Raw genomic sequence first — 57,671 nt, forward strand, 5'->3', positions numbered from 1 at the left:
CCTTTTCCTATTATCCGCCTGTTCCTTTGTCCTATCCGGAAAATTAAACCATTTGAACGAGTTTCCTAAGTAATTCATAGGGAAAATACAAAGGGTGAGCAAAGGAGGGAAGCACGGCTCGACATACTACATAATGAGGAGTGTTTAAATGAATTACATAAAATGGATTACGGCCGTCGCAGCAATGGTATTTGTGCTGAGCTTCAGCCAGCCGAAAGCAGATGCTGCTGTATTAAAGAATGGCTCAGCAGGTCCGGAGGTTACATACATTCAATCAGCATTACAAAAGCTTGGCTATTTTAATACAGACCATACAGGATATTATGGAACAGTAACAGAGAATGCAGTTAGAAACTTTCAGTATGATTTCGGTTTAGCAGCTGATGGCATTGTTGGAGTGAACACGGCAGAAATGCTTAGGAATGTGGACATGCTGGCTCATGTTGTTTATGGGGAGGCGCGCGGGGAAAGCTATGAAGGCCAGGTGGCAGTTGCCGCTGTCATTCTCAATCGTATGGAATCCAGTGAATTCCCGGATACTCTTTCAAATGTCATTTTCCAAAAGAATGCCATTACAGCTGTGAATGACGGACAGTACTGGCTGCAGCCAGATGCTGCTGCATATCAGGCGGTAAGAGATGCCTTTGATGGATGGGATCCTACCGGCGGGGCCGTTTATTATTACAATCCTTATACAGCTACTGACCAGTGGATATTTACGAGAACGGTTATTAAACAAATCGGCAGTCATAATTTTGCCTATTAATATAAGGCACCTTACCTTGCACATGCGGGAAAAGGTGCCTTATGTGGTTCTGTGGCGGAAAAGCGAATGAAAATGTGGTAATTTATATTACAAAACTATTAAATTACTTTTAATTTGTAATAAAAAAAGAGTTTTACTGAAATCTACTTGTTATATTTCGGTGTTAATATGTTCCTATCAAGGGACATAAAGGAGATATCATGAAGAAATTAGTAATCTATTTAGTAACAGCTGTTTTTCTATCGTTTGGATTTTCCAATGTCACTTCAGCCGCTGGAAATACGTATACAGTAAAAAAAGGGGATACGCTTTGGGCAATCTCTAAAAAACATAATGTTTCAGTACAGCAGATTAAGTCATGGAATAAATTAACTTCAGATACAATTAAGATTAACCAAAAACTAAAAATTACTGGAGCTTCAGCAAAAACTGCAGCACCTAAAAAGAAGGCTGTAAAGCCTGCTTCAACGAAAGCATATAAAGAAATTAAAGTTAAGGCAACTGCCTATACTGCCAGCTGCAAAGGCTGCAGCGGCATTACTTATACAGGAATCAATTTAAAAAAGAACCCGAACGCCAAGGTTATTTCAGTCGATCCAAAGGTCATCCCATTAGGTTCTAAAGTTTACGTGCCAGGATATGGGGAAGCAATCGCAGGTGACAAAGGATCTGCCGTAAGAGGAAATAAAATTGATGTGTTCATCCCGAATAAAACGCGTGCTCTTCAATGGGGCAGCAAAACAGTAACGATTAAAGTATATAAATAATCTAGTAAGAGAATCTCCACAATGGAGGTTCTTTTTTGTTGGAATATTGCTTGCTTAATTGTGATTGATGCAAACCCTATCCGGAATGGGCCCTCAATTAACTTCGTTCATTAGTAAATCAGCACTATTATTATCCAATATTTACAATTATCCCTATAAAAGTCTATTTATTGAAATTAATCAGAAAAATATCTTCTGGTCCTAAAAGTCTAGCAAGCGCCTCTTATAGAGGTCTTATTCCTTATTAAAAAATATGAATATTTTCTCATTTTTACTTATTTACTCAATTTTTACAAATATCAGATTGTATGCCAAATAGAAGAGTGATTTACTAGAGTGGTAGTACGTGAAAACGCTTTAAAATAAGGAAATAGGAGAGGATCTCATGATTAAAAAGCAGCGAATAAAGTTAATCAGCTTTATTAGTGTTTTTGCTTTAATTCTTAGTCTATTTAGCCCCTTTGCCAAAGCTAGTGCAGAAGACGTGAAGTCAGTGGCAGAAGCGATTGCGGATAATAGCGGAACAGCAACAGTAGAAGGGTATATTGTTGGAACGACTGCAAATGGGCCGAAATATACCCATACGGGACCATTTACAGTTAATACAAATTTGGCCATTGCCGATTCTCCAAGTGAAACAGACCCAAGCAAAATACTGCCGGTTCAATTGCCGAATAATTCTATTAGAACAGAGCTGAATTTAAAGGACAACCCTGAGAATCTGGGGAAAAAAGTACAAATTACAGGCTCACTTGAAGCATACTTTACAGCTCCAGGTTTAAAAAGCCCAACAGCTTATACGTTTGTAGAAGATACGGGAACTCCACAGGTTTCAGCGGTAACAGCTTCCCCTGAGGGTGGTCCTGTAAAAGCTGGAACAGCAGTAGAACTATCGTCTTCCACTGATGGGGCTGTAATCCATTATACAGTTGATGGAACAGAACCAACTGCTGAAAGCACAGTATATTCTGATCCCATCCTCATTAATGAAGAGACAACAATCAAGGCGATAGCTGTTAAAGACGGTTTAACAGACAGTAAGGTATCCGTATTTCAGTACATGATTGGGCTCGAAGATTTGCGCATTCATGATATTCAGGGTGCAGGCCACTATTCTCCATATGCGAACCAGCAGGTTTCAGATGTTGAAGGAATTGTCACTAAGGTAGTGGACAGCAGCAATTTCTACATGCAGGATCAGCAGCCTGATGAGGATAAAAAAACATCAGAAGGAATTTTGGTTTATAAAAAAGGACACGGTGTATCAGCAGGAGATGTGGTATCCGTTTCAGGACAGGTGAAAGAGTGGGTGCTTGACGGCTATGCTGAAAAGCTTGAGACAGATTTGCCTGTAACCGAAATTAATGCTTCAGCCATCCATAAAATAGCGTCAGGCCAGGAGCTTCCGGCTCCTGTCATTCTGAGTAAAGAGAACCTGCCAACTGAAGTGATCGATAACGATGAGTTTGGTGCATTTGATCCGGAAGAGGATGGAATTGATTTTTTTGAAAGCCTGGAAGGAATGCTTGTACAGGTGGACAACGCAAAAGTAGTTGCCCCGCAAAATTATGGTGAACTTTCAGTCGTCCCTGGAGATGTGGCTACAAACACATCAGCTGGCGGACTTCGCATTTCAGAATCCGATTTTAACCCGGAAAGAATTACTTTGGATATTAATGATGATAATTTTGTTGCCAAAATGGGCGACAGCTTCAAAGGCAGCATCCAGGGGGTCGTCAGCTACGGCTTTAGCAACTATAAAGTACTAAGTGATGCAGACTCATTGCCGGAATTTGTTGAAGGTTCAGCAGTAAGGGAAGAAACAAGCCTTGATAAGGAAGAAGACCAATTAACCATCGCGTCTTATAATGTGGAGAACTTCTCAACCAAAACGGATGCGGAAAAGGTTACGAGATTAGCAGAAGCAATTGTTGACAACATGAAGCAGCCGGATATTATCGGCCTGACAGAAGTACAGGATAATGATGGACCAACAGATAGCGGCACAACAGAAGCGGACCAAAGTGCTGCGTTATTAATTGCAATAATTAAAGAGCTTGGCGGTCCAGCCTACACATACACAGACATCGCTCCGATAGATAAACAGGATGGCGGTCAGCCTGGAGGAAACATCCGTGTCGGCTTCCTTTATAACGCAGAACGGGTAACCTTAGCCCCGGGTGAAAAAGGGTCAGCAACTGATGCAGTTGATTTTGAAAACGGCAAACTGACACTAAACCCAGGACGCATTGATCCAACTAATGAAGCTTTTGAAAATAGCCGTAAAGCATTAGCGGCGCAGTTCGAATTCCAAGGCGAAAGCGTCATTGTAGTAGCTAATCACTTTAACTCAAAAGGCGGAGATCTTCCGTTATTCGGTAAGGTGCAGCCGCCTGTCTTAAGCAGTGAAATCCAGCGCATGAAAATAGCTAACGTGGTGAACGGCTTTGTAAAGGGTGTTAAAGCTGAAGACCCTGATGCTAATATCGTCCTGCTTGGCGACTTTAACGATTTTGAGTTCTCCAAACCTTTACAGGCTCTAAAGGGCGCGGAACTGACGAATTTGATTGAAAAAGTTCCTGCAGAAGAGCGCTATACTTACAACTATCAGGGAAATGCACAGGTGCTGGATCATATTTTAGTATCCAACAACCTGGCCAAGAAAACAGAAGTGGATATTCTTCATATTAACTCTGGCTTCATGGAAGAGCACGGCCGGGCGAGTGACCATGACCCTGTCCTGATTCAGACAAGCCTAAAGCCTGCAGCCAAGCCGGAAGAGCCTAAATATGATCATATTTTCAATCTGGTAAACTATCATGCAAAGAAATTCGTGGCAGGGCCACATAATGCATTAGTTATTATGGATGGAAGCTCCCGCCTCTCAGAAGGCCTATGGCTGAAAAAATCAGCTGCAGTTAAAGGAGAAGGCCTTAAACATACAAAAGTCGTCATCAGCTCCGCCAACAAAGGGGCAGTTGTGGATCTGACAGGATCTGAAATCAAAGAAGTTATGATCGAAAGTGACAAAGTCGTGGAAATCCGCGGTGCTGAAAATGTGCAGAAATGGACACTTGGGAAAAAAGCGGATCCATCTCATATCATTTTCAAAGATTCGGACGGGGAGATAATGGAGTCTCCTTATGAGGATGAGAAAGCGGCGTAACAGTGGAGCCGGAGTGCAGCAGCTCCGGCTTTCAATCCGAAAATTGAAAGGAGCATATTATTATGAAATTACCTATCAAAGTATTATCTACAGTAGCCTTATCAGCAGCATTAACAATATCTGCAGCCGTTCCTGCAGGTTTAGTTTCAGCAGATGAGACTTCAGCTTCAAATTTCACGCTTTCGCTAATGCATACCAATGACTCACACGCAAATATGGATAGTGCCGCAAAAAAAGTGACGGCGGTAAAGGAAGTAAGAGAAGCAAAGCCGGAAGCCTTGCTGGTTGATGCAGGAGATGTTTTTTCCGGGACTTTATATTTTAATAAATTCCTTGGGCAGGCTGATCTTGAATTTATGAATCTTATGGGCTATGACATTATGACTTTTGGTAATCATGAGTTTGACTTAGGTTCGAGTGCAGAAGGACACAAAGCACTGGCTGACTTCATAAAAGGTGCACAATTCCCATTGGTCAGTTCAAATGTGAACTTCTCTGAAGATGCCAACCTGCAGGGGTTATTCAGTGATCTTATATCGAGTGAACCTGATGATGGAAAAATATATAATGGCATCATTAAAGAAGTGAATGGCGAAAAAGTAGGATTCTTTGGATTAACGACAGCTGAAACAGCAAGCATATCCAGTCCAGGCAATGTTACCTTCGAAAATTATCTTGAAGAAGCAGAAAAAGCTGTAGCAGCTTTCGAGGGCATGGGAATCAATAAAATAGTGGCTGTAACTCATATTGGCTATGATGATAACCCAAATGTGGATAATGATTTAACTTTGGCTGCTCAGGTAGATGGGATTGATGTGATCGTGGGAGGACACAGCCATACGCAATTAGATGAGCCGGTGGTTGTGGCAGCGGACGAAACGGGTGCAGCAAAGGATCCTACTGTCATTGTTCAAGCAGGTCAGTACAATAATTACCTCGGGACATTGGATGTACAATTTGACGAAGCAGGAAAGGTAGTTGGGCATGCAGGCCAGCTTATTAAAATAGCGGATAAAGCAGAGGACCCGGAGGCAGCAGTGCTTCTTGAAAAATATTCTTCACAAATAGAAGAATTAAAAAACACGGAAATCGGAGCAGAAACCCTGGCTGCCCTTGAGAATCCGCGTACAAGCGGAGACAACACAGGACCAAGTGTACGAAAAAATGAAACACCATTGGGCAATCTGATTACAGACGGCATGCTGGCAAAAGCCCAGCAGTATAACAGCAACGTCGTCATGGCTCTCCAAAATGGAGGCGGCATTCGTGCAGGTATTGATGCAGGGCCGATCGCAGTTGGCGAAGTAATCACTGTTCTGCCATTCGGCAATACATTAGCCACAATGGAGCTAACAGGAACAGAATTAAAAGAGGCATTTGAAATCAGCGTAGGACAATATCCGGCAGAAAACGGCGGATTCCTGCACGTGTCAGGTGCAAAAGTAAAATTTGATTCTGCCAAGCCTGCTGGCGAGCGTGTTGTTTCAATTGAATATAAAAATGAACAGGGCACTTACACTGAAATCCAGGACAATCAATCCTACACAATCGCTACGAATGCATTCACAGCCAAAGGCGGAGATGGATATACAGTCTTCGCAAAAGCATACCAGGAGGGCAGGGTAACAGATCTTGGACTGTCTGACTGGGAAAATTTTGCCGACCACCTATCCGGCCTGGGTACTATCACACCCGCAGTGGAAGGGCGCATTGTAGATGTGGACAGCCTGCCTCCTGTAACAGAGCTGGAATTTGAAAAGGAATATAATCTTACTGATGGTAAAAAGAAGAAATTAGTAGTGAATAAGATTTCTTTTATTAATGTGGAAAAAACAGCAGAGATTAAAAATGGCATCTGGCTCAAAAATTCTGCTGTCCTGCAGGGGGAGGGCCTTAAGAATGTGAGTGTCCGTGTAACACCTAAGAAAGAACCAATCATCGTTGACTTTACCGGTGCAGAAGTGAAAGAAGTTATTATTGAGAAAAGCGATTTAGTGGATCTTAGAGGAGCAGAGAACATAAAAAAGCTAGTTATCATAAATAGATAGGTAATCAGAATGGCAATTTGAACTGCACACCATGGCTGGTGTGCGGTTTTTTTAATATTGATTCCGCGACAGCCTGATTACCAAAATTGAAGTGACCGATGTCTCAAAGAAAAAACAAGACTTTACATATAAGTAAGTATGCCTCATTCATTTGATATAATAAATACAGTTCTAGATTGAGCGAGGTGAGAATGGATGTGCTTTGAAGAACGTGTACATAAATATGAATATAAGCTAAATGATACGGATGACCAGATTATTGAATATATCCTCCAAAATAAGCCTGAGTTTGTTAACAAATCAATCCAAAGTTTGGCTGCCGCATTTTTCACTGTTCCCAACACCATCACCAGGCTTTCAAAAAAGCTGGGGTATGACGGTTTCTCACATCTTAAGAATAGTATTAAAGATGAAATTAATACTTCTAATGTTGTGAATGAAGAAGGTTCCTACTATCTAATCCAAAAGACATTTGAACTTTTGGATATGGAGCAAATAGAAAAAATCAGCAAATTAATACATGATGCCAAACATGTTCTTTTCTTTGGGGTGGGGGATTCAGCTGATTTTTGTGAGATGATGGTCCGGAATTTGCGCGTGGCTGGAAAAGGTGCTGAATTTTCTATTCATCGACATGAAGTGCTTCACAGAATCGAAGAAATGAATAAACAGGATGTGCTCTTTTTAATCAGTTTATCTGGTGAAACCGAGCAGGTTCTTGAAATGGCTGAGCAAGCAAAACCGAGAGGAATTACAATCGTGTCACTGACTCATTTTAGCCGTAATTCCTTGGAGAAATTAGCTTCCTTCAATTTATACTGCTACTCTCCCAAAAAAGTAATGAACGGGTACAATATTACCGATAAAACACCTCTTATGGTGGTTCTGCAGGCGATTTCTCAACTTTATTGGGACCATTTCTAAAAGATGTGTATAAATACACATGAAAACGCTTTATAGAATAGTGTCCGTGTAAAAATAAGAAGAATTCATCTTCTTATTTTTTTTTTGATAAGATTGGAACCATAAATGAAAGTGCTTTCAAATACCGATTTTAGGAGGTAATCCTTATGCTGCTTCAAGCACTTACCTCACCAAGCTTAATCAGTACCGGAGACTCATTCCAATCAAAGCAGGAAGCTATTAGGTACTTAGTCAAACAGCTGGGTGACGCGGGAAAATTAGCGAATAAAGAAGAATTTCTTCAAGCTGTATTAGATAGAGAGAAGCTTTCGCCGACAGGCTTTGAAGGCGGACTTGCTATTCCGCATGGGAAGTCTGCATCTGTTAAGGAGGCGGCTTTTGCCATTGCAGTTCTCAAGACCCCGTTAACAGACTGGGAAAGCATTGATCCGAACAACAAGGTTCAGCTGGTCATTTTGCTGGCCATTCCAGAAAGGGAAGCTGGTTCCACCCATTTAAGTTTGCTATCTGAGTTTGTTACACGTCTATCAAATGAATCATATAAAAACGGATTACTGCAAGCAAAAACTAATACAGAATTGTTTGAACGGCTTGATAAAACAGAGGATGTTCATAGTAGTGCTGCTGAAAAGAAATTAGATAAAACCGTATTAGCAATCACAGCTTGTCCGGCAGGCATTGCCCATACCTATATGGCTGCTGAAGCATTAATCAAGGCAGGAAAAGAAATGGGTGTTGATGTTTTTGTTGAGAAGCAGGGGGCAAATGGCATTGAAGACCGGCATACAGCGAAACTTCTAAAAAAGGCAGATGCCATTATTTATGCCAATGATGTGGCAGTAAAGGAAGAAGACCGTTTTGCTCACCTGCCTAAAGTCAAAACATCTGTAGCAGCGCCGCTTAGAAATGCTAAGAGCCTTCTGCAGGAAGCGTTGGATAAAGCGGAAAAGAATCCGAAAAAAGAATATATCCCGGATCAGGGAAGTGATTCCGCTGGTGAAGAAAGTGGCGAAAAGTCATTTAAGTCTGAGATCAAAGACTCGATTTTAACAGGTATTTCTTATATTATTCCGGTTATTGTTGCAGGCGGAATGACATTGGCCGCAGCCGTTCTAATCTCGCAGGCTTTTGGGCTGCAAGATGTATACGCAGAGGAAGGCTCCTGGCTATGGCTTCTTAGACAGCTTGGCGGAGGGCTTCTTGGCCAGCTGATGATTCCGATCTTAGCCGCATACATGGCATACTCGATTGCCGATAAGCCGGCACTGGGACCTGGTTTTGCAGCAGGTGTAGCCGCCAACCTGATTGGCAGTGGTTTCCTCGGAGGGATGCTCGGTGGTTTCCTTGCTGGATTCTTCTTAAAGTATTTAAAGAAAAAGGTACAGCCTAAAGGCACATTTGCAGGGTTCATCAGTTTCTGGGTTTATCCAGTTGTCGGAACACTTGTGGTTGGATCCATTATGCTATTTGTTGTCGGAGAGCCGCTGGCATTATTGAATCAGGGCTTAATTAACTGGCTGGACAGCTTATCTGGTGCAAATGCCATTTTATTAGGAGCCATTCTTGGTGCCATGGTTTCGTTTGACCTGGGTGGACCAGTGAACAAAGCAGCCTATACGTTCTGTATTGGTGCGATGGCAAGCGGGAATATTGTCCCGTATGCCGCGTTCGCTTCAGTCAAGATGGTTTCGGCTTTTTCTGTGACGGGCGCGACTATTATTGGGAAAAAGTACTTTACGAAACAGGAACAAGAAATAGGAAAGCAAACATGGCTGCTTGGACTGGCCGGCATAACGGAAGGGGCGATTCCATTTATGATCAATGATCCTTTACGCGTAATCCCTTCTTTAATTGCAGGTTCGGCAGTAACTGGAGCTATCGTTGCTTACTTTAACATCGGCTTGAATGTGCCTGGAGCCGGTATATTCTCTCTCGCCCTTGTTCAAGGTCAGCCTATTTTTATCGCAGCCAGCATTTGGCTCGGAGCAGCATTGCTTGGAGCTCTGATATCCATGATTTTATTAATTGCAACAAGAAAAAGTAAATTAAGAAAAGATGGCATAACTGTACAAACACAGAATGCTGCATAATATTTAAAGCCTTTTTAGCTATAAAAATAAAAAATGGTACCTAAAGAATACGCTTTAGGTACCATCTTATTTGGAGGACATCATGAAAAAAGTTCATATTGTACCCCATATGCATTGGGACAGAGAATGGTATTTTTCAACAGAAGAGTCACGGATCCTTTTAGTTAATAACATGGAAGAAATCATGGAAATGCTTGAGACCAATCCAGATTACCCCTACTATGTTTTGGATGGCCAGACTTCTATTCTGGAAGACTATTTTGCAGTCAAAACGGAAAATAAAGAACGTGTCAGAAAGTTAGTTCAAGCTGGCAAGTTGATTATCGGGCCATGGTATACCCAAACAGATGAGATGGTAGTTGGGGGAGAATCCATTGTTCGTAATCTCCTTTATGGATTAAAAGATAGTGAAGAATTCGGTTCATCGATGAAAATCGGATACCTTCCTGATTCATTCGGGCAATCTTCACAAATGCCCCAAATCCTAAATGGATTTGATATTAAATTTTCTATCTTCTGGCGCGGAACATCGGAGCGCCATGGCACAGATAAAACGGAATTTTACTGGGAAAGCGATGACGGCTCAAAGGTATTAGTACAGTTATTTCCGCTAGGTTATGCGATTGGGAAATACTTGCCTGAGGATGAAGAGAAGCTTCAAGAACGTATTAATAAATACTTTTCTGTTCTTGATCGCGGAGCGACAACGGATAACATTATCCTTCCGAATGGCCATGATCAGATGCCTATTCAGAAGAATATCTTTACGATTATTGAGAAGCTGCAGCGCTTATATCCAGACCGCGAGTTTTTCTTAAGTAAATACGAAAATGTATTTGATCAACTAGAACAAAATCAAACATTGCCAACCCTTCAGGGCGAATTTCTAGATGGAAAGTACATGCGTGTTCACCGAAGCATCTATTCAACCCGGATGGATATTAAGGCTGCGAATACAAGGATTGAAAACAAGATCACGAATATCCTTGAACCGCTGGCATCCATAGCGTATTCATTGGGATTTGAATACCATCATGGCTTGATTGAACTGATTTGGAAAGAAATCATGAAGAATCATGCCCATGACAGCATTGGCTGCTGCTGCTCGGATAAAGTCCATCGTGAAATCGTCAGCCGCTTCTTCCTGGCAGAAGAAAAAACTGATCAGCTTATTGAATTTTATAAGCGGAAAATTACAGATTCTATTGCCACTGAACGTAAAGAAGATCGCCTGACAGCTTTCAACCTTCTTCCGTATGAACGGGCAGAAGTGGTTACAACGAAGGTGATAACGAAGCTGGATGCCTTTAAACTGGAAGATGGAGAAGGAAACGAAATTCATTTTGAAGTATGCAATAAAGAAATCATGGACCCTGGTCTGATTGATCGTCAGATTGTTCATTATGGAAACTATGATCCATTCTATCAATATACGATTCAATTAAAAGATTCAATTCCTGCAATGGGATATAAGACATACTTTGTGGTTAATGAAGAAAACGATATGAATCATACTATTGCCGAAAAAGAATTAGTAGATACCGACTACTATGAGGTTTCTGTGAATCCGAATGGCACGCTGAAAATTTATGATAAGAAGCTTCAAAAGGAATTCGACAACGTTCTCTTATTGGAAAATGGCGGGGACGATGGAGATGAATATGACTTCTCCCCGCTGGCTGATGAAACTTTACTATACAGCGACGACACCGAGGCTGATGTGAAAGTGCGTCAAAATAAATACGAAGCAAAGCTGGATATTCAGTTGAAAATGGATGTCCCAGGTGATTTGGAAAATCGCAAAAACAAAAAATCAGACAAGTATATAAATATTCACTGGAAGATCACGATTCCAAATCATCAGCCAATCATTAAAGTTGAGGCGGAAATTGATAATCAGGCGAAGGACCATCGTCTTCGCACCTTGATTCCAACCGGCATTGCTTCTTCCTTCTCTGTCTCGGATAACCAGTTTGGGTTTATTAAGCGGGATGTATATGATACTGCGATGGATTACTGGAAGGAGGAAGGCTGGGATGAGCGTCCGGATTCCATCTATCCAATGCTATCGTTTATTGGGTTGTCAGATAATGAGCATGGGATAAGTGTGCTTACGAATAGCACACGTGAATATGAAGTGATAGGGGATCAGTATGATACGATTGCCATTACTTTGTTCCGGAGTATCGGTGTGCTTGGAAAAGAGGAAATGCTCAGAAGGCCAGGTCGTCCATCCGGAATTAAGCTGCCAACACCAGATTCACAAATGCTAGGAAAGCTTACACTCGATTTTGCGATTATAACGCATAAAGGGTCAACCGCATCAGCAAACGTGGGAAGAGCCGCAAAGGAATATACTACTCCTATTGAAACATATAATAAGATTCCTCATAATGCGATGAAGCTGAATCAGGAGGATGTTCACACACCCTTGAGCTTTAGTCTTCTTCAGGAAACAAGCACCACGACAGTCCTTAGTGTTTTGAAAAAAGCAGAAAAAGAAGATGGATTTGTATTAAGGTTCTTTAATCCAACTGACACTGAAAAGAAAGGTTCATTTAGAATAAACCTTACTGTAGATCAGGTTAAAGAAGTAAACTTAAATGAAGATACTCTTTCTCCATTAAGTGTTGAAGACAATCAGTTTACAGTAGCGGCAAAGCAAAACCAATCGAAGACGGTTATGTTCTAACAAAGAATTCACCAATCAGAAGTCTGCTCTTTGTAAAAGGGCAGGCTTTTTCCTCTTTATGCTGTACCCACCTCATTTGATTAGACTCTCAAACAAAGATAAACTTTACCTATATCAAATTTACTAGCAGGTGCAAGAATGAACAATAGACAAAGGGAACTACTTAAAATATTGCTCCTACACGAGGAAGGGGCACTGCAGATAAAGGATTTGGCTGAAGACCTGGATTGTTCTGAGAAAACAGTCCGGAATGATCTGGATCGGCTGGAGGAATTTTTGGAGGAATCAAGGGCCAGTCTTCGGCGCAAGCCTGGTATTGGAATTTCAATTGAAATAGATGAATCAGAACGTAAGGAGATGTTGCGCAGCCTGTTTTCAAATGAGCAGAAAACGGCAGAGGAGCGGCTGTTTGAGATGGCTTTTCAGCTGTTGGCCAGCACAAAGGCCATTACACTTCAGTATTGGGCAGACCGTTACTATGTGCCGAAAACGACTATTAAAAAGGATATTGATACAATTACCTATTGGCTACAGCGTTTTGACCTTGAGGTTGTGTCAAAGCAGCGGATCGGCAGTCTGATTGAAGGGCCGGAGTTAAAGAAACGGAATGCCATGGCACACCTGTCTGAGTTAATACCCACTCTTTCAAATAGAAAAAATATCGTGCTGGACCTATTCTTTTCTTATGAAATTGCGATTGTAAAAGAAGCGCTTAAGTCGCTGCAGGAAAAATACAGTATCGGCTTTACCGCCGAAGCCTTGGATAGCCTGCTTGTTCATGCTTTGATTATGGTTAAGCGGATAAGGCAAAAGTCGCCTGTTTTTGTTCAGGCTTCAGAAAGGGCAACGGCTTTGAACCGAAAAGAATATCAATATGCCATCTGGTTCTTTAAACAGTTAGAAGAGGCATTCGGGCTAAGGTTCCCTGAGGCTGAGAGAATCTATTTTACGTGGCATCTTATCAGTGGAAAGCGGGCAGAAGAATCAGAGCAGATTCTGCAGTACGATCAAGAGTCTAAGGAGGTTGTCCGCCAGCTTGTGCGGATGATGGGAAATCTGACACTCTTTCCATTTGAGGAAGATCCTATTTTGCAAAATGGGCTTGCTGTCCATATGCATTCTGTTATTAGCCGCATTAAATATGGGTTCCCAATCACAAACCCTCTGCTTGCAAATATAAAAAAGATGTATCCCTATATGTTCAGCATGGTAATCCTGGCACTTGAGGAAATGAAAGATAGTATCGGATTGGAAATCCCCGAAGATGAAGCTGCTTATATTGTTCTGCACTTTCAAGCATCTATTGAGCGAATGGAAGGGAATAGAAAAGTGGAGAAAAAGAAGGCGCTGATTGTCTGCCATATGGGCATCGGGATGTCACATTTGCTTGAAGCTAAAATTCAACAGCAATATCAGGATATTGAGATAGTTGCTTGCATTGGCAAAAGGGAGATTACAGATGCCTTGAAGGAGCATAAAGCTGATTTCATCATTTCAACAGTTCCTCTTGAAGAAGAAGACATTGAGTATATCCAGATTTCACCTCTTTTTGGACAAGAAGATAAGAATAAGTTAAGCCGATTTGTGGAGAGGCTTAAGAGGAAAGTAAGCCAGCAGCAGAAGCAAATTAACTTTTCTGCATTTATAGTGCCAGAATTAATATTTTTTAATGTTAAAAAAGAACATAGGTACCAAGTTGTTGAAATGCTGGCAATGGCTCTTTACGATAAAGACTATGTAAGAAAAGAATTTATCCATAGTGCAGTCAATCGTGAAAGGAATTCAGCTACCACAATTGGCGGGGGCATTGCCATTCCTCATGGGGATCCTGCCATGATCTATAAGACCGCTTTAGCGATAGGGATCATGAAGGAGCCAATCGAATGGGGAAATGAACAAGTTTCTCTTGTCTTCATGCTCGCCATTTCAAAAGAAAACCAGGGTGAAATCCGAAATATTATTGGCGGGATTGCCGCGATTAGTGAATCGCCGCATCTTGTTTATGAGTTGATTGCAGCAGAAAATGGTAAAGACTTTTTTAGATTGCTGGAAGAAATGGAATGAAGATAATAAGAATTCGGGCAGTGGAATGACAGTTCCACTGTCTATTTTTATGAAAAAATTCCTTTTTACCGTAAGTTCCGGTAAAAATAAAAAAAATATAAGGACAAGATTAGATTTATTATATAGGAAAGCGATTACATCAGATTTTGACAACCAGGAGGTTAGACCATGGCTAAAATATTAGCAGTTACCGCTTGTCCAGTAGGTATTGCCCATACGTATATGGCTGCAGAGAATTTGCAAAAGGCCGGCGAAGAGCTGGGCGTGGATATAAAGGTTGAAACACAGGGCTCTATTGGTGTGGAAAATGCACTAACGGAACAGGACATTGCTGAAGCTGACGGAATTATTATCGCGGCTGACAAGGAGGTCCCAAAAGAGCGTTTCGCAGGTAAAAGAGTGATTGTAACCGGTGTTCAGGATGGGATCAGAAAACCTGAGGAGCTAATAAAGAAGATTCAAAATGGGGACGTTCCTATATATAAACCGGAGTCAGCGTCCAAAGAAGCGCCCGCTAAAGGTAAACAAAAAGAAAACCCGATATACAAGCACTTAATGAGCGGTGTTTCTTATATGGTGCCGTTCATCGTGGTAGGAGGGCTTTTGATTGCGCTTGCTTTAACGCTAGGCGGAGAGCAGACACCTGGAGGAATTGTTATACCTGAAGATTCGATCTGGAAACAGGTAGAAAGCCTGGGCGGAGCGGCATTCATGTTCATGGTTCCAATTCTCGCGGGCTTTATTGCAGTGAGTATAGCTGACCGTCCCGGACTTGTGCCCGGAATGATCGGCGGTTACATTGCAGCAAACGGAAGCTTTTATGGAAGTGAAGCAGGTGCGGGTTTCATCGGCGGAATTATTGCCGGTTTCCTGGCCGGATATGTGGCTCTTGCTATTAAAAAGATGAAAGTTCCAAAAGCAGTACAGCCTGTCATGCCGATCATTTTTATTCCGATCCTTTCATCTGTTATTGTTGGGCTATTATTCATTTACGTAATTGGTGCCCCTGTAGCTCAGGTGTTTGAATCCTTAACAGGGTGGCTTGCCGGCATGCAAGGCGGAAGCTCGATCGTATTGGCTTTGATCCTTGGTGCTATGATAGCTGTTGATATGGGCGGCCCATTCAATAAGGTAGCTTTCCTATTTGGTTCAGCAATGATTGCAGAAGGAAATTATGAAATTATGGGTCCGATTGCGGTAGCCATTTGTATTCCGCCAATTGGACTTGGACTGGCAACTTTTATTAACAAACGCAAATTCCGTCCTACGGAGAGAGAAGCAGGGAAAGCATCTTTTACAATGGGGCTATTCGGTATTACAGAAGGTGCGATTCCTTTCGCTGCGCAGGATCCTTTGCGCGTGATTCCAAGTATTGTTGTCGGTTCAATGGCTGGTTCAGTTATCGCTATGATTTCAAATGTTGGGGACCGTGTGGCACATGGCGGACCGATTGTGGCTGCGTTGGGCGCGGTTGATAATGTGGTAATGTTCTTTGTAGCAGCTATTGTAGGTTCTGTAGTAACGGCATTAATGGTTACTGCGCTGAAAAAGGATGTGGAAGATGCTGTAGTGCCAGCTGGTGCTGAAAATACAGGATTAAATGAAAATGAAGACAAAGCTGAAATAGAAGAAGGTCCTTCAGATGCTGAAATCAAAAAATTATCAGACATAACGAATACGAATCTCATTGAGCCTAACATAGCAGGAACTACCCGAGATGAAGTAATTGATGAATTGATTGGGCATTTTGATAAAAGTGGGATCTTGAGTTCAAAGTCAGAATTTAAACAGGCGATCTTAAATCGTGAAGCTCAGAGTTCAACGGGGCTTGGAATGAATATTGCAATTCCTCACGGGAAATCAAATGCCGTTAAGCGGCCAGCAGTTGCCTTTGGCATCAAACGTGATGGTGTTGATTGGAGAAGCCTGGATGGTTCGGATGCAAAGCTGATTTTTATGATTGCCGTTCCAGAGAAAGCTGCAGGGGACGCTCATTTGAGAATCCTACAGATGCTTTCCCGTAAGTTGATGGATGAGGATTTTAGGAATCAGCTGTTAACTGCAGCTTCAAAAGAGGAAGCTTATAAGCTGCTGGAGGAAATTCATTAAATAAAATAATATAAAATTGAGCCGGTGCTGCCGGCTCTTTTTGTATGTCCTGGATGAAGAAACCAGCCATACAGCATATAGCTGATAAGTTAGGGATCTCAAAGAATGACCAAGCTGATCCAAACGGAAACTGTTATGCCATAAAGCCCTTCGTTGAGGGGATATTTAAAACAGCTGCAAACCTTGGTTTGCAGCTGTTTTACTAGTAGTTCAGCCAAGCATTATACCTTTATTCTAAAACTTCATATACTTTCTTCATTACTGCCTGCTGCAGCATTTGAAGCTTAAGCTGGCTTTCCTCCAATGTTTCAGCTTTCACGCCAAAATAAAACTTCGCTTTTGGTTCTGTTCCTGAAGGACGCAAGCAGAACCATGAGCCATCTGCCAAATGATATTTTAATACATTTGATTTAGGCAATTCGATAACGCCTTTTTCCCCTAAGTCCAAATTGAAATAGGAGCTTAAAAAATAGTCTTCAATTCTGGTAACTGCTGCAGCGTTAATTTCCTGCGGAGGCTGTTTTCTAAAGGTCTCCATTAAATGTGCAATCTGCTGAGCACCGTCTTTTCCCTTTAGAGTTATAGACTCCAAAGCTTCCTGGTAGTATCCGTATTTCTCAAAAATCTTCAGAAGGCCTTCGTATAAGGTCATGCCCTTTGATTTATAATAAGCTGCTGCTTCAGCAGCAAAAACAGCAGATTGAACAGCATCTTTATCTCGGACAAAGTCGCCGATTAAATACCCGTAACTTTCTTCGTATCCAAAAATAAAGGAGTGCTGTCCTGTTTGCTCAAATTCATGAATCTTCTCACCGATGAATTTGAAGCCGGTCAGTGTATCCATTGTTTGTATGCCGTGATGCTCTGCTATGGTCCGTCCGATATCAGAGGTGACAATGGTTTTAATCACAGCACTGTTTGCAGGAAGAGTCCCTTTATCTTTCTTCTGGGAAAGCAAGTACTCAAGCATAAGGGCTCCCATTTGGTTGCCTGATAAAACAATGTATTCTCCCTTTTTATTTTTAACCGCAACGCCTAAACGGTCTGCATCGGGATCGGTGGCCATTAAGAGGTCAGCATCGATTGATTTCCCATATTGGATAGCAAGCTTGAAAGCTGCATGCTCTTCGGGGTTTGGAGATTTAACGGTTGAAAAGTTGGGGTCCGGAAGCTCTTGTTCTTTTACAACGGTCACATTTTGGAATCCGAACGCAGCTAATCCTTCGCGAACCGGCTTGTTTGCCGTGCCATGCAAAGGAGTAAAAACAATTTTTAAGTCCTTGGCGACACCATCCGGGTTTAGTTGTAAGCTTTTTAAGTTTGAAAGGTATTCCTGGTCAATTTCTTCTCCAATATAAGTTAAAAGATTATTTCGCAATAGTTCTTCTGATGACGGAACCTCAATTTTCAGCTCATCTTCAACTGTATTAACATACTCAATAATGGTATTGGCAGCCTGTGGAGGAATTTGTCCCCCGTCCTCCCCATAGACCTTAAATCCGTTATATTCAGGCGGATTATGGCTGGCTGTAACAACTACACCTGCAAAACAGTTTAAATACCTTACAGCAAACGAAAGGATGGGTGTTGGCCGCAGTTCACTAAAAAGGTATGTTTTAATACCGTGTTCCCCCAATGTTTTAGCGGTTTGCAGGGCAAACTCCGGTGATTTATGGCGGGAATCATAAGCAATTGCCACTCCGCGGTTTTTTGCTTCTTCGCCTGCCCCGGATATGTATCGGGCAAGGCCCTCTGCGGCACGGCGAATCGTATAAATGTTCATCCGGTTTGTGCCAGGACCGATTTCGCCGCGCATTCCCCCTGTCCCAAACTCTAAATGCTTATAAAAAAGTTCCTCAAGTTCGGAACTTGGAATTTGTGCTAATTCTCCAGCTAACTTGCTGTCTAAATTCGAATGTGAAGCCCATTTATCTGCAGATGCTTTCCAATCCATCCTGTTCCTCCTCGTCTTCTTTAAAATTTCCTGCTGGAAAATTCCAGGGGAAAAAACCTGTTTACAGAAACAGGTTCAAATTATTGGTTTTCCACTTTCTTGGGTGCAGTCGATTCCCTGATAATCAAATCGGTCGGCAGTAAGATCTCGTGCATCGGTTCTGCCATATTTTCTATTCTCCAGCACAGCTGTTCGACTGCTTTTTTGCCATAGTAATTTAAATCGATATCGACGGTTGTAATCTTGGGAGTGGCTATTTGGGATAGCTGTCCATTGTCGAAGCTGCACACGGATACATCTGCTGGAACTTGGAAGCCCCTTTGCTGTAATCCTGAAGATATAAGGAACCCATGCCCATCGTTTACACAGAACCAGGCAGTTGGGACTTTCGAAAGATCATTAAAAATGTTGTTGTTTGCTTCCTGGGATTCCTTTGCATCCTTAAATATAAAGTCGGGATTAGGCTGAAGCTTATACTTATTTAGCGCAAGTAAATAGCCTTCTAATCTTTCCTGATAGCTGGGAGAAACATGTATATCACCTACAAATGCAATCTCTGTATGGCCTAATTGGATAAGATGTTCAACAGCCTTGAAAGCGCCGAAGCGATTATTGGTCAAGATAGAATCTGCATGCAGATAAGGTGAATGATGATCTATTAAAACAGTAGGAATCCCGGTATCAAGTATTTTTGAAATATACTCCGTACTGATATGAGACAATATTAAGATTCCATCAATTTCATGATTGGATAATACTGCAGGAAGCGTCAGCTTTTCTTTTGAATCTTGATTAATAGACTCAATAAATAAATTCATATTACGTGCTTTAACTTCCTTCTCAATGCTTAAATAGATTTCACCAAAGAAGCTTTTTAAAGAAAAAGCATAATCTGATGCAATCAAGGCGATATTCATCCCGTTTTTCCCAGTTTGCTTCGTGTTTCGATTTAATGAGTAGGAATACCCCAATTCATCTGCCATTCTTTTGACCTGCTGCCTTGTTTCCTCACTTACACCAGGTTTTCCTGTTAGTGCCTGTGATACAGAATTCTTTGAGATATTGAGCCGATCCGCGATATCTTGCATGGTTACTTTTTTCTTCATCCGAACACCTCCTTTAGTTAATCGCTATATGTAATTACTCTTGTAATTATATTGTAACGTTACAAAATTATTTTGGCAATATATTTTTGAGAGTTGATATTGCCCCAGTTAGTAGTGATTTTAATTAATACTGAAAATTCTGTTTGACTTTTGAAAAATAAGGTGCAATAATTGGTTTTGTAAGGTTACAAAATAATTATTTAATAATTACCAATCGGTATTTGTAATGGTAAGTTTTGAAAGTAAGCTGGAAATCGTCTTCATTATTATACTTTTTTTTGAAAGGTTATGATAGCGCTAACAATCAGGCGGAGTCATGAGAAAAATAGTGTAAATGGCAGGATGGCGATTTTACTTATTTTAGGGAATTACTATTTAAAAGATAAAAATTAACTGGGGGAATATCGGATGAAGATGAAAAAAATGGCGTCGATGATCCTTGCAGCTTCGCTTGCTGTTTCTGGACTTGCTGCATGCAGTAATCAGGAGAAAGGGAGCGGTGCTTCAAAAGATGGAGTAACAACAATTGAATTTTGGGCAGCACCAAACCCTACACAGCAGGTGTATTGGAAAGAAGTAGCCGAAGAGTTCACAAAAGAGAACCCGGATATCAAAGTGAATGTTAGTCCGATGAAAGAAAGCCCAACATCTGAAGCCAGCATCCAATCAGCGATTGCCGGCGGAAATGCACCTGTGATTTCAGAAAATATTAATCGAGGTTTTGCAGCTCAGCTGGCAGAAAGTAAAGCACTGCTGCCGCTTGATGAGCTGGATGGCTGGGATGAAGTGAAGAAGAACCGAAATATGGAAGAAACCATGAAGGGATGGGAGTTCGCGGACGGCCATCAATATGTATTGCCTATTTACTCAAACGCTATGTTATTTGGATGGAGATTAGATGTTCTAAAAGAATTAGGCTTTAACGAGCCGCCAAAAACGTATAGTGAAATGCTTGATGTCGCAAAGAAACTAAAGGAAAAGTACCCGGATAAATATGTATGGGCAAAACCGGATTTGGCTGACCCGACAGCCTGGAAAAGATGGTTTGACTTCTTTATGCTTTATAACGCTGCATCTGATGGAAATAAATTTGTAGAAGGCTCTGATTTTACTGCTGATGAGAAAGCTGGCGTTGAAGTACTTAACTTCGTGAATGACCTGCGGGAAGAAGATGCCTTAATGGTTAGACAAGCTAAAGATCCATTCGAAAGCGGATTAGGTATTTTCACAGACATTGGGCCATGGACGATTTCATATTGGGCTGATAAATTCCCGGAAATGAAATGGAACGAAACCTATACACTTTCAACTCCGCCAGTTCCGGATGATATGGATACAGAAGATGTAAAAACTTTTGCTGATACTAAAGGCTTGGTCGTATATGCGTCTGCAACAGAAGAACAGCAGAAAGCGGCGATGAAGTTCATTAATTGGGTTTATTCCAATCCTGAAAATGATTTGAAATGGCTTGAAAAGACGAAATTGCCGCCTGCACGAGATGATCTGACAACAAATGAGACATTCAAAGCGTTCTTTGAAAACAACCCAGCATTACAGCCGTATGCCGCTGCAGTTCCGAATGCAATCCCGCCAATGGATAACTCTAAATACAATGATATTCAGACATTTATTGGACAGCATGCCTTCAATCCAATTGTAAAAGGTGAAAAAGATGCAAAAGAAGGATGGAAGGAAATGCAAGAGGCCATTGAGGGGGCTCTAAAATAATGAGCAGGAAACAAGGATGGTTGGGCTGGCTTTTTGCCAGTCCTTATCTTTTATACGCGATTGTATTCTTTTTAATACCATTGATCTGGTCATTATATTTATCTGTAACCGATTGGAATTTAATCTCGCCGACGTATAGTTTCGTGGGTGTGGAAAACTATGTGGCGGCATTTAAAAGCCAGGGTGTGCAAAGTGCGTTTTTTGTTACGTTTAAATTCATGGCTGTATTTGTCCCCTTAGTTATTGCTTTCTCGATTGTTGTCGCTCTGGTTGTGCAGGGACTGCCTAAATTCAGAGGTCTGTTCTTAATCGGTTTTTTCCTGCCTTATTTGGCATCAGGTGTTGTTTCGTCTTTGATTGTTAAAGGGATCCTATCTTATAACAGTCCCCTTAATGAATTTTTGCGAAACCAATTTGGACTGGATATTGACTGGCTTGGATCACCGATAGCAGCCCTTTTTGTTGTGGCACTTATTATAGCTTGGAAATTCACTGGATATTATGCGCTAATCCTCACTTCTGGATTTGAGAGCATTAGTAAAGATGTGTATGAAGCGGCTATGATCGATGGGGTAACCCCGTGGCAGCGTTTTTGGAAAATTACGTTCCCGCTTCTCTATCCAGCCTTATTTACTGTATTCATTTTATCGATCGGTGTCACTTTTGGCATTTTTACAGAAGTGTATCAGTTAACGGGCGGAGGGCCAGACTTTGCCACTAACACTTGGCAAATGGAGATCTTCTCTAAGGCATTTACAAACCTTCAAGCCGGGTATGCTTCCGCTATAGCGATCATCGCTTCGGTTGTGACCTTTGCTGCCATTTATATCATTCGAAAACTCTTGGAATTGTGGGGGAAACGAAATGGGTGGAACTAAGAAAAAAGGATTGTTTTTCCGTTACCTGTTCGCCGTAACTTTATTGCTTATTATGATTTATCCCTATATCTATATGGTGCTGAATTCCTTTGCAGAATGGGACTTGGTCGATAAAAAGTTTTTCCCGACTGAGTTTACGCTGAAATCATATGAGTGGCTGCTGGGTGGAGGAGAGGCTGTTATTCCAAGGCCGTGGATTAATGCATTTTTTAACAGCTTTATAGTGTCAGCCGGCTCAACACTGCTCATGATGGTGTCTGCTGTGATGGTTTCGTACGCATTAGCGAAGATTCCCTTTAAAGGGAGAGAAACGGTTAATAACTTTATTCTCTTTCAAATGTTTTTTCCGGCTATCATTTTGCTGATTCCTACCTTTTTAGTTATCCAAAAAGTGGGGATGTATGACTCCTATTGGGGAATGATTTTGCCGAAAGCAATGAGTTTGTGGGCTGTTTTCATGTACACCAATTTCTTTAGGGCCATTCCGGATACGTTTATAGAAGCTGCTAAGCTGGATGGTGCAAGTGACTGGCAAATTATGTTCAAGATTGTACTCCCGATGTCCAAATCCATTACGACTGTTATCTTCCTGTTCCTGTTCATGGAAAGATGGACAGAATTGCTATGGGATATGATTGTGGTAAACAGTGACAATATGCTGACACTTAACGTTCTATTGTCGCAAATGTTCGGTCCGTACGGCGGTTACCCAGGGCCGATGTATGCGGCGTCTGTGTTATTGACATTGCCGATTATTATCATCTTCTTGCTATTCGCTAAAAAGTTCCAGGAAGGTATGCAATTTACACTTAAGTAAGCTGGGATGGGAGTAACAAATAATGGTTAAATGGTGGAAGCAATCAGCTTTCTATGAAATATATATGCCAAGCTTTAAAGATGCCAATGGGGATGGTGTAGGGGACTTTACGGGAATAACATCAAAGCTTGATTATTTGAAGGAATTAGGGGTAGACGGCCTATGGCTTACTCCTTTCTATCCTTCCCCAAAAGTAGATAATGGATATGATATTTCTGATTACTATGGAATTGATCCGGAATATGGGACGATGGAAGACTTTGAATATTTTATTTCTGAAGCACATAAGCGGAATATCAAAGTCATTATCGATCTTGTGTTAAACCATACATCATCCATGCACCAATGGTTTCAAGAGTCTAAATCATCGAGGAATCATCCGAAACGTGATTGGTATATCTGGAAGGATGAACCGAACAACTGGGAATCTTTCTTCAGCGGTTCTGCCTGGGAATATGATGAGAATACCGGCCAATATTATTATCATGCCTTTGCAAAGGAACAGGTGGATTTAAACTGGTCCAATCCTGAAGTGAAAAAGGCAATGTTTGATGTAATGAAATTTTGGCTTGATAAGGGAGTAGATGGTTTCCGTCTGGATGTAATCAATTTTCTAAAGGTAAACGATACCTTCCGGGATAATCCTTTTGATCCTGAAAAGAAGGAACAAATTCACCTATATGACAAAGACCAGGAAGGCATCTTAACCGTTATAGAAGAGATAGCCGAGGTGGTTCATCAATATCCCGGCAAGTTCCTGGTCGGAGAAGTCGGGTCAGAAGATATTGACATATTAAAGCGCTACTCTGGAACCGGGAAGCTGGATGTATCCTTTAATTTTAATATAGGGAGCATAAGCGAATTCGATGCGGAGCAGCTATTTCGCAGATTAGCCGAAACGGAACAGGTATATGAATCTGATCAAATGCCTACGCTGTTTTTTTCGAGTCATGATATGTCACGCCATATTTCCCGTTTTGGCGGAAGTGAAGACCGGGCGAAGGTAATTGCCGCTCTGATGCTTACTGCAAAAGGAGTACCTTTCATTTATCAAGGTGATGAAATTGGCATGCTGGATTGGATTGCAGATGATGTCTCCGAGATGATGGATGTCCAAGGCAGGCTGGCTTATGGGGAAGCCATTAAAGCCAAGTCAAAAGAAGAAGCATTGGCCTTGGCGAATGAAAGATCCAGAGACAAGTCCCGGACCCCGATGCAATGGAGCGCTGAAAACTATGCCGGGTTTTCTGAGGTCCGTCCATGGATAGCGGTTCCGGCTGAAAGCTTGGGAATAAATGTTCAAAATCAGCAAAAGGATCCGCAGTCCATGCTTTCTTTTTATAAGTGTTTACTTAAGCTGCGCAAGAGGCAATCTTCATTGCAAACCGGCGAATATGAATTTCTGAAATATAAGGATGGGATGATTTCCTTCATGAGAAGGAATCAGATTGAAAGAACAATGGTTGCTCTGAACTTTTCGGAGGACGTGCAGCCTTTGTATATAGGAGAAAAAAATGTTAGCTTACTGCTTTCGAATAAGCGGGAAGCCATTGTTAACGGTGCGACTTTAGACGTATTGCCAAATGAGGCCATTATTTTAAAGGAGGATTCAATCTAATGACCGTCCTAAACAAAGACAATGTCAAAACATGCGAACAGCTATTGAAGGAATTTTCTTCAAAGGAAAAGCCTGTCAGCCCTGAAAAGATCATCTTCACAGGTATTGGTGATAGAGATGTCTATAATATTACGGCACCTTTTGAAGATGAGGGTGAGCCGGTTATTGCTGGACGGGTAGAATCTCGTGACAGTGAGCACTCGAGTGTTTATTTCTTCGTGAATAGAGATGGTGAATGGATTCCGAGAGAAGGTGCACCTGTTTTAGAATTACAGGATCCCTTTTTCACAAAGATATCTGGAGAGCTTGTTTTGGGAGGAGTTCAAATTTTTCCTCATCCAATAAATGAAGGCCAGCTGGGCTGGAGAACGGTTCTTTATAGGGGCAGCTCGATTTCAGACCTGCAGGAATTTTCAAATGGACCGGATGGCATGAAGGACCTCAGGCTTGTAGAACTGGCAGATGGAAGCATTGGCGTTCTAACAAGGCCTCAGGGAGAAAAAGGCGGCAGAGGAAAGATTGGATGGACAAGAATCCCGTCACTAAATGAGCTGACCATTGATGTCATTAATGAGGCTCCATTGCTTAAGGGACAATTTACCGATGAAGAGTGGGGAGGAGCTAACGAACCGCATCTTTTGGCAAACGGATTGGTGGGTGTCCTTGGACATGTGGCATCCTTTGATGAAGCAGGCGATCGCCACTATTATCCAATGGTATTCGCACTTGATCCCCAAACAGGGGGAATTTCAGATATGGAACTGATCGCCACAAGGAGCGATTTCCTTCCTGGTGCTTCAAAGCGTCCGGATTTAGCTGATGTCGTGTTCAGTGGAGGAATTGTGAGGAACCCTGACGGAACAGCTGATTTGTATGCTGGAATCAGTGATGCGGAAGCTCAAAAAATTACGATAAAGGATCCGTTCTTACAATATGAACAAACAAACTGAAGAAATTGAGGAGAAACCAGCCATGCATGTTTATAGATACGAAGAAAACCCATTAGTAACACCCATGGATGTAAAACCGCATAGAAGTGACTTTGAAGTTATTGGAGCCTTCAATGCCGGAATTACTCAGTTTAATGATGAAATCATTATGCTATTGCGTGTGGCGGAGCGTCCGATTAGTGAAGACCCGGATATTGTAAAGTCACCTGTCTATAATCCTGAAACAAATGAGCTTGAAATTTTGGAATTTGATATTCATGATCCTGCATTCAATTTTTCTGATCCCCGCACGATTCAAAAAAGCAGAGCAAAGGGCGGATTTGCTTATCTGACCTCCTTATCCTATTTGAGGATTGCCAGAAGCAAAGATGGCCATAACTTTACGATTGATGAAAAACCATTTGTCTATCCGTCAAATGAATTGGAGACCTTTGGAATTGAGGATCCTCGTATTACGAAAATTGATGATACGTATTATATTTATTTCAGTGCAGCATCACCTGCAGGGGTGGGAGAATCCATGGTTTCGACAAAGGACTTTGTGACGATCGAGCATCATGGAATGATCTTCGCGCCGGAAAACAAGGACGTGCTAATTTTTCCTGAAAAAATTAATGGTAAATATTATGCTCTCCATCGGCCGGTGCCAAAAAGTGCAGGAGAGCCTGAAATTTGGATTGCTGAATCCACGAATCTCTTACACTGGGGAAATCATAAGCATTTGCTGGGACTGCGTGAAGGTATGTGGGATAGTGCCCGTATGGGCGGTGGAGCTGTTCCGATTAAAACAGAAAAAGGGTGGCTTGAGCTTTATCATGGTGCTACTGCTGACCACCGTTATTGCATGGGAGCTGTATTGCTGGACTTAAATGATCCAACTAAAGTCATTGCCCGCTCTGATCAGCCAATCCTGGAGCCTGAGGCAGACTATGAAGTAGAAGGATTCTTTGGTAATGTTGTCTTTTCATGCGGTGCATTGGTTGAAGGAGACGTTGTCAAAATGTTCTATGGAGTGGCTGATACCTCAATGGCATGTGCCGAGTTAAGCTTAAAGGAAATTTTAGAATCACTGACTTATATTAAATAGTTGAAATAGGAGTGCCAAAATCAAATAGTTGATTTTGGCCTTTTATCTATTAAGATGGCAATTCCAAAATGAAATGGGAAGGTTATATTTCTATGAAGTTAAACAACAATTGGAAAATTCAGCATTTTGATGTTGGGGCAGTGAGGGATTTAGAAGTGGCCTCTCCAGAATATATTGATTACTTCTGGATGACTGCCTCTGTTCCTGGCGATGTTCATTCAGCCTTAATTGACCGGAAACTGATCGACGATCCCTTTTATGGACATAATGATTTGAAATGCCAGTGGGTAGAGGAAAAGGTATGGTGGTACCGTAAGGCTTTTGATTTTAATGGACTAGAGAATAAAGAAGAAAAGTATGAATTGGTTTTTGAGGGGCTTGATACATACGCAACGGTTTACTTGAACGGCGTCGAGCTTGGCTCAACAGACAATATGTTTATTAGTCATACTTTTGAAGTGACAAGGGAGTTAAGAAAGGGCAAAAATGTTCTTGCAGTAAAATTTGACCCGATTCACAAGCATGTAAAAGAGAAAGTTCAATATTATTGGTCAGGATACAGCAAAGAACGGATATGGACTAGGAAAGCACAAAGCCATTTTGGCTGGGACTGGGGGCCTCGGCTTGTTACAGCAGGGATTTGGAAAGATGTCCATTTAAAGAAAAGGAAGTATGGCAAAATTGGCTCTGTTTTTGCAAAGACATGCTCTATTCTGGAAGATAAAGCACTCGTTGAAGTTGAGGTGGACATCGAAACATATAGTAAAGAAACAGATTTACATATTGAGATGGAGTTATCATATGGTGAAGAAGACCGGTTTACCAGCAGAGCAGAGCTGAAGGGCAAAAAGGCTATTGCTGTGTTTGAAGTTGAGAACCCAAAGCTATGGTGGACCCATGATATCGGGACTCCACACCTATACCATTTAAATATTGAATTATATGCAGATCATCAGAAGATTGATGATAGGGCGGAGAATATTGGTATTCGAACGATTGAAGTCCTTCAAAAGGATGAAATGGGGAATCATTGCTTTACATTTGTTTTGAATGGCAAGAAGGTTTTTGCTAAAGGAGCCAATTGGATTCCGATTGATAGCTTCATAGCATCAGTTCCGGATTCGCGCTATAAACATTTGCTTAAGCTCTCAAAAGACGCCAATATGAACATGCTTAGGGTGTGGGGCGGCGGCATCTATGAAAGAGATGTTTTTTATGAAGAATGTAACCGTCTTGGTATCCTAGTCTGGCAGGATTTCATGTTTTCCTGTGCTCTATATCCGGATTACAACCAGAACTTTATGCTCAATGTCAGAAATGAAATTACGCAAGTCGTCAAACGCCTGAGGAATCACCCTTGTTTGGCCTTATGGTGCGGAAATAATGAAAATGACTGGCTTTATGAAGCATTGTTTTCTTCTGGTGAAATTAAAGACCCTTTTTACGGGGAAAAAATCTATCATGAACTAATGCCTGAACTTTTGGAAGAGCTGGATCCCACTCGCTTGTTCTGGCCGAGCTCTCCTTTTGGCGGAAATGACCACAACTCCAGGGAGCAGGGGGATAGCCATAATTGGCAGGTTTGGCACGGGAATATTGAGCCCAGAACCTTTGGGGAGCCGCAGAGCGTGGATTATAGTGTTGAAGGACTGTCATTTAGAAACTTCAAGAAAGATACGACAGCCTTTGCCAGTGAATTTGGAATGCATGCTTCGTCCAACCGCTATACGCTTGAGCGCAATATCCCTAAGGACCAATTCTTTTGGGGCAGTGAAGAGATGGCATACAGGAATAAAGATATACACCATCCAAAAGGGATGCTTTTGATGGAGGGATACACTGGAGTTCCTAAGGATCTTGATGAGTATATTTCTTATTCCATGCTGACCCAGGCGGAAGGATTAAAATATGGTATTGAACACTATCGCCGGAATAAACCAAAGACAAGCGGGGCGTTATTTTGGCAGCTAAATGATTGCTGGCCTGGCACAAGCTGGTCAGTCATTGATTATTATCTCCTGCCAAAAGCTTCATACCATTATGCGAAGAAATTTTTCAATCCTACTCTATTAACGATTGACCATGACCGGGGAAAGGACTTAAAAATCTGGGTTGTCAACGACCGTCTGGAGATTTACGACGACCAAATTGAGATTGCCGTGTATCGCTTGAATGGTGAAGAGGTGTTTTCGAAGCAATGGAGCGTCTCTATATCGGAGAATATATCCTATCATTTGGATACGATTGGAGAAAAAGAGGCTTTGGGAGGGCTTTTACCGGAGGAGGCCGTAATGATCCTCCGTTCTAAAAAGAATAGGACCTGCGAAAATACTTATTACTTCTGTGATCAAAAGGATTTAAACTTGCCTGATGTAAACATAATAGTTGAATACAATAAAGAAAACAATGAGCTGACTCTTTCAACAGATCATTTGGCTCGCATGGTTACAATTGAAATGGATGCACAGCAGCTTGTTATGGATGATAACTTTTTTGATCTGCTGCCGAACCAGGTAAAGACTGTTAAAGTAAGTCAGGCTGAAGGAATGGAAATTCCATGGAATACGTTGAAAGTTACGGCTATTAATAGTGACAAAACAGATATAACAGAGAAGTTTTAGCTTAGTCGCTGAAGATCTGCCCGGGGATGGAAGAATTATCGATGTCTTTCTGTTTTTAGGCATGAAAAACTACTATAATCTTGAACAGCTTTTACCTATATCCTTTAGTATTTTTCCTATAGTCTATGTCATAATGGTACCGACACTTTATTTCATTTGGAGAAAGCCGAAGGTAATAGCGAGCTCAAAAGATAACAGGGAAATTCATTTTTTATTGGGAGGAATGGTCGATATGCTGGGAGCAATAGAAGCCGGGGGGACGAAATTTGTTTGTGCTGTGGGGGATGAAACGGGTGTTATTGAGCATTCCATTCAAATACCTACTACAGTTCCGGAAGAAACCATGACAAGGGTTATTGAGTTCTTTAAGCAATTTGATATAGAATCCATTGGTATTGGTTCGTTCGGACCGATCGATGTAAATCCGGATAGTCAGACCTATGGCTGCATTACCTCTACCCCTAAAATGGAATGGAGAAATTATCCTTTCTTGCAAGTAATAAAAGAGGCATTTGGGGTACCTGCAGGTTTTAATACAGATGTAAATGCTGCTGCATTAGGCGAAGCAACCCTTGGTGCAGCAAAGGGTCTGGATAGCTGCTTATATATAACTGTAGGAACAGGTATCGGTGCAGGGGCGGTTGTTCAGGGGAATCTGCTGCAAGGTCACTCACATCCTGAAATGGGTCATATTCTAGTCCGGCGTCATCCAAATGATGCGTATAATGGGAAATGTCCATACCATGCTGATTGCCTGGAGGGGCTGGCTGCGGGTCCAGCCATTGAAGAGCGCTGGGGAGATAAAGGGGTGAACTTGGCAGACCGGAAAGAAGTCTGGGATTTGGAAGGATACTATATCGCACAAGCACTCATGCAATATATCTTAATTCTCTCACCGAAGAAGATTATCCTTGGCGGCGGTGTCATGAATCAATCTCAAGTGTTTTCATCGATCTATAAATATTTGCCGGAGCTGTTGAAGGAGTATGTATCACTGCCTGAGCTATCGGACTATATTGTAAGCCCTGGATTAGGAGATCGGGCCGGCATTACTGGCTCCCTATTGCTTGCTAAACGTGCGTTAATAGAACAAAACTAATTTAAATATGGAGGAAACAACTGTGAAACCACTATTTTTAAAGCCGGTATTTAAAGAAAGAATTTGGGGAGGAACAGCATTAAAGGAATTTGGCTATAGCCTTCCAAGTGATAAAACGGGTGAATGCTGGGCAATATCTGCTCATCCTAATGGGCCATCTGAAGTCGAGAATGGTCCATTTGCAGGGAAAACCCTCGATAAGCTTTGGAAAGAGAGCCCTGAAATTTTTGGCAATCCCCAAGGAGAAGTATTTCCGCTATTAACAAAGATCCTCGATGCCAATATGGATCTGTCCGTTCAGGTGCATCCTGATGACACCTATGCAATGGCTAATGAAAATGGAGAGCTGGGAAAGACGGAGTGCTGGTATATCATTGATTGTAAAGAAGATGCAGACATGATTTTCGGCCATAACGCCAATACAAAAGAAGAACTGGTGGAGCAGATAGAAGAAGGGAATTGGAATGAACTGCTTCGCCGAGTGAAAATCAAGCCGGGTGACTTTTTCTATGTGCCAAGCGGAACTATTCATGCCTTGTGTGAAGGGACACTAGTACTAGAAACACAGCAAAGCTCTGATACCACCTACCGTGTTTATGACTATGACCGGAGAGATGATCAAGGGAACTTGCGTGACCTTCACCTGGATAAGGCAATTGATGTTACAGCTGTCCCGCACCAAGATTCCAAGAGTGTTCCCAAGGTAGAGAAGAGGGATGATGCTGAGATTACAGCGTTTGTACAATCTGAATTCTTCTCTGTTTATAAATGGGATGTTAAAGGGTCCGCAGCATTTAATTTTGAAGACAAATACCTGCTAATGAGTGTCATTAAAGGAGAAGGCTCTCTCACTCATAATGGGGAAAGCTACTCATTTAAAAAGGGCAGCCATGTTATTTTACCAGTGGGTATGGGGGAATTTACAGTAAGCGGAGAATGTGAGCTTATCGTTTCACATCCATAAGACTTCAATAATAAGAAAAACCTTGCTGATTAGCGGCAAGGTTTTTTGTTTTAGTGAAATAAGACCGCCGGGCGATATCTGTTGCCTAATCAGGAAGAAAATTGGCGAATAAACATTTTATTTCCCGAAAAATAATAGATTTCCTCGAAGCTGAAAAAAGCTTAAGCTGAAGGAGTTCTTAGGTTTCCGCGGGTGGAACAGATACATGTTCAGAGAAGTGATTCCTTCTTTACTAAGTATCTTAAAATGGCAGCCATTCCGGCACCATGCTGAAATTCTCCTTTATTGATTAAATCATATAGTTCAGTTGCTTCAAGTGCATATAAATCAATGAACTCAGTTGGTTCCAGCCTTTGCTCGGTTTCCTTAAGGCCAGTGGCAGCAAATAGGTAGATTTCTTCCGAAGTTGAGCCAGGTGATGGATAAAAACTTCCAAATGGAATCCATTTCTGTGCCTGATAACCGGTTTCCTCCTCTAACTCTTTTTTTGCAGTCAAAAGAGGATCGTCCTTTTCATTGTCAATCATTCCTGCAGGCAATTCCCATTGCCATTGTTTTACCGCATGACGATATTGGCGGATACAAAGAATCTTCCTATCATCAGTAATCGGCAAAATACAGACACCTTTGGCAAAGTTAATATAAGAAAAATCGAATTCTGTATCATTTGGCAAGGTAACCGATTCTTCTATTATTTCAAATCGGGATACTTGTTCTGTTCTGGTTTGATTAATTTTCCATTCCAATACAATCAGCTCCACCCTTCTTTAAGTGAAATCTCTTATGAACTGCTATTGAGTGACCAAGTTAAATTGTGAAAGGTTAATAATATCCTTTACGATTTCAGCTGGCTTTTTATGTGAAGTATCATAAAGATATGGCGTATTAACCGGTGTGTTTTCCAGCTGTTCCAGCAAAAAGAGGGAACGGTCTATTAACTGTGGATCTCCCCGTTTTTTTAAGCGTTCGATTAACTTATTTTCATCCGCTCGTAAAACTGCATATTTAATATGGAGATTCTGATGGGAAAAATGTTTACAAAACCATTCCAGCTCATCTTCAACAACCGTATCGATAATAACACTGTAGTCGTGCTGAATAAGTATTTGTGTGGTCAAGAGGATATTTTTCCACATGATGGCTAACATCTCAGCCCAAGGTGGTTCAGACCCTTCTCCGTACATGGATAAGTAGTCATCTCCTTTGATAAGAGCACTTTTTTGTATGTTTTGAGCCAGCAGTTTGGCAAGGGTGGATTTACCGACTCCACAGGGGCCTGAAATCAAATAAACGGTTTTTTCTTTGGTTGTATTCATTAGCATCTCCTTTCTTTTGATAACAAATTGAAAGTGAAGTTGGAATTTTTGCATTCTTTCGGACAAAGAAAGACCTGATAGCAAAACCCTCTGATTTTAATTGGGGCCATTAATCCTATGTATATACAAAGACAATTATATGGAGGGTATGGGTGATAGGTCAAAGGAAAATTATATATAAACAAATGGATTGGGGAAGCGCCATTACCTGAACCCAAGTCATACTTACAGTCTAGGGAAAATGAAAAAAGTGAACGGTTTAGCTAAATAGTACGATTAAGGAAGCCCTGCAGAGATTCTGCAGGGCTTCTTTGGATTACATAATAACTAAAAAACCCTTCAAATTACACAATTATACTTCAAACCCAAATTATATTAAGATACCAGTTTCCTTACATTTAAAGAAATATAAACATATAAATACAAAGTTTAATAGTTATCTAATAATAAAGTACCAATGCAAAAAGATTTAGAAACCCCGTCAGAGTCGTTAGTGGTTATAGAAGACCTATTTAGTATTTTAGTATAATTTCCGGGTTGTATACAGGTTTGAAACCATGTAGCCTTGTACAGTGTTAAAAATAAATCTAAAGAGAGGTTGTTCAAATGGCTCTCATCATAATATGTGCGTTATTCCTCGTAATCTATGGAATTGTTGAGCAGCGAAAGCACCAGAAGAGGCTGGATTCAATCCCGGTCCGCGTAAATGTGAACGGTATACGCGGTAAGTCGACTGTTACCCGTCTGATCACTGGTGTGATTCAAGAGGCGGAATATAAAACAGTCGGTAAAACCACGGGTACTTCAGCCCGGATGATCTACTGGCATACAGATGAAGAAAAACCGATTAAGCGCCGGCCGGAAGGTCCCAATATCGGTGAGCAGCGCCGGGTTGTCAAAGAGGTGGCTGAACTCGGAACTGAAGCGCTTGTTTGTGAGTGTATGGCTGTACAGCCGGATTATCAGCTGACCTTTCAGAACAAAATGATCCAGGCCAATATCGGCGTTATCGTGAATGTGCTTGAGGACCATATGGATGTGATGGGTCCTACTCTTGATGAGGTGGCGGAAGCTTTTACAGCAACCATTCCTTATAATGGCCACCTGGTTACAATCGAGAGTGAGTATCTGGACCTGTTCAGGAAAATTGCAGAGGAACGGAACACGAAAGTGATTGTAGCGGATAACTCCAGAATTACAGAGGAATTCCTGCGTAAATTTGATTACATGGTATTCCCTGATAATGCGTCCCTTGCATTGGCTGTGGCCGAGGCGCTTGGAATTGATGAAGAAACGGCATTCCGGGGAATGCTGAATGCACATCCTGACCCCGGGGCAATGAGGATTACCCGTTTTGGCGACAATGCCAATCCGTCCTTCTTTGTGAATGGCTTTGCAGCCAATGATGCGTCATCTACTTTAAGAATCTGGGAGCGTGTGAGCACGCTGGGGTATAGCACAGAATCACCAATTGTCATCATGAACTGCCGTGCAGACCGGGTGGATCGCACGGAACAGTTTGCACGTGATGTTCTTCCTTATATTAAATCAGAGGTTGTGGTGGCCATAGGCCAGACAACTGAGCCGATCACAGATGCTCATGCGGAAGGCAAGCTGGATACAAAAGTGTATTTGGATCTGGAAGATTATACAACGGAAGAAATTATGGCTGAACTTGAGACTTATTTGGAAAACAGAATTGTTTATGGGGTCGGAAATATTCATGGTTCAGCAGAGCCGCTGATCGATGCCATTAAAGGAATGGATATTAAAAGAAAAGCAAGTTAAGGGGAGGGATACAAATGTTTGGTGCCGATTTATATGTTGCCCTTGTTTTGGGGGTAACACTAAGTCTTATTTTTACAGAAAAAACAGGTGTCTTGCCTGCAGGCCTTGTTGTGCCTGGATATTTAGCACTGGTTTTTAACCAGCCCGTATTTATGGTTGTGGTCTTATTGATTAGTATCTTAACTTATTTAATTGTGACACACGGCATTGGCCGATGGGTGATTTTATATGGCAGAAGAAAATTTGCTGCCATGCTGATAACCGGGATTTGCCTGAAGCTGATACTGGATTATTTTTACCCTGTCATGCCATTTGAGATCTTTGAATTCCGCGGAATCGGGATCATTGTACCAGGATTAATCGCCAACACAATTCAAAAACAAGGAATGCCATTAACGCTTGGCAGTACGCTTCTGTTATCCGGTTTAACGTTCGGAATCATGAACGTGTACTACTTGTTCTAGGGAAGTGAATGGAATGAAGCGAACCTTAAATTTTCAGGAAAAACTGCTTATTTTTATCAAAAGAACGAAGTATAAAAACCTTCGCTATAGTGCTGTTGTTTTACCTATTCTGGTTATCTTCCTGGTCGCTTCGACATGGATTGGAAGAACAGATGAAGTGAAGGATATAGAGCCGCGGAAAGATCAGAAGCTGACGATGACGATGGTCGGCGATGTAATGATGGGGCGGCATGTGGAAGAAGTGACGAAAAGGCATGGAGCAGATTATTTATTCCGTCATGTAAAGCCGTATTTTGATGCTTCCGATTATGTGAGCGGGAATTTTGAGCATCCCATCTTAAAAGATGATGTTAATAAATATGAAAAAGCAGAAAAAAGCATTCACCTGCGCACTGATATGGATGCCATCCATGCGGTTAAAAATGCAGGCTTTACGGTCATGAACCTTGCCAATAACCACTTGATGGATTATGGGGAAGAAGGACTTCGCGACACCCTGGATGTGTTTGACCGCTACAATATGGAGTATGTCGGCGGAGGAGAAAACCGCAAAGAAGCCAAAGAGCATATCAACTATCAGGATGTAAATGGTGTTCGTGTGGCAACGCTTGGTTTCACCGACGCATTTGTGGAGGGGACGATTGCGACAAAAGATCGAAACGGTCTATTGAGCGCAAATCCTGATGTGTTATTTGACATGATTGAAAAGGCAAAAAATGAAGACCATGGAAATGCCGATTTGGTTGTGGTTAATGTCCACTGGGGACAGGAGTATGACACGGAAGCCACTCCCCGCCAGAAAGCGCTGGCGAAAGCAATGGTCGATGCCGGGGCTGACATCATCATCGGGCATCATCCCCATGTGCTTCAATCGTTTGACGTATACAAAGATGGAATCATCTTTTACAGCTTAGGCAATTTCGTATTTGATCAGGGGTGGACCCGTACAAAGGATTCTGCGATGGTCCAGTATAACCTGACGGAAGATGGTACAGCAGCAATCGATGTGATTCCTCTTCAAATAGAAGAAGCTGCCCCAAGACTGGCCACAGGCTATTTTGACCAGCTTCGGGTGTTTAATCAATTAACGAAAGAAACCGCTGAAAATGTATATTGGTCCAAGAAGGATAATAAAATCGAGATTATTGCCAATCATAAGCATGTAATTGATCGCATGAAAAAAAGGCAAGAAAAAGAAAATTAAACTTTAAGGGGGCACCGTATTGAGAAACCGAACTTTTTGGCGGCTGATTGTTTCTGTTTGCCTGTTAACCGGTTGTACGAACGTGTCCCCTGAAAAAAGCACTTTGGAAAAACAAACGGAAGCATTCTATGGGGTCAGTGCCTCACATCCGATTGCGGTAGATGTCGGGATGGATGTCTTGAAGAATGGAGGCAATGCAGCAGATGCTGCCATTGCCATTTCCTACATCTTGGGCGTTGTAGAACCGTTCGCCTCAGGAATTGGAGGCGGCGGGGGAATGCTGATCATTCCTGCTGAAGGTGAGCCTGACTTTATCGATTACAGGGAAAGCTCTCCTTCAAATTATAACGGCAGCGGAGTCTTCGGTGTTCCCGGACTGGTCGCCGGGATGGAGGTAATCCATCAACAATACGCCACGATGGATATGAAAAGACTGATCGATCCGGCCGTAGAGTATGCCGAAAAAGGGTTCGCGGTTGACCGGGGATTTTCCCATCGGCTGGAGACAGCCAAATACAGAGTGTATTCAGACAGTACGCGGATCTTCTACCCTAACGGAAAAGCCATACTGCCCGGGGAAATACTTGTTCAAAAGGATCTGGCTAAAACGCTTAGAGTGATTCAGGAAAAAGGCAGTGCAGGCTTTTATCAGGGGGATATTGCAAAAGCGGTCAAAGCGAAAACCGGCATTCCGCTTGATGATTTTAAGCGATATAAGGTGAAGCATACAGAGCCTGTCCAAGGGTCATTTGCAGACTATGAAGTATTCACGGCTCCCCCGCCTTTTTCGGGAACAACCCTGCTTCAAATGCTGAAGCTGGCGGAGGAGACCGGCTTGAATTCGCGGAACCAGGCTGATTATATTGACAGAATCGGTGAGATTGCAAAAGTATCCTATGAAGATCGCCGGGTCCATATTGGAGACGGCGTAACTGCAGGGGAAATCTCAAAATATATCACAGATGAACACATTTCAATTCTCGAGGATAATCTCGCTAAAGATAGCGAGTATGCTGAGGAAGAAGAGGAAGAGCATGAGAGCACGACCCACTTTGTTGTCATGGATCAGGAGGGAACGGTGATTTCCGCGACCAACACCTTAAGTAATTATTTTGGTTCCGGGGCGTATACAAATGGATTCTTTTTGAATGACCAGCTGAAGAATTTCGCAAATCGCGGAATCAATGGGGAAGCACCCAATAAGCGGTCGAGAACGTTTACAGCCCCTACTGTCATGATCAGCCCTGATGAAGTCATCGGGATTGGTTCGCCTGGCGGAAACAGAATTCCGCAGATCCTTATGCAGGTGATTTACTCCTATGCAAAGGGAGAAAGGGATCTTCAGGAAATGGTGAATCGTGACCGTTTTACATTTGAAAACAGCATAATCTATACGGAATCTGAATTCCCTAAGGATGTTTTGTCAGAGTTAGAGAATAGGGGTTATCAGGTTATCCATAAATCTTCTCCTATGTTTTATGGGGGAGTTCAGGGGCTCATTATGAGCCTAAAAGAAAAAACAATGTCCGGTGCGGGTGACCCGCGGAGAAGCGGAATTTGGAGAGCAGAACAAGAAAAGGGGAAATAGGGACATGAACACAGTAAAAAAAGTAACAGGATGGATCTTGCCAGTCGTACTTGTTGGAACATTATTATTCACAATGAACACACTTAAGCGCACAGATACGTTAACACCTGATGAACAGAAAAAAATTGAGCAGCATCAAAATGGACAAGCATAAAAAGTCATAGAAGTAAGCGGAACTCATCTGCTTACTTCTTCTTATAGTAAGGAGTTTTTTCCATGTTGCGCATAAGTCTTTTTAGCATCGTTATTATATTGCTGATACTTCTCATCAAATCATTGCTGCCCGGCAATTCGGGACCTGAAGAATATCGCAGCTTTGCTGAATTGAAGAAATATGAAAAAGAGAATATCGATTATCGGATCAAGATTTACGAGCGTAAGCCGGAAGTGGCCATTTTTGCGATACATGGGGGCAATATTGAAATCGGTACCGGCGAATTGGCTGAGGATTTGGGTGAAAGGCTTGATGCCAGCACCTATATCTTTGAGGGGCTGAAGCCGAAAGACAACAGTATTCTCCATATAACATCTACTCTTTATGATGAGCCAGCAGGTGTTCAAATGGCGGAAAAGGCCATAACTAGCCTTTCAATACATGGCCACCGTGATGTGAATGACGAAAAGGTCTATGTTGGCGGCAGAAATAAGAAGTATATGAAGTTAGTAAAAGATGCCCTTGATGATGCAGGGTTTGATGTGGAAGATGCACCTGACCGGCTTGGCGGAACAGGCAAGAAAAACATTGTAAACCGCGGCAAAAAGGGCGGGGGAGTGCAGCTGGAGCTTTCAACCAAGCTCAGGAAAAGCTTCTTTAAAGACCGTGACTTTGCCATGAACAACCGAAAGCAGCAGACCGAAAACTATAAAGATTTCTTAAAGGCACTGGAAAAAGCAACAGAGAAATATAAAGAAAAAGAGCTGGATTAAAAAAGACTGCCTAGTGAGTTTAGGCAGTCTTTTTTTGGCTCTTATTGAATAAGAGAGCTGATATCCCCGTAACTGTGAAACTTTTCAGTAAAGAAGGATGAGGATAGGTGAGAGATGTGCACCCCGGCTCTCTCTGTTGTATTAATGAAATAGCCTTCAGCAAGATAAATGCCAACATGTGTAACGCCTGTGCGGGAGCCGGTATTTTCAAAGAATATGAAATCCCCGGTTTTCGGCTCAGAAGTTACATCCAGCATACTTGAATAGGATGCCGCGGATTCACGGGTGATAGGCAAGTCATGCTGCTTCATAACATAATAAAGGAGACCGCTGCAATCAAAGCCTGTTTCAGGGCTCTCCTCGCTCCATACATATTCATAGCCTCTAAATGTGTAGGCATATTTGATAACATCGATGGCCTTATCATAAGCAGCATCCTCTTCAGAATAGAAAGGGAAAAGCGGCTCATTATATACCTGCAAAAATTGCCCTTCAAGGATGATGTCAGACGGAAGTCCATTTAGTATTTTTACAGCAGCAGCCGACTTATTATATCTTGCTGCTACACTGCTTAATGTCTCCCCGTTTTGAACAATATGTTCTCCTTTAGGTGTGAAGGTTTTAAAGACGTAACTGTAGTCTTTAAACCAATTGTCAGACACAGACTTTACTTTAACGGCTGAAGATCCATATCCGGAATGGACAAACTGCTGGTCTCCAAGGTATATTCCGCCTGTCATCACTTCCGTTACTTTTCCGGTCTTATCCTTTTTTACAAAGAATATCAGATCCCCGGCTTTTGGGGAGGCTGTATCCATTCCCAGCTTGTAAAATCCTTCATTGGTCGTGCGATCCAGAGGGATCCCTTGCTGTGAGAGGGTCCAATAAATAAGTCCGCTGGAATCAAACCCTTTTTCAGGAGACTCTTCGCCCATCTCCTTCTTAAAACCGTCAAACGTTTTGGCGTAGCGTGCAATTTGCCGGCCCCGCTCATACCATTGATATTGGGCACTTTTATAAGTCGCAGAATTAATATGCAGCTTTTGGCCAGGATAGAGGTTTTCATCAGGCAATCCATTATGCTTCATAAGCTGAACTGGTGATATTTTATATTTGGCAGCGATGGACTGAACGGTATCGCCGGACGAAACGGTATGAACCTTATCTGATGCCTGCGTGCTTGGCAGGAAAAAGAAAGCTGTGATCAGAAGGGCAATCAATGCGAATGAGCAGATGCGCAGTTTGTTCATGTAGACAACTCCCTGTCATTATTAATAATTTTTATGCATGATAAAGATGAAGTGTGCATTTACAAAATAACTCTTCCGAAACATGAAACACCTAAAAGGCTAAGTGTCAGGAAAAATCCTTGCCTCCTTTTATATGAATTTCGTAATCAGTGGCATATCATACTATTGTTATCGGGACTATACCCTATTTTTTTAGTAGTTATTGGAATAGAAGGGGAAAATCTGAATAATAGGGACTGCATGAGGCAACCGTAGTAGCGCTGGGCTTTGTATGTTAAATTAATAGAGAATATAAAAAAATAGTTTTGAAGAATTTTATGGAGGAACAAGGATGTCTGCTATAAAATCGATAAATCTTGATGGGGAAGAAATCTATATATTTAGCAGTTCTATCTATATCTTTGAATCGTCTTCCGGAAGTACATTGGAAGTAGACATGATTGTAAGCGAAGTGACTCTAAGAAAATATCAAGACAGGGAAAGTTTAATCACAGAAATAGAATTGGAAGACGGCGGGCAGATCAGCTCTTTTATGTTTCTAAAAGTTGTGCCTGGAAAGCTGCCCCGGCTGAGCTTAGTTTGCGAAGCGGACCCGGAAGAGGCCTATGAAGGACTCAAGAGAATAAGAGAGGATCAGCCGGACTTTCCCGATATTGAAGCTGGCATTACGCTGGAGGAGATTCGAAAGATCGAGATGCCGAATGAAAAAATCACACTTAAACTAAACCTGCCCATAAACCAGGTGGAATGGCTTAAGGGGCAGAAGAATAAGGAATTGAATGAGCTTTTTAGAGAGCTGATAGAAGAGCATTTGGAGGGCTAGTATAATTCAATCAAACGTTTGATTGAACTGTGCTTTTTATAAAGGAAGCATACAGGCTGCAGGCTTGGGCGGTATGGTGAATAGAGAATGAAATTTGTAAATAGCCGCCCAAAACCTGCAAATAGACCATTATTTAGCTGCTTCTATTCTTTAATAATATAGTTGGGAAAAGCCCGCTTCAGGGAATTGTCTTTAGCACCTTCAGATGATTCTGCATGAATATAATTATCGTTCAAATAGAAGCTATATGTTCCTTTAGGGATGTTTTTCATTTCATCAAGGTCTTTTGTAACTTGGTTAAATATCTTTTTACTAGGTACTGATTGTTTATCCTTCATGAACAACTGAATATTAATCTGAAAGTTTTCTTTATCGAATAAGCTTTCATCGTAGCCAGCCTTTAGGTTATCAATGCTTTCCTCAGGATTTTTTATGTATAGGTCATACACGGGCTTAATGGCTGCGTCCTCGGAAGCTGTTGAAATAAAATAATAAGGTGTCATAAAGCCATGCCCGCCCACGTTTTGCAAAGCCTCTTCAGTTTTCCCGGTGATTTTCCCCTTTTCGGAAAGTGAATGGAGGTAAGTGTCCAGCTGACTAAATTCCTCTTTGAATATCATATGATATAAACCGCCTTGGATGGCGTTTTGAACCTGATATTCATCAGCTTGAATTTTACTAAGATCCACTTTTTCGGATGTTTTATCTATTGGAACTGCTGCATACGTATAGAAATGCGGCTCACCTTTGGATTCTACAAACACAGTAGCCCCATCCCTAGCACCAACTACGTTATGAACGGTTACGGCCGTCTTATAGTTCTCTTTAAAAAACTTGATAGCAGCTTCCTCTATTTGAGCAAAATGATCATCAGCGATTTTATCCGTCCCTTTGCCATACGGAAGTGCATAGCCTTCTCCGGTATACTCCTGAACACTTACCATTGTGGCTTCAGAGGGGACCTTAGCTTTTTCACTGTCTTGATTATTATACGTGCTGCTAATACCAGAACATCCTCCAAGCATTAAAGATATTCCAGCACTGCAGAGTAAAACTTTTGTGCTCTTGTGCATGAGATAACGGGCCTCCTTAGTAGGAATAAAGAAAATTAAATCTGCAAATTAGTTAAATATTAAAAAGAAAAACCGGGCTGCCACACAGCCCGGTTTTTAAACTTGTTAATTAAATCGTTCCGCGATCTACCTGTTCATACAATATCCCCATATTACCCTTCACCTTTTTAGAAACCTCACACAATGCCTCAATCGCTTCAGCTTTGTGGTTTCCTAATTGATACACCACATCATCAAACAGCATTTCCATTTCTCTTAAAATAGCAATGGATGCAAGGTTGTAGAGATGAACGTTATAGTAGCCGTTGTTATTAAATAGTGCGGTTTCAACATAGGGTCTAAAATTTTCTAAAAGAGTAGGGTACTCCGTCATTAATCGGTTTAACCCTTTGCGAATGCCTTCAATCGTGCCGGCCAATTCGTCTAGCGGCTCGAGTGCGTTGTTGACGCTGTTTCTGATTTTATCATCAAAGTCTGTAAACAGACCGAATAACTTGCCGGGGATGGTGTAGTCCAATGCGAATTTGGTTGCTCCTTTGATAGTGCCCGAAAGGAGCTCCAAAGCAGTTTCAATGTTCAAGGTGATTACCCATCCCTGATGCAATAAAGGAAGAAGAAGTGCCTGTGTTGATGTAGTGAAGGCAGAATAAGCCGTGTCCATCTGGAAGTCCTTAATCTTCATCCTCAGCTCCATATAAGGGGAATCTTCCAGCTTATACGTATTCGTCCCCTGTACGGATATGGAATGGGAATGGGTGGATTTGTTCTTAATCGACTGTCCGAGGGAAAGGTCCTTGTCGTGAAAATTAGCCGCCACGTCCTGGACTTGTTTCTGATATTCACTAATATGAGTTAGAAGCTTATCCCTGTTATTGTTTACGATTCCATAATGGGCTTTTAGCTCACTGACTACAGCATCATACCAGAGCTCTTTTCCGCCTTCAAACAATTCAGGGATTTTATTGGAAATAATCCGGATCAGGCTTTTGGAAAGATCCTGAACATCTGCTTTTAAATCATATAAAAAGCTGCGAACTTCATTAAAGATGCTTTCCACACTGACGTTCGTCCGGAAAATATGTTCAAGCAGCTCGGCAGGCGGAGAGTTCAATATAGAATTCAATGATTTTGCATGGCTTTCCGCCACATTTAACAAAGAAATCAAATGATCGATTTCCGCTGTTAATCGATTGCTGATGGAGGTAATCCCCATAAACAGCGGCTCACTGATCAGGTTTTCAAACATCTCCTCGAAAATCTTCTGCAGGCGGGTGAGCCGTTCATAATAACGGCTGGCCTCATCATCTACTATGGCAACCGAATTGCCCAGATATTCGTGAGCAAGGTTTAATCTTTCCATCACATGGCTTTGAAGGGAAGAAGCGAGGAGATCCAGATTCTCCTTGTTGATCTCAATGCGTTCTGAGTGGCCCCCATACAGAGGTACTCCTGTCCAGATGCTGGATACAATATGGGCATCAGCGTCGATATAGATTTTTCCATAGCCTGGCTTGCCAACTTCACCAATGACGTAGAACTGCGTGCCATCTTCATTTCTTAAATAGCCTGTATGATTTGTTGCAAGCTTTGAAAATTCAGGAATGCCATTAAAAATTTCATACTGCTTGCCAGGAATCCTGTCATGCAGATTTAATGCGATCAAGGTTTGCGTCAGCACATCGTAGCTGCTGAAGTAGTTTGTAATGTTGTCGTAGGTTTTATCGGGGTCCATCATTCCCTCGGGAAGGAGGGCAGGGTTAAGTGTAACGGCTTTAACCTCTGGATTTTCAATGGCGACAGCGCCGACCAGACCGCCTCCAAGTGAATTTCCTGCAATCGATTGGACGCCGCCAACCTCTTTATATTCATTGTTCATTTCGTTATAGTAGTTTCTGGCTGCTGCCAGCTGAGCTGGAGTCAGGTCACTTAAAAGCTGTGCATCTGTTAGAATATCCATTTTTCCATATTTACCGCTTGCATCCGTTCCTACATAGATGATGGACATTTCTTCTGTATCCATATTCATAATTGTCATTGCATCAAGCCCTGTTGGATCTTCATAGTTTTCGTGGCGAACCTGATAATCTATTCCATTTACTGTTAGAATATCCCCCCTTTGGGGATAGGTATAGGCATGGTAGCCAGCTAGCTCAACCAAATCTTTATCATTGTTTATGGATATATTCTTATTTGGTGAACCATTAAGTGTATTCATTTATTCACCTGCTTTATTCTTTGATAATATCTTTCAGTAAGTCCAGTGAATTATCTCCCATTCCGCTGGAGCTTTGCTTATCAATAAAATTATCATTTAAGACAAAACTATAAGAACCTCTAGGAATTGAAGTCATTTCATCAAGGTCTTTTATGATTTGATCAAATAACTTTTTATCTGGATTTGCATTTTTATCTGCCATAAATAATTGAATATTAATGAAAAGGTACTTGGCCGAGAATGAATTTTCTTCAAAAGCCTTCCTGAGGTTTTCCCTACTTTCATCAGGATTTTTCATGAAAAGGTCATATACAGGTTGGATAGCTGCCTCTTTGCTTCTCATTGAAATAAAATAATAAGGAGTTGAGAAACCATGTCCACCAACATTTTGAATGGATTCCTTCGTTCTGCCAGTTATTTTACCTTCTGCTGCAAGTGAATCAAAGTAGTTATCGAGTTGATTGAATTCTTCTTTGAAGATCATGTTATACAAACCGCCTTTAATGGCATTCTTCACTTGGAATTCGTCCGCCCATATCTTTTCCGTCATTACTTTCTTTTCCAGTTCATCTATTGGTACTACAGCATAGGTATAGAAATGCGGTTCACCTTTTGATTCTACAAACACAGTGGCTCCATCCTTAGCACCCACCACATTATGCACTGTTACGTCTGTCTTATAATTCTCTTTAAAGAAGCTGATGGCAGCTTCCTCGATCTGAGCAAGATTTTTTTCAGCAATTTCATCTGTCACTCTTCCGTATGGTAATGCATAGCCCTCACCTGTATATTCCTGAACGCTAATCCTAGTTTCTTCAGAAGGGGCAGCCTGTGTTTCTTTCGTTTTTTCAGTGTCTTGATTGTTATTCGTACTATTCATACCAGAACATCCTCCAAGCATTAATGATATTCCAACACTGCAGAGTAAAATTTTTGTTTTTTTGTGCATTATTTACATGTCCTCCCTAAAGGAATGTGCCATTCAAAGTTATAACCCTTATTTTAGCGGATAGAGTTATATTTTTACAGTTTAAACGTGGAAAATTACACTTTTTAGGTAAAATTAGGGAGAAAGTCAGGTTGGTGTAAGTAAGAAAATAGATAAATAGTTGCAGTCCAATGCCTGTTATAGATAATGGGGGCTTGGAGATATTGACCTGCTTTATTTCTTAATTATGTAATCCGGGAATCCGCGTTTTAAAGAATTATCTTTCGCGCCTTCTGCACTCTGCTTATCAATGAAATTATCATTGAGAGAGAAGCTGTAAGTCCCTTTTGGTATTGAGTTCATCTCTTCCAGCTCTGCCGTAACATGATTAAAAATTTCTTCACTCGGGTTTGCCTGCATGTCAGCCATGAATAACTGAATGTTAATTTTGATGTTTTCAGGATTAAATGAGTCCTCATCATAGACCTTCCTTAAATTCTCTGTATTTTCATCCTTGTATGTCTCCTTAAAAAACTTGATTGTGGCATCGTTTATCCCATCAAGATTTTCATCAGCAATTTTATCCGTCACTTTTCCGTAGGGAAGGGCATAGCCTTCACCAGTATAATCTTGAACACTAATTAGAGAATGATCAGAAGGGGCAGCCTGTGTTTCTTTTGCTTGCTCATTTTTCTGGTTGTTATTTGAGTTAATCAAGCTGGTGCATCCTCCAAGCAGGATGGTTATGCCAACACTGAAGAGTACCTTTTTTGTTTTTCTATTCATTAGTTAGATGTCCTCCCAAAGGAATAATTGAACTAATATCATTCTTTAATAATATCATTCACTAAATCGAGTGAATGAACTCCCATACCGCTGGAGCTCTGCTTATCAATAAAATGATCATTAAGGACAAAGCTATACGAACCTCTTGGAATTGAGTTCATTTCTTCAAGGTTGTTTATAATACGGTCATATAATTTTTTATCCGGCTTGGCGTTAGGATCGGCCATAAATAATTGGATATTAATGAAAAGGTCTTCGGCCGAGAATGCATTGTCTTTAAAGGCCTTCCTGAGGTTATCTGTACTTTCATCAGGACTTTTCATAAAAAGGTCGTATACAGGCTGGATAGCTGTCTCATCGGCTAGCGAAATAAAATAATAAGGGGTTGAGAAGCCATGACCACCAACATTTTGAATGGATTCCACAGTTCTTCCTCTTATTTGACCTTCTGCTGCAAGTGAATCAAAGTAGTTATCGAGTTGTTTGAATTCCTCTTTGAAGATCATGCTATACAGCCCGCCTTTAATGGCATTCTCTACCTGGAATTCGTCCGCCCATATCCTTTCCGTCCATACTTTCTTTGCCAGTTCATCTATTGGCACTACTGCATAGGTGTAAAAATGTGGTTCACCCTTTGACTCTACAAACACAGTGGCCCCATCCTTAGCTCCGACCACATTATGTACCGTTATATCTGTCTTATATTTCTCTTTGAAAAACTTGATTGTGGCATCCCTTATCATATCTAGATTCTTATCAGCGATTTCATTTGTCACTCTTCCATATGGAAGTGCATAGCCTTCACCCGTGTAATCCAAAACTCTAATCTGGGAAGACTCTGTTTCTTTTTTGCTTTCCTGACCAATACACCCTCCAAGCAGCAATGACATCCCGGCACTGAAGAGTAAGATTCTTAGTTTGTTTTGCATTGGTTCAAAGTCCCCCTAAAAATCAAAGTTTATCTTATTGTAACGGGTAGAGTTATATTTTTACAGTTTTAATTGTGTAAAATTACTCCTTTTGGTGAAAAAATAGATAGAAAGTCAGTGAGAGGTTTGGGGATTTAGATACATAAAGGGGAAATCCAGTAGTTAAAATCAGAACCTGGGTCAGCTTCTGACACAAAAAGCAAAAATTCGTGGGTTAGTGTCAGAACTAGGGCTAACTTCTGACACAAAAAGCAAAAATTCGTGGGTTAGTGTCAGAACTAGGGCTAACTTCTGACACAAAAAGCAAAAATTCGTGGGCTAGCGTCAGAACTAGGGCTAACTTCTGACACAAAAAGCAAAAATTCGTGGGCTAGCGTCAGAACCTGGGTCAGCTTCTGACACAAAAAGCAAAAATTCGTGGGTTAGTGTCAGAACTTGGGTTAACTTCTGACACAAAAAGCAAAAATACGTGGGTTAGTGTCAGAACTAAGGGCAGCTTCTGACACAAAAAGTAAAAATCTGTGGGTTAGCGTCAGAACTAGGGTCAACTTCTGACACAAAAAGCAAAAATCTGTGGGTTAGTGTCAGAACCTGGGTCAACTTCTGACACAAAAAGCAAAAATACGTGGGTTAGTGTCAGAACCTGGGTCAGCTTCTGACACAAAAAGTAAAAATCTGTGGGTTAGCGTCAGAACTAGGGTCAACTTCTGACACAAAAAGCAAAAATCTGTGGGTTAGTGTCAGAACCTGGGTCAACTTCTGACACCAAAAGCAAGGATTCGTGGGTTAGCGTCAGAACTAGGGTCAGCTTCTGAAACAAAATAGTTAGAGTCCGAACGGGGCTATTATATTAAATAATATTAATTAAGTAAGAAGGAGGGGATGAAGTGTGATAAAATGGATCAAACATTTGATTGAATCTTGAAGGGAAAGCAGGGCCTTAAAAAATAGGAAACTGAGCTGCTGCTCAGCTCAGTTTATAAGCTCCAATGAGAAACCTGTCTGGAAATCTCCCAATCGTTAATCCTTTATAATATAGTCAGGGAAGGACCGTTCCAAAGTGTTATCCTTAGTGCCATCTGCGCTCTTTTTATCAATGAAATTATCATTAAGGAATACGCTGTAAGAACCTTTAGGAATTGAAGTCATCTTTTCGAGTTCCTTCACGACTCCATTAAATATATCCTTGTTTGGTTCAGTTTCTTTGCCAGCCATGAAAAATTGTATATTTATAAAGAGATTCTCAGGATCAAACTGGGTCTCATTAAAGGCACTCCGCAAGTTTTCTGCACTTTCGTCAGGGTTATTTATATAAAGGTCATAGACTGGCTTAATAGCCAGCTCTTCATCTGTCATGGAAATAAAGTAATAGGGTGTCATAAATCCTTGCCCGCCAGCATTCTGAAGAGCGTCTTTTGTCTTTCCAGTTACTTGTCCATCAGCCGCAACCGAATTTAAGTAGTTATCGAGCTGCTTGAACTCTTCACTAAAAATCATGTGATATAATCCGCCTTTAATGGCATTCTCCACCTGGAATTCATCGGCCCAAATCTGATCTGTCATCACTTTCTTTTCTTTTACATTAATCGGGACAACAGCATATGTGAAGAAATGAGGCTCACCCTTAGACTCTACAAACACAGTAGCCCCGTCCTTAGCTCCAACCACATTATGGACTGTTACCTCTGTTTTGTATGTCTCCTTAAAAAACTTAATTGTGGCGTCCTTTATACCATCAAGATTTTCATCAGCAATTTGATCCGTCACTTTTCCATAGGGAAGTGCATAACTTTCACCGTAAAATCCTGAACGCTAATCAGAGAATCATCAGTAGGGGCAGCCTGTGTTTCTTTTGCTTGCTCGTTTTCTTGATTGTTATTTAAGTTCATCCCGGAGCATCCTCCAAGCATGATTGAAATTCCTGCACTGCAGAGTAAAATATTTATTTTCTTTTGCACTAGATACATATCTTTCTGAACATCAAGTATATTATAAGTGCCGACTACTGTACCTGCATCACTTAATCTTTAATAATATAATCTGGAAAGCCTCTCCGGAGGGAGTTCTCTTTAACTCCTTTGGCGGTTTCTCTATGAATAAAGTTGTCATTAAGGTAAAAGCCATAGGAGCCTTTAGGAATATTATTCATTTCCTGCAGTTCCTTTGTTACCCGGTTAAACAGTTCTTCATCTGGTTCCGCTTTTTTATCCTTCATAAACAATTGAATGCTGATTGTCAGGTTGTCAGCTGAAAATTTACTTGCATCATAAGCGTTTCTAAGACTTTCGAAGCTTTCATTATGATTTTTTTGGTATAGATCATACACAGGGTTAATGGCTTCCTCATTTTTAGATACGACGATAAAGTAATAGGGAGTCATATATCCATTTCCTCCTGTGTTTTGCAGGGCTTCTATTGTTTTGCCTGTCACTTGTCCTTCTGCTTTAAGTGATTCCAGGTAATGATCAAGTTTCTTGAATTCTTCGCTGAAAATCATTTGATAGAGCCCGCCTTTAATGGCATTTTGCACCTCATTCTCGTCTGCCCAAATTTGATCTGCCAATACTTTCTTTTTCTTTACAGCAATCGGGACAACAGCATAGGTATAAAAATGGGGTTCTCCTGCAGATTCGAGAAAAACTGTCACGCTATCACGTCCGCCTGCAAGGTTATGTACCTTTACTTCAATTTGATACTTGTCCTGAAAAAACTTTTGAGCAGCTTTCGTAATCTGCTCCCGGTTTCGTTCTGCGATCTCTCCTGTTACTTTACCATTAACAAGGAAGTAGCCTTCTCCTGTATACTCCTGAACACTGATGAACGTATCACTGGCAGCAGAGGATTCTTCGGCTTGTTTCCTTTCCCGATTATTATCCGCACCAGAACATCCTCCAAGCATGAATAATAAAGCTGCACTGCAGAGTAAAATTCTTATGATCTTTTGCATTGGTAACCTGTCCCCCTTTAAAGGATTATGCTGTTAAAAAAGACACCCTTATTCTAAAGGATAGAGTTATATTCTTACAGTTTAATCATGTAATTTTACACTTTTTAGGTATATTGGCATAAGGAGTTAGCCGAATAAAGCGTAATAGTTTAGAATTTTATAAAAATAGTTGTAATCGTTTTCTTCATGTTGTATAGTCAGGTTATAGAAAAACCGAAACGTTTTGGGAGATGTCTGAGTGACTACAATTAAGGATATTGCAAAGAAGGCAGGGGTATCTGTTACGACTGTTTCAAGGGCGTTAAATGGATACTCGGATGTTAGTGAAAGTACCCGAAAAAAGATTGCTCAAGTAGCAAAGGAATTGAATTACAGCCCTAATTCGCTTGCCAGAAGTTTAGTAATGAAAAAATCACAGACGATTGGGCTGCTGGTATCAGGTTTTACAAAGGAAAGCGTGAAGGATAATTTTATGGTTGAGGTTCTTGCGGGTGTTAATGAGTATGTATCCGGATCTAGTTATGACCTTATTTTATTCAATACCAATTCCTCCAAACAGCGGGAAAAGACATATACTCAGCTTTGCCGCGAGAGAAGAGTGGATGGTGTTATTATTCAGGGGATCCGCACTGATGATCCATATTTAAAGGAAGTAGTAGAGAGTGATATTCCTTGTGTATTGATCGATATTCCGCTTGAATCAGATCATGTCAGCCATGTAACGACAGACAATGTGCTGGGGGCAGAAAAAGCGGTGAAGCATCTTATTGGTCTTGGCCATGAAAAGATTGGCATGATTAATGGCCATGAATTTGCCTTTGTCAGCCGAGAAAGACTGCAGGGATATCATAGGGCCCTCGATAAAGCAGGCATTAGCTTTAATCCTGAATACATAACTGATGGCGAGTTTACAGAAGAGAAAGGGAAGGAATCAGCACTTCAATTGCTGAACGATCACCCTGAAATCACCGCTCTATTTTGTGCAAGTGACTTAATGGCTATTGGCGCAATGGCAGCGGCGAAGGAGCTTAACCTGAAGGTGCCGGAGGAGCTCTCCATTATAGGATACGATGATATATTATTAGCCTCATATGTTAGTCCAAAGCTGACGACGATTGCACAGAATAAGTTCGGGCTGGGCTATGAAGCAGCGAGATTACTGATTGGGCTGCTTCAAAACGAGACAGACACACATCGTCTGGTTATGAAAACAGAGTTAATGGAACGAGAAAGTACAGCAGAAGTGAAAAAATAAATGTTGGCCGACCGAGCTGAACAGCAAGGATAGCCAACTTTATCTTAAGTGTAAATCCGAAACGTTTTGGTAAAATTTTTTACATAAAAACCGAAACGTTTCGGAAATAAAATATCTATGTAATGGCTGCTTTGTAAAGTTTGTTGCTTTTTGAAAAGCTGGTTTAATTTGCTGAGTTGATTGGAGCGGAAGGAACTGACTCCTCGAAAATGCTGACGCATTTCCTTCGTGCGGTGTTCATTCGGGGAAGCTAATTCAATGTCCTGCGGGAGGAGAGGGAAGTGTGAGACCCCGCAGGCGAAGCCGAGGAGGCTCACATTCCTCCCCGCGGAAAGCATGTTCCTGGAGCGGAAATCAACGGGCTAAATTCATAAACAAAAACAACAACCTTTTAGAAAAGAGCCATGAAAATTGAAGGTGCAGGAGGGGCAAAATGAATTACAGAGTGATCAAAGAGAATAACTTATTCTTATTAACGGATGAACAGGGGGATATCACGGCAGATCACAGTTACGGCTTAGGTTTATATAAGAATGATACTCGTTTTCTCAGTAAGTTTAACGTCCGGATCAACAATGAAAAACCGATTCTTCTTCACTCCGATGGATCTGAAAACTATATGTCTTCCATCCTCTCAACAAATCCGCACCAGGAAAAGGATGGAGAATTGATTCTTTGGAGAGAATCCATTGAGATTGAGAGAAAGCGATTTATCTATGATGACGTGTTATATGAAACTGTTACAGCGAAGAACTACTTTCCAAAACCGGTGACGTTTGATTTAAACATAGAAGCCGATGTGGATTTTAATGATATGTTTATCGTCCGCGGTTTCCAGACAGGCGATGTAGGAAAAAGAACGGGCCAGACAGCGGATCAAAATTCACTGACATTCCATTATAACGGGGCAGATGATATCAAGAGAGCAACGCGTATTCAATGGGATACCCCTCTTGTACCTAAAGAGGTAAAAGAAGGCGGCGAAATTACCTTTGCTCTAACCCTTCAGCACCAAGAATCCAAATCGATTACTTTTATGGTGATCCCGCTTGAAAATAGTGAAACGCGAACAGACCTTTTACCTGTAAAGGAAGCTCTTGAAGAGCTCAAATCTTCATATAAGAGCTGGTCTGCAGGGCTTGCATCAGTTGAAACAGATTTCGAGCCGCTTCAAAGGCTTGTGGATAGAGGTTTATCGGACTTGCGGGTGCTGTTGACAGACATGGGCTACGGAAATTTTCCGGTAGCAGGACTGCCGTGGTTTGGGGTTCCGTTCGGCAGGGACAGCCTGATTGCGGCCCTTCAGATGATTGCATTCCAGCCGGAAGTGGCAAAAGGAACATTATTTACAATGGCAAGCAGGCAAGGGACTAAAGTCGATCCTTGGAGAGACGAACAGCCGGGGAAAATTATGCATGAAATCCGTTTTGGGGAGCTTGCGAATACGAATCAGATTCCATTCACTCCTTACTATGGAACGATTGATGCGACACCGTTATTCCTTGTTCTATTAACAGAGTATGTGAAGTGGACTGGGGATTTGGAGACATTCTTCCAGCTCGAAGAAAACGTCAAGCGTGCGCTGGAGTGGGTTGATCAGTATGGAGATCGGGATGGCGATTTGTTTGTGGAATATCATCAGGAATCCTCAAAGGGCATTGCCAATCAAGGCTGGAAGGATTCAGGAGATTCCATCGTTCATCGAAATGGTGATTATGCCGAAACACCAATAGCACTTTCCGAGGTACAGGGATATGTCTATCAGGCAAAGCAGGGGATTGCCTCCATATATAGCAAGCTTGGCAATCAAGAGGAAGCTTCCAGGCTTAAGGCTGAGGCAGCAAAACTTCAGGAAGCGTTTGAAAAGGAATTTTGGATGTCAGATCAGGAGTTTTATGCCATTGCTCTTGATGGCGGAAAAAAACAGGTCGGAACGATTACCTCCAACCCGGGACATGTCCTGTATTCTGAAATGCTCGCAGAAGATCGTGCAGAGAAAGTAAGCAGCACGCTGACGAGTGGGAAAATGTTTTCAGGATTTGGAATTCGCACAATGGGTGAAGGAGAAGCGGGATATAACCCGATGAGCTACCATGATGGCAGTATTTGGCCTCATGACAACAGCATGATTTTGCTGGGAATGAGCAAACTTGGTTTCTCTGAAGATGCTAAAAAAGTAATGTCAGGCCTTATACAGGCTTCCCGGTATTTTGAGTACGATCGCCTCCCTGAACTGTTCTGCGGCTATAGTGCCGAAGTCGGGAAGGCTGTTAAATACCCGGTTGCATGTTCACCGCAGGCCTGGGCAGCAGGTACGCCGCTTGTATTTGTCCAATCACTGCTGGGCCTCTTCCCGGACAGCTTAAAAAGGGAAATTCAGCTGAGCCCCATGCTGCTGAATGAAATGAATACATTGACGGTCACTAACATCAAAATTGGGGAAGGGATCCTTTCTGTCTCTGTTAAGAGACAGGGGAAAGAAATACAGACATCCATATTAGAAAATACAACGGGCTTTGAAATCGTGAAGCAGACGAAGGTAACTCAATAAATTCTTTTTTACAAAAAATCAATGGGAAATGAAAGGGGTTACGAAGGATGAAGAAAAAATGGTTGGCTGGTTTAGGCATTACGACAATGTTAGCGGGGGCACTTCTTGCTGGATGCAGCGGGTCAAATGAAGCGAACTCAAAAGGCTCTGGCGGGTCTGAAGGAGAAAAGGTTCAAATAACGCTTGCAGGATGGGGCGGCAACCCATCTGAACAAAAACTGCTGAAACAGACCATAGCCGACTTCGAAGAGAAATTTCCAAACATTGATGTAAAGCATGAAGTGATTTCTGAGCAGTATATGGATGTTCTAAAAACACGCCTGATTGGCGGTGAAGGTCCGGATGTGTTCTACCTGGACGCACTTGAAGCGCCGGCATTGATTGAAACGGGTGTCGTCGAGCCATTAGACGAATATGTCACAGACGACTTTGATGTTGAAGATTTTGAAAAGCCGATGCTTGAAGCTTTCCAGGTGGATGGAAAGACATACGGTTTTCCAAAGGATTACTCTACTCTAGCTCTTTTCTATAATAAAAAAATGTTTGAAGAAGCTGGTGTAGAGGTTCCAAAAACATGGGATGAGCTGCGCGAAGTGTCCAAAGCACTTACAAAGGAAGGCGTTTACGGATTTGGTGTTGCGCCTGAGCTTGCCCGGCTTTATCATATTGCCCGGGCTTCCGGCGGCGATGTGGTGAAGGATGGCAAGGCAAATTTTGCCTCACCTGAGATAGTGGAAGCACTAAAGCCAATCGTTGATCAGCATCTTAATGACAAAACCTCTGCACAGGCATCGGAAGTAGGCGCAAACTGGGGCGGCGAAATGTTTGGCCAGCAGAAAGCGGCAATGGTCATTGAAGGGAACTGGGCTATTCCATTCTTAGAGGATACCTTCCCTGATGTGGAGTACGGTACCGCTGAGCTTCCAGCCGTAAATGGCGAAAAGGGGACCATGGCTTATGCGGTTGGTTATGTCATGAATGCAGCATCTGAGAAGAAGGAAGCTTCATGGAAGCTGATTTCCTACCTGACTGGCAAAGAAGGAATGGAAACATGGACTTCTAAAGGCTTCGCCCTTCCTACACGCAAATCGGTTGCAGAAAAGCTAGGCTATGATAAAGATCCATTAAGAGGTGCGCTTGTTGCTGGAGCCTCTTATGCCAGTGTATGGCAGGAAGGTGCGAACCTTCCGGTTATCATGAATAACTTTAATAACCAATTCATTGCTGCTTTCCTTGGAGATCGTCCGCTGGATGAGGCATTGAAGGAAGCACAGAAGCAAGCAAATAGTGAAATTCAATAAAGCACATATCCAAATGAAACGTACCTGGCCCATTTATGGTGTCAGGTACATTCATAATGGGATGCTGCAGCTTTCTTTTCGGATCTGTGCCAATACCGTCCGTTAAGGAAAGTATTATCCAAACAGATAGAAGGTAGGAATACTCATGAACAAACGATCTTCTAAGAAAAAATTACGAGATGCCGGGCAAGGGTATTTGTTTATGTCTCCAACACTATTTGTGTTAGCCCTATTTATCATTGGGCCTATTCTTTATGCTATTTTCCTATCATTCAACAAAGTTCAGCTTCTTGGCGAAACCAGCTTTGAATTTGTGGCGTTTGAAAACTTTGCCAGAATTATGGAAGACAACAGGGCTCTTATTGCATTAAAAAATACGGCGAAATATGTGCTGATTGTTGTGCCATGCCAGACGATTTTAGCTCTGATATTGGCGGCAACGCTAAATGCCGGCTTAAAAGGGGAGAAGTTCTTCCGGATTGTTTACTTTTTGCCGACGTTAACTTCTTCTGCCGTTTTAACGTTAATTTTCATGTGGATGTATAACAAAGAAGGTCTGATCAACAACCTTCTGGAAATGATCGGACTTCCCGGGTATAACTTTTTAGGAGATCCTGATATCGCATTAAATGCAATCATGCTGATGAATATTTGGGCAACGGCGCCATTCTTTATGGTGATTTATCTCGCAGCTCTTCAGGATATTCCCGATTCTTTATATGAAGCAGCAGAGCTTGATGGGGCCAATGCCCTTCAGAAGTTCTTTTATGTAACAGTTCCGTTCCTGCGTCCGGTTACCTCGTTTGTTGTCATCATGGGGTTAATTGGAACCTTCCAGCTGTTTGATCAATCGTATATCTTCTCCGGCGGTTCCGGAGGGCCAAATAACTCAACCCTGACAGTCGTTCTATTAATCTATCAATATGCATTCAAGTCACTGGGAACAATGGGATATGCAGCTGCACTGGCTTTTGCACTGGCCATCATTATCCTGCTTGCCACGCTGATCCAGCGCAAATTTTCGAAAGAAGAATCACTTTATTAAGGGGGAACGGACATGAATTCCAGGAAAAAATCATTCGGCAAGCCTCTTCTTTACGTCATTCTTGTTCTATATGCTGTCACCACACTTGTTCCGTTCTTGTGGGCCCTGTCATCCTCATTTAAGACATTGGAAGAAATTATTAGCGGAACTATGAACTTTATTCCGAAAAACTTCACTCTCGCAAACTATCAGCAAATATTTGTGGAGCAGGATTTGTTCCCCCGCTGGCTTTTGAATTCCCTTATCATCGCGGTAATCGGGACACTCTTAAATATCATTTTTAACTCTATGGCAGGCTATGCCCTTGCAAGACTTTCTTTTCCCGGTAAAAAGGCCCTGTTTATCATTATTCTGGCCGTGTTAATGATCCCGGCGCAGGTGACTATGATTCCCAACTATTTAATCCTGAAAGAATTGGGCTGGCTGAACTCTTATCAGGGAATGATCGTACCGGCGATGATTAATGCGACCTTTATCTTCATGATGAGGCAATTCTTTATCAATTTCCCGAAGGAATTGGAGGAAGCTGCACAGCTTGATGGGCTCAGCCGACTGGGGATCTTTTTTAAGGTAGTGCTGCCTCTTGCCAAACCGGCTCTGGCTGCCCAGGCAATCTTTGTTTTCATGGGCTTCTGGAATGACTTTATGAGACCGCTGATCGTCATGACCGATACAGAAATGTATACTCTTCCTTTGGGGCTGAATACGTTTAAAGGACAGTTTGTCAGCTACTGGAACTATATTATGGCAGCGTCCATGGTCTTTACGCTTCCAGTTCTGCTTCTGTATGCATTCTTTAATCGCTACTTTATCAAAGGAATCTCGTTTACGGGCGGGAAGTAATCATGGATAGCTGTGCTGGTGCAGGAGTAAAAATTGCTGTTTAAATAGCGGGGATATTAAAAACAGTCATTTATTCTACTTGATTGATCCTCGTCACAATGATACTCACATTAGGAAGAAGGTTTATAACAGCCATCTGCCTAATGTGAGTATCCTGCGTTATTCTATCTTAAGTAGTGCACTTGTAAATATTTTATGAATACCTTTTGAGAAACCATATTCTAACGGCGTTGTGATAACCTCTGCCTAAAAAGAGCACCCCTTTTAGATACAAAAGGGGTGAGGTATATTAGGGCTCAGATTATTAAAATGAGCAGGCCACATCCAAAAGAAATGAAGTTTACTTCATAAATCCGGTGAGCCATAGGCTGATGTCTGGAATATAGGTAACCAGGAGCAGTACGGCTATCATGGTAACCAGTAACATCCGAACCCCTTTGATGACTTCCTCGATCTTTAGTTTGGCTACCCCTGAGGCTACAAATAAGTTAACTCCTACAGGCGGAGTGATAAATCCGATTGCAAGGTTAAAGATCATAATCAAGCCAAAGTGCACGGGATCCACTCCGACTGCTATGGCCATAGGCAGTAAGATTGGTGTGAGGATAACGATTGCTGCCAAGGCCTCCATGACTAGTCCGACAAGCAATAGCAAGGCATTGAGGAGGAGGAGAATGACCCATTTATTGTCACTGATCGACAAGACAAAATTGGCGACGGTTTCTGCTACCTTCTCCAAGGTAATCAAGCGGCCGAATATGCTGGCCATGACAATTAACAGAATGATAACAGCAGATGTGATCCCGGCCTTTGCAAGATTGTGATAAAGGCCTTTTAAGTTCATATCTTTATACACAAACATGCCAATGATAATTCCGTATGCAGCCGCAACAGCCGCAGCTTCTGTCGGAGTCATGAAGCCTCCATAAATTCCCCCTAAAATAAAGATGGGAACCAGAAGGGCAAGTTTTGCATCCCATGCGGCAGCGA

At 41.7% G+C, this 57,671-nt stretch carries 45 protein-coding genes (1 of these 45 running past the window's edge); 31 read left to right on the forward strand and 14 right to left on the reverse strand.

Going from position 1 to position 57,671, the window contains the following annotated elements; all coding sequences use genetic code 11:
* Window positions 1–148: 148 nt before the first annotated feature.
* The 10 genes from AC6CHU_RS11570 (at window position 149) to AC6CHU_RS11615 (ending at window position 16,832) form a co-directional block, all read left to right on the forward strand.
* Window positions 149–766 (forward strand): cell wall hydrolase, encoded by a 618-nt coding sequence (locus AC6CHU_RS11570; RefSeq protein WP_159863177.1) that lies wholly within the window; start codon window positions 149–151, stop codon window positions 764–766.
* Window positions 767–966: 200 nt separating this feature from the next.
* Window positions 967–1,533: a LysM peptidoglycan-binding domain-containing protein gene (locus tag AC6CHU_RS11575; protein ID WP_159863176.1), complete on the forward strand. Its 567-nt coding sequence runs from the start codon at window positions 967–969 to the stop codon at window positions 1,531–1,533.
* 385 nt (window positions 1,534–1,918) lie between these two features.
* A complete protein-coding gene (locus AC6CHU_RS11580) occupies window positions 1,919–4,699 on the forward strand; it encodes a DUF8508 domain-containing protein (RefSeq protein ID WP_498121694.1) in 2,781 nt (926 codons plus the stop codon).
* Window positions 4,700–4,761: 62 nt separating this feature from the next.
* Window positions 4,762–6,747, forward strand: a complete 1,986-nt coding sequence (locus AC6CHU_RS11585; RefSeq protein ID WP_498121696.1) for a bifunctional metallophosphatase/5'-nucleotidase — start codon at window positions 4,762–4,764, stop codon at window positions 6,745–6,747.
* Between the two features lie 195 nt (window positions 6,748–6,942).
* A complete protein-coding gene (locus tag AC6CHU_RS11590; RefSeq protein WP_498121698.1) occupies window positions 6,943–7,671 on the forward strand; it encodes a MurR/RpiR family transcriptional regulator in 729 nt (242 codons plus the stop codon).
* A 146-nt stretch (window positions 7,672–7,817) separates the two neighbouring features.
* Window positions 7,818–9,761, forward strand: coding sequence for a PTS 2-O-a-mannosyl-D-glycerate transporter subunit IIABC (gene mngA / locus AC6CHU_RS11595; protein ID WP_498121700.1), 1,944 nt, complete (start codon window positions 7,818–7,820; stop codon window positions 9,759–9,761).
* An 82-nt stretch (window positions 9,762–9,843) separates the two neighbouring features.
* The gene (gene mngB / locus AC6CHU_RS11600; RefSeq protein ID WP_498121702.1) at window positions 9,844–12,453 is read left to right on the forward strand and encodes a mannosylglycerate hydrolase; all 2,610 of its coding nucleotides are present in this window, start codon (window positions 9,844–9,846) and stop codon (window positions 12,451–12,453) included.
* Between the two features lie 138 nt (window positions 12,454–12,591).
* A complete protein-coding gene (locus AC6CHU_RS11605; RefSeq protein WP_498121704.1) occupies window positions 12,592–14,517 on the forward strand; it encodes a BglG family transcription antiterminator in 1,926 nt (641 codons plus the stop codon).
* Window positions 14,518–14,685: 168 nt separating this feature from the next.
* A complete protein-coding gene (locus AC6CHU_RS11610) occupies window positions 14,686–16,626 on the forward strand; it encodes a fructose-specific PTS transporter subunit EIIC (RefSeq protein WP_498121706.1) in 1,941 nt (646 codons plus the stop codon).
* Window positions 16,627–16,679: 53 nt separating this feature from the next.
* Complete coding sequence (locus AC6CHU_RS11615; protein ID WP_251283398.1) at window positions 16,680–16,832, forward strand: hypothetical protein; 153 nt, start codon at window positions 16,680–16,682, stop codon at window positions 16,830–16,832.
* 23 nt (window positions 16,833–16,855) lie between these two features.
* Here AC6CHU_RS11615 and AC6CHU_RS11620 read toward each other — a convergent pair whose 3' ends face one another.
* Window positions 16,856–18,580 (reverse strand): phospho-sugar mutase, encoded by a 1,725-nt coding sequence (locus tag AC6CHU_RS11620; protein WP_498121708.1) that lies wholly within the window; start codon window positions 18,578–18,580, stop codon window positions 16,856–16,858.
* 80 nt (window positions 18,581–18,660) lie between these two features.
* The gene (locus tag AC6CHU_RS11625) at window positions 18,661–19,686 is read right to left on the reverse strand and encodes a LacI family DNA-binding transcriptional regulator (protein WP_498121710.1); all 1,026 of its coding nucleotides are present in this window, start codon (window positions 19,684–19,686) and stop codon (window positions 18,661–18,663) included.
* Window positions 19,687–20,100: 414 nt separating this feature from the next.
* Here AC6CHU_RS11625 and AC6CHU_RS11630 point away from each other — a divergent pair, with 414 nt between their 5' ends.
* The 9 genes from AC6CHU_RS11630 (at window position 20,101) to manA (ending at window position 31,448) form a co-directional block, all read left to right on the forward strand.
* Window positions 20,101–21,414: an extracellular solute-binding protein gene (locus AC6CHU_RS11630; protein ID WP_498121854.1), complete on the forward strand. Its 1,314-nt coding sequence runs from the start codon at window positions 20,101–20,103 to the stop codon at window positions 21,412–21,414.
* Window positions 21,414–22,292 carry a carbohydrate ABC transporter permease gene (locus AC6CHU_RS11635; protein ID WP_159863166.1) on the forward strand — a complete coding sequence of 293 codons (879 nt, stop codon included), beginning with the start codon at window positions 21,414–21,416 and terminating at the stop codon, window positions 22,290–22,292. Before AC6CHU_RS11630 ends, AC6CHU_RS11635 begins: the two co-directional genes overlap by 1 nt.
* Before the next feature lie 52 nt (window positions 22,293–22,344).
* Window positions 22,345–23,109 (forward strand): carbohydrate ABC transporter permease, encoded by a 765-nt coding sequence (locus AC6CHU_RS11640; protein WP_396398418.1) that lies wholly within the window; start codon window positions 22,345–22,347, stop codon window positions 23,107–23,109.
* Between the two features lie 22 nt (window positions 23,110–23,131).
* Complete coding sequence (locus AC6CHU_RS11645; RefSeq protein WP_498121712.1) at window positions 23,132–24,727, forward strand: alpha-glucosidase; 1,596 nt, start codon at window positions 23,132–23,134, stop codon at window positions 24,725–24,727.
* Entirely contained in the window at window positions 24,727–25,677 is a 951-nt protein-coding gene (locus AC6CHU_RS11650) for an MTP-1 family protein (protein WP_159863164.1), read from the forward strand. Before AC6CHU_RS11645 ends, AC6CHU_RS11650 begins: the two co-directional genes overlap by 1 nt.
* 22 nt (window positions 25,678–25,699) lie before the next feature.
* Window positions 25,700–26,764, forward strand: coding sequence for a BtaManbiosPhlase (locus tag AC6CHU_RS11655; protein WP_159863163.1), 1,065 nt, complete (start codon window positions 25,700–25,702; stop codon window positions 26,762–26,764).
* Between the two features lie 92 nt (window positions 26,765–26,856).
* Complete coding sequence (locus AC6CHU_RS11660; RefSeq protein ID WP_498121715.1) at window positions 26,857–29,385, forward strand: beta-mannosidase; 2,529 nt, start codon at window positions 26,857–26,859, stop codon at window positions 29,383–29,385.
* A 232-nt stretch (window positions 29,386–29,617) separates the two neighbouring features.
* Window positions 29,618–30,484, forward strand: a complete 867-nt coding sequence (locus AC6CHU_RS11665) for an ROK family protein (RefSeq protein WP_159863253.1) — start codon at window positions 29,618–29,620, stop codon at window positions 30,482–30,484.
* 7 nt (window positions 30,485–30,491) lie between these two features.
* On the forward strand, window positions 30,492–31,448 hold the full coding sequence (gene manA / locus AC6CHU_RS11670) for a mannose-6-phosphate isomerase, class I (protein ID WP_498121717.1): 957 nt from the start codon (window positions 30,492–30,494) through the stop codon (window positions 31,446–31,448).
* 209 nt (window positions 31,449–31,657) lie between these two features.
* Here the strand turns inward: manA and AC6CHU_RS11675 are convergent, their stop codons facing one another.
* Together AC6CHU_RS11675 and AC6CHU_RS11680 are read right to left on the reverse strand one after the other, a co-directional pair.
* Window positions 31,658–32,194, reverse strand: a complete 537-nt coding sequence (locus tag AC6CHU_RS11675; RefSeq protein WP_159863160.1) for an NUDIX hydrolase — start codon at window positions 32,192–32,194, stop codon at window positions 31,658–31,660.
* A gap of 45 nt (window positions 32,195–32,239) precedes the next feature.
* Window positions 32,240–32,764, reverse strand: coding sequence for an AAA family ATPase (locus AC6CHU_RS11680; protein ID WP_498121719.1), 525 nt, complete (start codon window positions 32,762–32,764; stop codon window positions 32,240–32,242).
* A gap of 606 nt (window positions 32,765–33,370) precedes the next feature.
* Here AC6CHU_RS11680 and pgsB point away from each other — a divergent pair.
* From pgsB to AC6CHU_RS11710, 6 genes are all read left to right on the forward strand, one after another.
* Entirely contained in the window at window positions 33,371–34,552 is a 1,182-nt protein-coding gene (gene pgsB, locus AC6CHU_RS11685) for a poly-gamma-glutamate synthase PgsB (protein ID WP_159863158.1), read from the forward strand.
* Window positions 34,553–34,566: 14 nt separating this feature from the next.
* Entirely contained in the window at window positions 34,567–35,016 is a 450-nt protein-coding gene (pgsC, locus tag AC6CHU_RS11690; RefSeq protein WP_159863157.1) for a poly-gamma-glutamate biosynthesis protein PgsC, read from the forward strand.
* Window positions 35,017–35,029: 13 nt separating this feature from the next.
* On the forward strand, window positions 35,030–36,220 hold the full coding sequence (locus AC6CHU_RS11695; RefSeq protein WP_498121722.1) for a CapA family protein: 1,191 nt from the start codon (window positions 35,030–35,032) through the stop codon (window positions 36,218–36,220).
* A gap of 19 nt (window positions 36,221–36,239) precedes the next feature.
* On the forward strand, window positions 36,240–37,808 hold the full coding sequence (locus tag AC6CHU_RS11700; RefSeq protein ID WP_498121724.1) for a gamma-glutamyltransferase family protein: 1,569 nt from the start codon (window positions 36,240–36,242) through the stop codon (window positions 37,806–37,808).
* Window positions 37,809–37,812: 4 nt separating this feature from the next.
* Window positions 37,813–37,962, forward strand: coding sequence for a CapE family protein (locus tag AC6CHU_RS11705; protein ID WP_201306497.1), 150 nt, complete (start codon window positions 37,813–37,815; stop codon window positions 37,960–37,962).
* A gap of 62 nt (window positions 37,963–38,024) precedes the next feature.
* Window positions 38,025–38,735, forward strand: a complete 711-nt coding sequence (locus tag AC6CHU_RS11710) for a poly-gamma-glutamate hydrolase family protein (protein ID WP_251283392.1) — start codon at window positions 38,025–38,027, stop codon at window positions 38,733–38,735.
* Between the two features lie 41 nt (window positions 38,736–38,776).
* Here the strand turns inward: AC6CHU_RS11710 and AC6CHU_RS11715 are convergent, their stop codons facing one another.
* On the reverse strand, window positions 38,777–39,985 hold the full coding sequence (locus AC6CHU_RS11715; RefSeq protein WP_498121727.1) for a C40 family peptidase: 1,209 nt from the start codon (window positions 39,983–39,985) through the stop codon (window positions 38,777–38,779).
* 331 nt (window positions 39,986–40,316) lie between these two features.
* On the opposite strand from AC6CHU_RS11715, the gene AC6CHU_RS11720 reads away from it, so the two are divergent.
* Window positions 40,317–40,808 (forward strand): hypothetical protein, encoded by a 492-nt coding sequence (locus AC6CHU_RS11720; RefSeq protein WP_498121729.1) that lies wholly within the window; start codon window positions 40,317–40,319, stop codon window positions 40,806–40,808.
* A gap of 143 nt (window positions 40,809–40,951) precedes the next feature.
* On the opposite strand, the gene AC6CHU_RS11725 is transcribed toward AC6CHU_RS11720, so the two are convergent.
* The 8 genes from AC6CHU_RS11725 to AC6CHU_RS11760 form a co-directional block, all read right to left on the reverse strand.
* Window positions 40,952–41,881 (reverse strand): DUF1672 family protein, encoded by a 930-nt coding sequence (locus AC6CHU_RS11725; protein WP_498121731.1) that lies wholly within the window; start codon window positions 41,879–41,881, stop codon window positions 40,952–40,954.
* A gap of 109 nt (window positions 41,882–41,990) precedes the next feature.
* Window positions 41,991–44,096 carry an SA1320 family protein gene (locus AC6CHU_RS11730; protein WP_159863151.1) on the reverse strand — a complete coding sequence of 702 codons (2,106 nt, stop codon included), beginning with the start codon at window positions 44,094–44,096 and terminating at the stop codon, window positions 41,991–41,993.
* 13 nt (window positions 44,097–44,109) lie between these two features.
* Entirely contained in the window at window positions 44,110–45,045 is a 936-nt protein-coding gene (locus AC6CHU_RS11735) for a DUF1672 family protein (protein WP_498121733.1), read from the reverse strand.
* 213 nt (window positions 45,046–45,258) lie between these two features.
* Window positions 45,259–45,810, reverse strand: coding sequence for a DUF1672 family protein (locus AC6CHU_RS11740; RefSeq protein ID WP_498121734.1), 552 nt, complete (start codon window positions 45,808–45,810; stop codon window positions 45,259–45,261).
* 38 nt (window positions 45,811–45,848) lie between these two features.
* On the reverse strand, window positions 45,849–46,739 hold the full coding sequence (locus tag AC6CHU_RS11745) for a DUF1672 family protein (protein WP_498121736.1): 891 nt from the start codon (window positions 46,737–46,739) through the stop codon (window positions 45,849–45,851).
* Between the two features lie 1,020 nt (window positions 46,740–47,759).
* Complete coding sequence (locus tag AC6CHU_RS11750; RefSeq protein WP_498121738.1) at window positions 47,760–48,506, reverse strand: DUF1672 family protein; 747 nt, start codon at window positions 48,504–48,506, stop codon at window positions 47,760–47,762.
* The gene (locus tag AC6CHU_RS11755; protein ID WP_268891647.1) at window positions 48,503–48,628 is read right to left on the reverse strand and encodes a hypothetical protein; all 126 of its coding nucleotides are present in this window, start codon (window positions 48,626–48,628) and stop codon (window positions 48,503–48,505) included. Before AC6CHU_RS11755 ends, AC6CHU_RS11750 begins: the two co-directional genes overlap by 4 nt.
* A 131-nt stretch (window positions 48,629–48,759) precedes the next feature.
* Entirely contained in the window at window positions 48,760–49,686 is a 927-nt protein-coding gene (locus AC6CHU_RS11760; protein WP_159863147.1) for a DUF1672 family protein, read from the reverse strand.
* 238 nt (window positions 49,687–49,924) lie between these two features.
* On the opposite strand from AC6CHU_RS11760, the gene AC6CHU_RS11765 reads away from it, so the two are divergent.
* The 5 genes from AC6CHU_RS11765 (at window position 49,925) to AC6CHU_RS11785 (ending at window position 56,681) form a co-directional block, all read left to right on the forward strand.
* Window positions 49,925–50,941 carry a LacI family DNA-binding transcriptional regulator gene (locus tag AC6CHU_RS11765; protein ID WP_498121741.1) on the forward strand — a complete coding sequence of 339 codons (1,017 nt, stop codon included), beginning with the start codon at window positions 49,925–49,927 and terminating at the stop codon, window positions 50,939–50,941.
* A 433-nt stretch (window positions 50,942–51,374) separates the two neighbouring features.
* Entirely contained in the window at window positions 51,375–53,492 is a 2,118-nt protein-coding gene (locus AC6CHU_RS11770; protein ID WP_251283381.1) for an amylo-alpha-1,6-glucosidase, read from the forward strand.
* A gap of 47 nt (window positions 53,493–53,539) precedes the next feature.
* Window positions 53,540–54,793: an ABC transporter substrate-binding protein gene (locus AC6CHU_RS11775; protein ID WP_498121744.1), complete on the forward strand. Its 1,254-nt coding sequence runs from the start codon at window positions 53,540–53,542 to the stop codon at window positions 54,791–54,793.
* 145 nt (window positions 54,794–54,938) lie between these two features.
* Window positions 54,939–55,838, forward strand: a complete 900-nt coding sequence (locus AC6CHU_RS11780) for a carbohydrate ABC transporter permease (protein ID WP_159863143.1) — start codon at window positions 54,939–54,941, stop codon at window positions 55,836–55,838.
* A 12-nt stretch (window positions 55,839–55,850) separates the two neighbouring features.
* Entirely contained in the window at window positions 55,851–56,681 is an 831-nt protein-coding gene (locus tag AC6CHU_RS11785) for a carbohydrate ABC transporter permease (RefSeq protein WP_498121746.1), read from the forward strand.
* Between the two features lie 340 nt (window positions 56,682–57,021).
* Here the strand turns inward: AC6CHU_RS11785 and AC6CHU_RS11790 are convergent, their stop codons facing one another.
* Window positions 57,022–57,671, reverse strand: partial view of a TRAP transporter large permease gene (locus AC6CHU_RS11790; protein ID WP_159863141.1) — the 3' end only. Its footprint extends 1,264 nt past the window's final position; the window shows 650 of its 1,914 coding nt (coding positions 1,265–1,914); its start codon lies off the right edge, out of view; it ends in the stop codon at window positions 57,022–57,024.

It is taken from the genome of Cytobacillus sp. GQ23 (assembly GCF_059758675.1).

Excerpts from the sequence above, each read along its gene's own strand:
- AC6CHU_RS11570 (WP_159863177.1), top strand. The coding sequence starts at position 149 with ATGAATTACATAAAATGGATTACGGCCGTCGCAGCAATGGTATTTGTG.
- AC6CHU_RS11575 (WP_159863176.1), top strand. The coding sequence starts at position 967 with ATGAAGAAATTAGTAATCTATTTAGTAACAGCTGTTTTTCTATCGTTT.
- AC6CHU_RS11580 (WP_498121694.1), top strand. The coding sequence starts at position 1,919 with ATGATTAAAAAGCAGCGAATAAAGTTAATCAGCTTTATTAGTGTTTTT.
- AC6CHU_RS11585 (WP_498121696.1), top strand. The coding sequence starts at position 4,762 with ATGAAATTACCTATCAAAGTATTATCTACAGTAGCCTTATCAGCAGCA.
- AC6CHU_RS11590 (WP_498121698.1), top strand. The coding sequence starts at position 6,943 with ATGTGCTTTGAAGAACGTGTACATAAATATGAATATAAGCTAAATGAT.
- mngA (WP_498121700.1), top strand. The coding sequence starts at position 7,818 with ATGCTGCTTCAAGCACTTACCTCACCAAGCTTAATCAGTACCGGAGAC.
- mngB (WP_498121702.1), top strand. The coding sequence starts at position 9,844 with ATGAAAAAAGTTCATATTGTACCCCATATGCATTGGGACAGAGAATGG.
- AC6CHU_RS11605 (WP_498121704.1), top strand. The coding sequence starts at position 12,592 with ATGAACAATAGACAAAGGGAACTACTTAAAATATTGCTCCTACACGAG.
- AC6CHU_RS11610 (WP_498121706.1), top strand. The coding sequence starts at position 14,686 with ATGGCTAAAATATTAGCAGTTACCGCTTGTCCAGTAGGTATTGCCCAT.
- AC6CHU_RS11615 (WP_251283398.1), top strand. The coding sequence starts at position 16,680 with ATGAAGAAACCAGCCATACAGCATATAGCTGATAAGTTAGGGATCTCA.
- AC6CHU_RS11620 (WP_498121708.1), bottom strand. The coding sequence starts at position 18,580 with ATGGATTGGAAAGCATCTGCAGATAAATGGGCTTCACATTCGAATTTA.
- AC6CHU_RS11625 (WP_498121710.1), bottom strand. The coding sequence starts at position 19,686 with ATGAAGAAAAAAGTAACCATGCAAGATATCGCGGATCGGCTCAATATC.
- AC6CHU_RS11630 (WP_498121854.1), top strand. The coding sequence starts at position 20,101 with ATGAAAAAAATGGCGTCGATGATCCTTGCAGCTTCGCTTGCTGTTTCT.
- AC6CHU_RS11635 (WP_159863166.1), top strand. The coding sequence starts at position 21,414 with ATGAGCAGGAAACAAGGATGGTTGGGCTGGCTTTTTGCCAGTCCTTAT.
- AC6CHU_RS11640 (WP_396398418.1), top strand. The coding sequence starts at position 22,345 with ATGATTTATCCCTATATCTATATGGTGCTGAATTCCTTTGCAGAATGG.
- AC6CHU_RS11645 (WP_498121712.1), top strand. The coding sequence starts at position 23,132 with ATGGTTAAATGGTGGAAGCAATCAGCTTTCTATGAAATATATATGCCA.
- AC6CHU_RS11650 (WP_159863164.1), top strand. The coding sequence starts at position 24,727 with ATGACCGTCCTAAACAAAGACAATGTCAAAACATGCGAACAGCTATTG.
- AC6CHU_RS11655 (WP_159863163.1), top strand. The coding sequence starts at position 25,700 with ATGCATGTTTATAGATACGAAGAAAACCCATTAGTAACACCCATGGAT.
- AC6CHU_RS11660 (WP_498121715.1), top strand. The coding sequence starts at position 26,857 with ATGAAGTTAAACAACAATTGGAAAATTCAGCATTTTGATGTTGGGGCA.
- AC6CHU_RS11665 (WP_159863253.1), top strand. The coding sequence starts at position 29,618 with ATGCTGGGAGCAATAGAAGCCGGGGGGACGAAATTTGTTTGTGCTGTG.
- manA (WP_498121717.1), top strand. The coding sequence starts at position 30,492 with ATGGAGGAAACAACTGTGAAACCACTATTTTTAAAGCCGGTATTTAAA.
- AC6CHU_RS11680 (WP_498121719.1), bottom strand. The coding sequence starts at position 32,764 with ATGAATACAACCAAAGAAAAAACCGTTTATTTGATTTCAGGCCCCTGT.
- pgsB (WP_159863158.1), top strand. The coding sequence starts at position 33,371 with ATGGCTCTCATCATAATATGTGCGTTATTCCTCGTAATCTATGGAATT.
- pgsC (WP_159863157.1), top strand. The coding sequence starts at position 34,567 with ATGTTTGGTGCCGATTTATATGTTGCCCTTGTTTTGGGGGTAACACTA.
- AC6CHU_RS11695 (WP_498121722.1), top strand. The coding sequence starts at position 35,030 with ATGAAGCGAACCTTAAATTTTCAGGAAAAACTGCTTATTTTTATCAAA.
- AC6CHU_RS11705 (WP_201306497.1), top strand. The coding sequence starts at position 37,813 with ATGAACACAGTAAAAAAAGTAACAGGATGGATCTTGCCAGTCGTACTT.
- AC6CHU_RS11710 (WP_251283392.1), top strand. The coding sequence starts at position 38,025 with ATGTTGCGCATAAGTCTTTTTAGCATCGTTATTATATTGCTGATACTT.
- AC6CHU_RS11715 (WP_498121727.1), bottom strand. The coding sequence starts at position 39,985 with ATGAACAAACTGCGCATCTGCTCATTCGCATTGATTGCCCTTCTGATC.
- AC6CHU_RS11720 (WP_498121729.1), top strand. The coding sequence starts at position 40,317 with ATGTCTGCTATAAAATCGATAAATCTTGATGGGGAAGAAATCTATATA.
- AC6CHU_RS11725 (WP_498121731.1), bottom strand. The coding sequence starts at position 41,881 with ATGCACAAGAGCACAAAAGTTTTACTCTGCAGTGCTGGAATATCTTTA.
- AC6CHU_RS11730 (WP_159863151.1), bottom strand. The coding sequence starts at position 44,096 with ATGAATACACTTAATGGTTCACCAAATAAGAATATATCCATAAACAAT.
- AC6CHU_RS11735 (WP_498121733.1), bottom strand. The coding sequence starts at position 45,045 with ATGCACAAAAAAACAAAAATTTTACTCTGCAGTGTTGGAATATCATTA.
- AC6CHU_RS11740 (WP_498121734.1), bottom strand. The coding sequence starts at position 45,810 with ATGAATAGAAAAACAAAAAAGGTACTCTTCAGTGTTGGCATAACCATC.
- AC6CHU_RS11745 (WP_498121736.1), bottom strand. The coding sequence starts at position 46,739 with ATGCAAAACAAACTAAGAATCTTACTCTTCAGTGCCGGGATGTCATTG.
- AC6CHU_RS11755 (WP_268891647.1), bottom strand. The coding sequence starts at position 48,628 with ATGAACTTAAATAACAATCAAGAAAACGAGCAAGCAAAAGAAACACAG.
- AC6CHU_RS11760 (WP_159863147.1), bottom strand. The coding sequence starts at position 49,686 with ATGCAAAAGATCATAAGAATTTTACTCTGCAGTGCAGCTTTATTATTC.
- AC6CHU_RS11770 (WP_251283381.1), top strand. The coding sequence starts at position 51,375 with ATGAATTACAGAGTGATCAAAGAGAATAACTTATTCTTATTAACGGAT.
- AC6CHU_RS11775 (WP_498121744.1), top strand. The coding sequence starts at position 53,540 with ATGAAGAAAAAATGGTTGGCTGGTTTAGGCATTACGACAATGTTAGCG.
- AC6CHU_RS11780 (WP_159863143.1), top strand. The coding sequence starts at position 54,939 with ATGAACAAACGATCTTCTAAGAAAAAATTACGAGATGCCGGGCAAGGG.
- AC6CHU_RS11785 (WP_498121746.1), top strand. The coding sequence starts at position 55,851 with ATGAATTCCAGGAAAAAATCATTCGGCAAGCCTCTTCTTTACGTCATT.